Raw genomic sequence first — 56,493 nt, forward strand, 5'->3', positions numbered from 1 at the left:
ATCGTAGTCAAACCAGTCTCGGCGCAGACCGCCAGTCAGCTTGACAGTTTCCACGGGCTTGAACTGTCCCTGGACAAACAGACCATACGTCAGCAGGTTCAACCGTTGCGCGTTGATGTAGTTGGAAGTTGGGACACCGTTTACCCAGACTTGTCGTTGCGCGTCACCGTTATCGCGCCGCAGTTCTGCCCCAACCATTAGGGCCGCGCGGTCGCCGAAGGTAAAGTTGTTGGCGATCCGTCCACCGAAGAAATTGCGGTCGTCGGTGCCCACCGTGTGCTGAATGCTGCTGGTGGCAATTGCGCGCTGTCGGTCGAACACCTCTCCGTACAGTGTGGCGTACCAACCCTCCTCTCCAGAGGCGGGCGTACGATTCAGTGCAAACATCGAACGCTTCCCACTGCCGAATCCTGTAAGGCCATACTGGGTGGAGCGCGGGTCCACCTTTCCGGATTCGAGATCACCGAGCAGCAGGTAGCCCTGCCGACCGATACTCGGACCGATAGTGGTTCAGTCTCAAGCTGTAGATGCCATCGCCAACTTTCGTCGAGAGTTTCCACATGAAGTTGTCGCGATCCGTACTTGCGTCATATCGATAGCTGTGCGTTCGGTAAACGTCGCCGACAAAAACCGACTGGATTGGGGCCGCTTCCGCGTAGTATGCATAGCTCCCCGACAACACGAGCGACACCCGTTTGCCGTCGTATCGATCGAGGCCCACGCCAATGCTCGAAGGCACCGCCCCGCTGACGGTCGAAATTGGCACTGCACCCGCCCGATTCTGGTCGCCGTAGAGTGCGGAGACTGGACCCTTGATGACGTCAATCTGACCAATCATATCGGGCGTCATCCATTCGAGAAAGGCCGGACCGTGGCCTGCTCCGGCCTGGCTCGAAGGTACGTTCTGCGGTACGCCGTCGACGTACACGGCCGTATCCGCGCCGTGAGTACCCTGAGTTGCAAAGCCGCGCATACGGAAGCCGTTGCCGGTGTCCCCTTGGTCAATATTGTTGGCTACGACGCCAGGAACCCGACGGAACATATTCGAGATGTCGCGGCCGATGTTTATCGTGCCGAGCTCTTCCTGGGAAATGGTCGACACCGCTGCAGGCAGCGCGGTACTGTCTGTCGTGACTATCGCGCGCCTTCCTTGCATGTCGACTTGGTTGTCCGCCACCACGCTCACGGTGGGTAAGACAGCGACCTGCTCGTCTTCTGCGGCGTAGCTCATGCCACTGCAGACGAGCGGAATCAGCGCCGCCAATGGCGACGCGCGATGCGTTTTGAGTAATTTCATAGGACCTGCGGCCGGCGCGAGATCGCCGACTTGCTTAAAAATTTAGTGCGAGCATCAACCACTGGCCAAGTGGCAAACAAGATCCTGCTGCTAACGCGCACGACCCCAAAGGCCGAATGTGCGAAATCCACGGATGGCATCACCCTCTTTTACACGGACCTGGACCGTACCAAAGTCGAAGTTCGCAGAATCCCCAAGCATGGACGCGCAGCCGTCGACTCGAACGCCGTATTCATTGACGACCTCTTCGTTCCTGAATCGCACCGCATCGGCGAGGAGGGTAAAGGGTTCAAATACCTATTGGATGGCCTCAATCCTGAGCGCATCCTCGTCGCTGTGGAGGCCATTGGCATTGGTGAGGACGCGCTGCAGCGAGCTTCGCAGTATGCACGGGATCGCGTGGTATTCAATCGCCCCATCGGCCAGAACCAGGCGATTCAGCATCCTTTAGCCGAATGTTGGCTAAGTCTAGTCTGCCCTGCTCATGGCGGCAAGGGCCGCAACCCTGTACGACGGCGGCATGCCGTGCGCCGCAGAGGCGAACGGGGCCAAGTTCCTTGGAGCACGCGCCGGCTAAGCGCGTCGCTATACGTTAACAAGCACCTGAACTTAACAGATTCTAGGACGGAGACACAAATGCAGGAAGATGTGATTTATAGGTTAAAAAGCAGCGTCCAGTATCACGAGCTTGTTGACCGCCGCAGCCGGCTTGGCTGGCTTCTGACAGCCGTAGTGCTAGTGGTGTACTACGGCTACGTGCTGCTGATCGCGTTCGATAAGGAACTGCTCGCGACGCGCGTGGGCCAGGGCGTGATGACCTGGGGCATGCCAATCGGGCTGTTTGTCATCGTCTTCACCGTGGTGATCACGGGGCTCTATGTGCGCCATGCCAATCGCGTCTACGACGACCTGACCGACCGCATCTTGCAGGAGCTCGCATGAAGAGAGGTCAAGTATTGGGGGCATCCACGACTTGCGCTGCGCTGTGGCTGTCCACCGGCGCTTTCGCGGCGGGCGGAGACCTGGGCCAAGCGGTGAAACAGCCGACCAACTGGACGGCTATCGGCATGTTCGTGGTGTTCGTGATCGGCACGCTGTTCATCACCAGATGGGCGGCCAAGAAGACCAAGTCCGCGGCCACGTTCTACACGGGCGGCGGCATCACCGGTTTCCAGAACGGCCTGGCGATTGCCGGCGACTTCATGTCCGCGGCGTCGTTCCTGGGCATCTCGGCGGCGGTGTACACCAGCGGCTACGACGGCCTGATCTATTCGATCGGGTTCCTGGTCGGCTGGCCGATCATCACCTTCCTACTGGCGGAGCGCCTGCGCAATCTGGGGCGGTTCACGTTTGCGGACGTAGCCGCGTACCGCTTCAAGCAAGCACCGATCCGTGCCTTTGCGGCTTCGGGCACGCTGGTGGTGGTGGCGTTCTATCTGATTGCCCAGATGGTCGGCGCCGGGCAACTGATCAAGCTGCTGTTCGGGCTCGAATACTGGGTGGCCGTGGTTATCGTGGGTGCCCTGATGATGATCTACGTGCTGTTCGGCGGCATGACCGCCACCACGTGGGTGCAGATCATCAAGGCCTGCCTGCTGCTGGGCGGCGCGACGTTCATGGCCTTCATGGTGATGGCGCAGTATCACTTCAGCCCCGAGGCGTTGTTCGCCAAGGCGGTGGAAGTGCATGCCAAGAAGGACTCGATCATGAGTCCGGGCAACTTCATCAAGGACCCGATCTCGGCCATCTCGTTCGGCATCGCGCTGATGTTCGGCACGGCCGGCCTGCCGCACATCCTGATGCGCTTCTTTACCGTGCCCAATGCTAAGGAAGCACGCAAGTCGGTGTTCTGGGCCACCACGTGGATCGGCTATTTCTACATCCTGACCTTCATCATCGGCTTTGGCGCGATCGTGCTGGTGGGCACCAATGCCAGCTTCCAGGACGGCAGCGGCAAGCTGCTGGGCGGCGTGAACATGGCAGCGGTGCATCTGGCCAGCGCGGTCGGCGGCAACGTGTTCCTAGGCTTCATCTCGGCGGTGGCCTTTGCGACCATCCTGGCGGTGGTTGCCGGCCTAACGCTGGCCGGTGCTTCGGCGGTCTCGCACGACCTGTACCAGACGGTCTTCAAGCACGGCAAGGCAACGAGCGCCGAGGAACTGCGCGTGTCGAAGCTGACGACGATCGTGCTGGGCTTCGTCGCGGTGGTGCTGGGTATCGTGTTTGAGAAGCAGAACATCGCGTTCATGGTGTCGCTGGCGTTTGCCGTGGCGGCGTCGGCCAACTTCCCAGTGCTGTTCCTGTCGGTGCTGTGGAAGGGCTGCACCACGCGTGGCGCGATGGTGGGTGGCTTCCTGGGGCTGCTGTCGGCCGTGGTGCTGACGGTGCTGTCGCAGGCCGTCTGGGTGAACGTGTTCCACTTCAAGACTGCGCCATTCCCATATACGTCGCCGGCGCTGTTCTCGATGACGGTCGGCTTCTTCGGTATCTGGCTGTTCTCGGTGACCGACAAGTCGGCGCGGGCCCGTTTGGACAAGGCGGGCTACGAGGCACAGGAACTGCGCTCCGAGACGGGTATTGGTGCAGGACAGGCCACTGCCCATTAGATGGGGTAATCGTACTTTCCGTATTGTCACCCCACTATCCTTAATTTCGGCCTTGACCGCTTCCACAAACGATATGAGAAAGGCTTTCGTCGCCCCGTATACAGCCTCATATGGCGTTGGCATCGTTCCAGAGATGGAGGCGGTATAAAGGAGCTTCCCTTTTCCTGCCGCAACCATGCCAGGAAGGAGCAACTTGGTCAGGTGCACCTGCGAGATCGCATTTAGTTGGATCAGCTTCAACTCGTCGGAGAATTGTGTGCCTCCCAAGAAGTAGCCTCCGAGGCCGACGCCAGCGTTTAACGCGGCGGCAGCCAACGGGCGGTCCAACGCCGCGATGGTATTAACCAGACCCTCGACCCCGCCGGAAGCTGTTAAGTCGGCAGAAACTACAATAGATCGGACTCCAGTCGCTTCGACAGCCTCTGCTGTTCGTACTAGCCCATCGTTCTCACCGGTCGCGGTAAGGACCACGTCGTATCCATCGGCTGCGAACAGTCGCGCGAGCTCGTAGCCGATTCCGCTCGACGCTCCCGTCACAAGGGCAAGTGGACGCTCTTCAGCCATTCTCGGACCTCTCCTGTGTTCAGCAGCCAGGGACCTCGGCTACCCAATAACTACCATCCTAGCGGCAAACGCTTTGAATGCGATTCCAGGCGACGTTGAGTTCTACTCAACGATTGTTCTCACCGCCATCGTCGGCCATGCGGCTCAGAAAAAATCTACGCTTACTAAACGAAATTTCGCGAACGGCGCAATGTTGAGTTGGTCTGGTTGGAGACCCGCTCGCGCTCCGTTCGGCGGCCCGGACTGCGCGGATAGTGATTAGTCGTCTTTTCGCTGATTGAACAGCCACTCCCGTACCGATTCGGTCTGATATGCATACACCCAAGACCAATGCTCGTTCGGATCCAAGAAGGTGCCTGCCGGCAACTCTGTGTAGCGCGGACTTCCGCCCGCCTTTCTGAGCGCCTCGACCGACTGCCGCGAGTAACTCACTGGGATAACCTGGTCCTCTTCGGCATGGAACGCCCAAATTGGCATTGACTTCAGTTTTTCCATCTGCGTGGGATCCCCGCCGCCGGCAATGGGGATCATGGCCGCGAAAAGGTCGGGCCGAAGCAAACCAATGTTCCAGGTACCGAATCCGCCTTGAGACAGTCCCGTCACGTAGACGCGGTTGCGCTCCACGCCGTATTCCTTCATGACCTTCTCAAGCACGGCAAGGGCGAGCTTCACATCGGTTGAAGGCTTTAGCGCGTCCTCCATGAAGCGTTCACCGTCGCGGTTGCGCGTAATGCCGAATCCTCCAATGGGTGACTTGGGGTCCTGATTGAGGTAACTATGAGCCTGCGGCGCCAACACAAATGCGGGACGTCTGGCTTGCTCCTCCGGCTTCGCCCACACCGTCGCGCCTTGAGTACCGAGGAGTTGCTTCTCGTTGTCCGAGCCACCTTCCCCTCCGCCATGCAGGAACATCACCAACGGATATCGCTTGTGCGGATCATAGTTTGGTGGAACATACAGCCGATACGGCATAGTCGCGCCCGTTGCAGCGTCCACGTATGTTAGCTTCAGGAACGCATCTGCAACCGGTCGGATATCCTCACGGTGCACGGTCACCGAGTAGGCTCGCGTCGTCTCACCATCCGGCGCGAGCACGTTGATTGTCAATCTGTTATCCCCTGACTGAAGTTCCTTCCGATACCAATTTAACGAAGGAACGGGATCACCGTTTATTTTGATTTTGCTCTTGCCAACCCATGCAGACGCGCGGATCTGGATCGCTTTAATGTCACTACGTACCCAAACCTGATAATCCGAGCGATCGGGCGAAAATGCGGGGACAATGGTTGTGCCGCCTGTCGCACGGACGGCCAGCGTCTCCAGGTTAGCGTTCTGCGAGACCGCCATCGCCGCACTTGAAATCATGCAGCCAATCATGAAAGCCGTTACGAGCTTGCGCACTATGTAGTCTCCCTTGTATTTTTTAGCGGGCGCGTGCGGCCTTTGCGCCTGAAATTGCCAGCCCAATGGACGTTGCGCACGGACGGTGTCAGTGCGAGAAAATTCTCGATCGAGCTGGAAGCGACGACAAGCGATGAAATGTCATATATGCGTTAATTTCCGTCACGTTGCATTGCACAACCGAGAGCTCGGCTGATCGCAGAAACCTCGTGGGAGGCGCAGCTACCCGATCATCGCTCCCGCCGGACGGGGGTTCCCATACCTGCGACCCGGTTACAAGGCGCAGACTTGGCTCTCTTCCTCCGTATCTCCTCGCTCTGTTCGTCATCGAGCGTTGGTTAGCCGTGGTCGAAGGATATTTGCTACTGCTTTCAGTTGAGGACGTCCGGGTCGGGTCCGAGCCGCCATCGGCGATCCAACCTGGCGATGGCGGCATGGTCGCTGACATCAAGGCTGAAGTCGAAGACTTGAGCGTTGCTGCGAATACGTATCGGTGTGACCGATTTAGGGATAACAATTCGCCCGCTCTCGAGATGCCAGCGGATCACCACCTGAGCAGGCGTTCGACTGTGCTTTGTGGCTATCTGAACGATGGCTTCATCCGATAGCGCGTGGTTCTGGGCAAGCGGGCTCCGCGCCTGCGTGTGAATGTTCAGGCTACGGTGCAGCATTTGGAGTTCATCTTGTTGCATGTAAGGATGCAACTCCACCTGATTCAGGACCGGTATCACGTTCGTCTCGTCGATCAGTCTCGCAAGCTGCGTCCCGGTGAAGTTTGAAACGCCAATCGAGCGCACGAGTCCCTCGCTGCGCATCGCGATCATCGCCTGCCATGTCTCAATGTAAAGATTTTTTGAGGGTGCAGGCCAGTGGATCAACAGTAGATCTGCGTACTCAAGGCCAAGACGCTCCAGGCTTTGAGCTAGGGCGTCTCGCGTTCGGGCGGCGCCCTGCGCGTCGTTCCATATCTTGGTGGTGACAAATACGTCCGAGCGCGGCACACCGCTCTCCACGAGTCCCTGACCGACACTGGCTTCATTCCCGTAGATTGCCGCGACGGGATCGCGCGGCGCTGGCGGCGGCTGTCTCCACCTATCGACCGCGTGGGGCGTTGCGTGAATCGGGCAACGCGCTCGGTGTCGATCCCGCCATCGTGGACATGGTCCCCAAGGCCCACCATTGGTTCGACAGCAAAGAAGACCTGCTCAAGCGGCTCGAAGAGAGTGGCGTAGATACGGAGAGCGAACTCACGCAACGATGGGCGAGCATGGCAACGCAGTTGCTTGGTTTCCCTCGGCATCTGTCCCAGCATAGCGGCGGATTCGTCATCGCACGCGGCAAGCTGTCCCGGCTCGTCCCCATCGAAAATGCGGCGATGCCGGATCGCAGTGTCATCCAGTGGGACAAAGACGATCTGGATGCGGTCGGGCTGCTCAAGGTCGACGTGCTGGCCTCGGCATGCTTTCCGCAATCCACAGGGCGCTCGATCTCGTGGCCGAGCAACGCGGCGAAGTCTTTGAGCTGCAGGACATCCCTGCAGAAGACCCCGAGACCTACGCGATGCTGTGCCGCGCTGACAGCGTTGGTGTGTTCCAGGTCGAATCCCGTGCCGAGATGTCCATGCTGCCGCGCCTGCGGCCGCGCACCTTCTATGATCTGGTCATCGAGGTCGCGATCGTGCGTCCTGGTCCGGTGCAGGGCGGCATGGTCCATCCGTACCTGCGCCGGCGGCAGGGAAAGGAGCCAGTGAGCTAACCCAGTCCGGAGATGGAGATCGCCCTGTCGCGCACGCTCGGCGTGCGCATCTTCCAGGAGCAGGTCATGCAGGTGGCCATGCTTGCGGCTGGATTCTCCGCAGGAGAAGCCGACCAGTTGCGCCGGGCGATGGCAGCCTGGAAGCGCAAGGGTGGTCTGGAGCGCTATTACGATCGCATCGTCAGCGGCATGCTCGAACGCGGCTACGAGCGGGAGTTTGCCGAATCGATCTTCCAGCAGATCCATGGCTTCGGCGAATACGGATTCCCCGAGAGCCATGCCGCGAGCTTCGCCCTTCTCGTCTATGCCAGTGCCTGGCTCAAATGCCATGAGCCGGCCGCGTTCCTCTGCGCCTTGCTCAACAGCCAGCCAATGGGGTTCTACAGCCGTCGCAACTGGTGCAGGATGCCAAGCGCCATGGTGTCACCGTGCTGCCGGCCGACGTCGCGGTGAGTGGCTGGGATTCGTCGCTGGAGCCAGACGAAACAGGACCGCGCGTGCGCCTCGGCCTGTCGTTGGTGCGCGGCATGCGGGAGGAATCTGCGCGGCGCATCGAAACATGCCGTGCGGTGCGCGATTTCGATAGCGTCACCGATCTGGCGCGCCGAGCAGCACTGGACCGCCACGACATGCAGGTGCTCGCAGCTAGCGACGCCCTTCGCACCCTAGCGGGGGATCGGCGTCACGCATTGTGGGAAGCGTCTGTGGCCGTACCGGACAAGGATCTGCTGAAGGTCGCCGACTTAGCGGAGGAGTCTCCCGCGTTGGCGCCGCCGACCGAAGGCGAGACCATCCTCGGCGACTACCGCTCGATGGGACTGACGCTGCAACGGCATCCCCTCGCGCTGCTGCGACGCCAATTGGCCGGCAAACGGTTCGAGACTGCTGCTACGCTTGCCACCTATGCCAATCGGCAACTCGCGCGCGGCGCCGGCATTGTGACGGTCCGGCAACGCCCCGGTACGGCCAAAGGCGTGTTGTTCCTGACGATCGAAGACGAGACCGGCAACGTGAACGTCATCGTATGGCCGTCAGTGCTAGAAAATTTTCGGAAAGAGATCCTCAACGCCTCCCTGCTCGGCGTCTACGGCCAGTGGCAGGCTGACGGTGACGTGAAACACCTCGTCGCACAATACGCGGTGGATCTCTCTCCTATGCTAGGCGCCTTAGAAACACAGAGCCGAAACTTCTGCTGACAGCTGTGGGCGGTAAATGGGTGTGATGTCAGGGGCATCGGCCCTCTTTCCAGATCGGCTCGAGCTACAGGGAATAGCGCCTTGAGAGCGCCCATAATGATGTAATCGCGCACAAAAACGATCTTTTTTCTTTATCTATCATTCGCATTAATTCAATCGTGCCAACTGTAGCGCGTGATTTTTGACATCCGGTTTTGTCAGAGTATGATTACCCCATCACATCGTCCTTTCGTCGGATCACAATGAAATCACAAAATATAAAATCGGCTAAGCAAATCGCTGTTGTGGTAGTTATCACTTCCGCTCTCGGTACGCCACTGTACTACGCTATTGAGGCAGGCAATGACAGGCTCATCGGAATCATATTTGCTATAATGATGCCGATCATGTTTTGCGCATTGTTCCGCAGTAACTTGAAAAAATATCGTTATGCGACCGAGTCGCAGAGAAAGCTCGCCAAACTTCAATCCGATCTGCCACTGCTGGTAACAGGAGTGTCCCTTGCGCTCACGCTCGTAACACAAGGGTTTATTAGTGAGTGGAATGATGGCTGGAAAATCGTCGAACGCATGGAGCCCGGCTTGACGACCATATCAAAATTTGTCAACTCCAAAGAGTGCGCTATACCGAGGCGGACTGCGGCGCCATGTTTTGCGGAGAAAGAGAGCTTGAAGGAAATCCATCAACAAATAATCAGTCCAAGCGCAGAGCAGATGAGGTTGACGCTTGAGAAACTTAGAGGAAATGTCTTCATAATGGTGTTGGACGAGCCGGTCGAGGCTAGAGAACGTTTGCGGGATATACTGGCTGCGTCCATCTCAGACATGGAAAGCCACCTTCCCCCCCAAATGTTGTGGCTGAAGTGGCTGAGTTTTCCGCTCGCGTTGTTGTCGGTTCTGATTTTTCTAGTGTCCGGCTCTATGCGGTTCGCCCTGTCGTGGGTGGATTGGGAAGCCGCTCGCCGCCGTGAAGGTTATCCCGCCTAACTTTGCAAGCGCCTGAGCGCAGCCAGCAGGAGAAGCGCATGTGTGTGAACTATGCCCCAGTGCACCGGCAAATCCTTCGCGATATCTTCGGTGTCGAGCCGCCGCCGGGGGAGTGGCGATCCGAAGCCTGGCCTGACTATCCTGCACCCATCATCCGCCGTGCCGGCGACTCGGATGCGTGGGAGAGCGTACTAGCGTCCTTCAGCATGGTGCCAAAGAAAGCGATCCCACCGGGCACACGCTATTTCCCGACCGCAAATGCGCGGGTAGAGACGATCGGCAAGCTGCGATCCTTCGCCCCGCATTGGCGTGCCTGCCAATTCGCCCTTCTCCCGGCGACTGCGTTTTTCGAACCTAACTGGGAAAGCGGAAAGGCCGTCCGATGGAAAATTGGTCGGCCAGGCGGTGAGCCGTTCGCCATTGCGGGTCTCTGGCGGGCATGGCCCGACGGCGCGGCGTCCTTCACAATGCCAACGCTGAATGCGGATGGCCACCCCCTGCTTAAGCGCTTCCATAAGCCGGAGAGTGAGAAGCGCGGGGTGGTGGTCTTGCCCCCGAATGACTGGAAAGAGTGGCTAACATGCAGAGATCCGGAAGTAGCAAAGTCCCTCCTCCGTCTCTACCCGGCCGATCAGCTCGTTGCAGAGCCAGCGCCGGTCCGCGCTCGATCGTCCGACGTTGCAAAATCTGGTCTGATTGCAGGTCCTTCAATCGAGGCAGAAGAGTGAGTCAGGCAGAATCCGCAATCAGCAATTCCGTCGCGCTCTGAGCTCGTCCGACCACCCGCGAACCATTCAAGTAGCCGGAACAGGACCGATTTCGCTGCCTCTCAAACCTTCAACTCGCTTTCATGAATCAGATCCTGAAACGTCCGCGCAAAATTAGCAGACAAGTACATGGGACCTACCGTCCCGAACACAGGTACTACATCCACTTCATTTGAAATAATTGTAGGGATTTGCAACTGCTTGCCATCCTTTTGTGCTGCCTTCACGGCGACGTCGATCGCCTTGATCCAAAGCGCGCGTTTGCTTTTCCCTTGTTCGTGTGCGAAGGGATGGCCGCTCCTTGTGCCAATAAGCCCCTTAACGAAGTGCGTCAATTCTAAGCACAGCACAGCAGCCATACCGTCGGAATCCGCATCCGGACGGGAAAACAGTGGCGCGAACAGTCGGCGCACCATCGTCGCCATCGCTCCGACTGTACCGCCCCCGATCGTGACTGCTTTAATACTCTCCATCACTACGCCGAATACGCTCAGCAGATCAACCCTTGTGTCCGCCAGATAGCCCAATAAGTCTTTCATTGACGCACGTCGCAGTGCCTCTGACTGACGTAAGAGCCAGACAATGTTCTGGCTGTTAATCCCGACATGCGAGCGTCTTTTGGCCAAACTTGCAAAGACCAACATGTGGTAAGCATCGATGGGGAGTATTGCGCGATCCACCGCATAGTGACCGACCGCTTGGGGCCAAACACCAGGTATGTTGCCGAGTACCGAAGCGGCTTCACGTAATCGTCCGTCCAATGTAAGCAAGAGTCCGCCGTGCTCTAGACATACCAGCATTGCGTCATAAGACTCCTGATCAAGAAACTCGGCCAGCTTCATCAGTTCAGATGGCACATTCTCAATGCCCCATGCCGGCACAACCGTGCAGGTGCTTTCGATGAACGCCTCTACCCTACGCAAATACCCGAGCCTTGCGGCCCGAAAGCTCTCGTTATACTCGATCATGGAGATTTCGCCGTCCACTTCCTGGAGCTGCCCCATCTCTTGAGGATTGCTGGCAGTCTCGATCAGCGACTTGAGCGTACTTACAGCGGAACTTGAAATTATCACTTCCTTAAAGAAACTCAACGAGGCTTCGGCCCCGGTCGAGAGCAGTTCATTTAGGGCCGGCAAGTCGACAACCACGGGGCCGTCCCATTGACTCAACGATCTAAGTGCGCCAATTTCCTCGTCCTGTCGCCCGGAGCAAACGTAAAGCGGGGGTGCAAATAGTGGCCAGTCCGAAGTCATTACAGCGACAGAAGTGCCCATCGCTTTTGCGATTGCGCCGAGCGGAATAGGCCCTTCGCCGTAGACGGAAAAAACGCTTTTCGCGCGCTCGTTCCTACGTCTCAGCATCGAAAGGATTTTGCTCATGTCAGGGATGCCGTCCGCGCCCATTGTGATTGGTACCGAAACGATGGAACTGCTTCCAGTAAAGGATTTTGCAATCACGTCACCCGCAAGCGCACCCAGAGCGCGGTAGCACGAGTCCAGGCGAACGACTTCGTACTGCTTCGAACCGCCGAAGGTGTCCCGAATGGATACGGTGTCACCGACTCGTTTCCCCAATAGCAGTGCGAACGGTTGGCCGCTTGGTATGCCGAACGGCTGCAACAAGGGAAGATCATCGATGCCGAACGGATCGAAGATAACGCTTCGTTCGACGCCGTCGGCATCCTTAAGTGTTACCGCCGTCCCGCCAGTGATTTCGACGGGTGACTCGGGGAGCGAGCCAGCGGGCAGCCCTATGAGGCGAGTAAGAAATGCAGACGCCGATTGTTCACTATGGGCATCGAGCCTATATTGCCGATACAACCGTTTCAGCCCTCGCTCAGCCTGTCCGTTACTTATCTCAATTTGCGAAAGTTGGCCTATCGACGTGGGGTTACCTCCCACCGTCAGACGTATGTCCGACGACAGCAGCGCCCTCGCCTCATCGCGCTTTCCTTGGCGCCACAACACATTGAACCTGAAGACCCATGCTTCGCTGCGATCCGCGTGTTCCAGTAGCTGGCGTTCCGAAAGCCGTGACAGTTCTTGCCAGTCATCGGCAGCTTGCGCCAACTCCACTGCAAGCGAGCGGACGTTCGGATCGTCCATCGCGTGTTGTGGCATCGCTCTCAGCATGAGGAGCGCTTTTTTTCGAGCATTGGTGCGAACATAGGCTTCGAACAGCGTTTTATGCGGTTCGCTGACGTACCCTTGCGGCAAACACCGCTCCAGCAATCGAATCACTGATTCATGTTGTCCAAACATCGCGCATAATTGCGCCACCATGAACCTCTGTGCGGTATGCGCGCCGTCACTCACGGCGTCCACCAGTCTTTCCAGACTTCGAGTGGCCCATACACATCCGAGCTGGTGTGCCACCCTAACGGCAATAGTGCGGGCAGTAAAACTGTGGGTCGAGTCAGTCCACCGCTCTGAGAGCCGCGGCATGACCTCCGTCTTCTTCCCCAAATTTACCTGGCACAGCCAACGATAGACAGTGAGTAGCTCTTGCGCTTCCGATGACTCTTTCACGTCATTCAGCGAAGCGAGCAGTGTCGCAACACGTTCAAGAATGGCTTCGTCCCCTCTGTTGGCAGCCATTTCTGCTACCACGAGTTTTCCGTCGATCGCCAAAGCATCAAGATGCGCAGTGCCGAATTCATAGGCGCTGTCGCGTTGCTCACTCCTCAACAAAGCATCAATGCTAACCCGTAGCAACTCGTCGTCTTCGGGAAAACGCGCCACGGCCTTTACCAACATTTCTGCCGCCGCTTGCTGCTCGTCCAACATGAGCATCGCGTAGCCCATGGCAACTACCGTTTGCGGTGTTGTCACGCTGTCTTGGCGGGCCCACAAAGTGTCGTGCTCACGGAACGGCTCAAGCGCGGCTCTAAGGCCGTCCAGAACTTTCTTGTCAACGACACCGACGCTCGCGAGCGCTCCGCTAACCAGTGCAGTTTGCACCAGCGCAATCAACCGGAGGGAAAGGACTTCGAACGAAGCTCTTCCGCCCTTAAGGGCCCGCTCTACGAATTTCAGGCCGTCATTTGGCTTGTCTTGCAGAATGGCCAGCCAGCCAAACGTATATAGAACGTCTGCGTCGTTCTTAAACTCTGGCGGCACATCTTTGCGCCAGCTAACCGGATGGCGGACTTGCACGGAAAGTTGAGCCCAGATTATGAAAATGCTGCGCGAACCGGGGAATTGGTCTTTCGCCTTTCTCGCGATTTCCCATGCTTCCGGAACGCGATCCGTTAGAAGAAGTCCACGTATCCGATTGGCTACCGCCTTGTCATCCTCCGGTGTAAGAGCAAACGCCTGCTCGAAGTCCTGTGCGGCGAGTTCGAGATGGCCTGTGAGCCAGTAGCAGTGGCCCCGCTGGGTGTACCACCTGCACTTCTGGTACACATCAAAATCATCGATACTAGCTGCAAGGCCCTTTATCGATTCGAGCGCGTCACGCACGCGCCCGTCTTCGATAAGTCGCTTGATTGCTTCCAGTTGCCCATCTACGAGCTTATTGAGGGAGTCGGTTCGAGGGGCCGATATCAATTGTGCGCCAGCACCGGCGCCGGCGGTCCAGGAATGCGTTACGCCTACCTGTTGCAGTAAGGCGTCCAGCTTCCGACTGGTCTCGTAGAAAGCTCCACCGGGCTGATGGGGTGCCAACTGCGATTGCAATTCAGGATGGCCCCGGACCAGGCTTTCAATTGTTTCCCAAAAGGCTAGGGCAACTGCGAACTTACCCTCCGCTTTGCGGCGATCGCTAAGCTCAAGGGCGTAGGCCAACAGCTTGGCGTCATTGCGAGCGGTGGTCGCTATGATCAGATGATCTATGGCGACGGGACCTTTCTCCGCAAGACCAATCTCAGCATCGATGATCGGCTTCGTTAGTTTCCCAAACGACTTGTGCTTGCATTGAACGCCATATCTCTGGCCGTCGGACGTGAAGAATATGTCAACGCCGTGCTGCTTTTGTCCAGAACGCCCGTTTTTTGACGCCGTCATATCACGGTAGACGACACGATAGACCTGATGGCAGAGGTCCTCGAAATCTTGATGCGTGCTTGGATAAACGAGCCCGGTACTGTAGGAGAGCATGTGCGTGGTTATGTAATTTTTATCGGGCAACTTTCCAACAAAAAAGCCTCCCGAGGGAGGCTTCCGACAAATTGGTTTTGAATCTAGCTCACGGCGCGCAGACGTCGGCCTGCCAGCACGGAGCCGCGCACCGTGGGCTCTTCGACTTTGCTCCGCCGGGCCGCCGTGGTGCGCGTCCCCAGGGCGAATGCCGCCAGTCGCGCACGGAGAGCTTCCGGCGATTCGAACTGCACGTTCTTGCGAACTCGACGTGTGGTGTTGGCTTTCATGGTTCCGCTCCTTCGGCTGCTGCGGACAATTCCTCCCGCAGGTCCCACTCAAGTCTCTCGATTTTACCTTTTTTCTTGACTTCGCGGTGAAAGCCAAGTTCCTTGTAGTAGGAGACCAGTTCCGGAACCGGACGCTGCAGTGAAGCCATAGTGCAGCCAAACGCTGCGGCACAGAATTCCAGATTCCGAATAGCCACTTTTGCAACCTGCCCCTTCAAAGGGGTGGGTTCTGGCGCACGGCTAAGAAGATGGATCCGCGACATCGCGCCGGGAAATCGGACGGAAGCTCACGCGAGCACCCAGTTCGAGCGACAGGGCTCACTGGCCGATTGGCCCCAGCCAGTTCCCGGCGCATTTCGCAGCGTTGCTCGGCATCCTCCCATTCGGCACGACTAGCAGCCATGCGGGAGGTGGCGGACGTCACGGATGTCATATTGCATTCCTTCGACCCAATAACTTTGAGAATCCAACCCAACAATTGTGAGACACAATTTCAAGTGACCGATGACCCCCATTGATCATTTGTCGCGCCGGAATCACCTAACTACTCTTATCAATATGCGACAAATCGAAGCCGCCGCTGGGGCACGTTCACCGCCAACTTTCAGTCGCTATCACCCCGCGGAATCCCCTCATGAAGAGATCGAGGCGCGCTCGCTCAGTGCGAGCGAAGCCAGCCGCGAGGAGTTCGTCACCCCACTTCCCTGCCAACTCGTCGACAATCGGCGCCGCAACCAATTCGTTCCAAGACGACAGCCCTACCGGAGTCCGGTTGCTAAAGTCCGTATTCAGACCTCGCTCGAGCGCGGTCTGCTCGTGAAGGTCTGTGTATGCCAATGAGGCCAGAATTTCGAAGCGGGCGAAGTTTGGTGTTATGTCGTGCAGCACGCCCATAAAAGCGTGGGACCAGGTGCTCAACACGGACAGAATGCGGTCCGACGACGGCGTCTTGTGACGCTCCTTACCAGGAAAATGGCTGAAGTGCTCAGCTCCCGCCCATGCCCACGCGAATAGTGCGTCTACCATTCGACGTACTCCACGATGGTCGCGTGCCAATTCTGCGGTCAACAACCGCTGGAGAGTTTCCCACTGCCCGGCTCTAACGAGTCCGAGCCCATACGCTGAAAATATAAGGACAGCGGGATAGGTGCGGACTTCGAAGTAAGGGGGATAACCTGACTGTACTTCCCGGGCCTTTACGTACAAAACGCGAATCACGTCCAGCACCAACTCGAGGCTTCCGTTGTCACCCCAGCGACCGAGCACGCCAGCGACGGTAGCTAAAGCCTCGGTGCCCTGCTCGTTGGTTTCCACGTACTGGCAGTAGACTTCTTTTTGATAACCGCCTTTGGGCGGATTTGCACGCTGCTCATCGAGGGTCACCGTAATGAGCGCTAGTTGATCGCGCACCAAATCTTCTAGCGGGATACGGAACTCGGGCTTGGCGACGTAGCGCCGCGCGCTTGCCACTGCAAGCCCGACGCTGGCGGGATCTGGAGCGCCAGTTTGAGCCAGCGTCTCCACGGACCGCTGCAACGCTTCCATGAATGAATCTGCATCGTCAATCGGAATCACGACACCTCGGCGATGATCAAGCAACTCCTGACCACGGGGCCGCAGGTGACCGCCTTGCGCGGCCCAAAAAAGCGGATAACGTCGGTTGACGGACCGCATGACCGCTGCACGCAATGCGTGATCCCATTCGCCCGACCAGCCGCACACGATCAATCCGAATTCATCCATGATGCGGTCAAGCAGCCGGTCGTATTCGGCAGGGTAGCCCGCCAGTTCAGCATCCGTATTTAGGATACGAGCGTCTTTGTAGTCGCCGTGTAGCTTGACGAGGTAGCAACTGGCATGGGAAAGCGGCACTGCCCCGGCCAGTGCATCCACTGAAGCAACCACAACCGGCTCAACGCCTTCGTCGCGTAGAGCATTCTCCATGAGCCGATCGAAGTTCGTTGTCAAGATGACCCGGATGTAGCCGGCGCGGACTAGGCGTGCGATAGCCCTATGCGCCCGGGTAGGAAGCTTTTTACCGGCGGCGCGGTCCTCCGTCGACGGCTCGATGTAACCATCCAGAATGGCCCGACGTTCGGCCGCTGTATCCGCGAGATGCTCCAAGAGTTGCGAGTAATTCGGCTCGCCACCATATTTCGCCGTGTACCAGGCTGCCCAATCGGCGTGCTCCGGCTCGCCCTGTACCTGGGCAACCCTACGCACTAGATCAAGGGTAATCTCCCAACCGGTCGGAATAGCGGCGGATCGCGAGATTCCGGAGCCTAACAGCACGGCATGGACGCCTCGGTTTTCAAATATCGAAAAAGCGAGCTTGGTAGTAGCGTCAATTTTCACGGCGTTCCGTTATTAGAAGGAAACAGCGCCAATTCTAAGTGAAAGCGACCACACACCGGCTCCACCGTGCGCCCTGAACCGTTCAACTGCTGCGGCCTCGCAGCGCGTGACGATAGGCCTCGGCGCCGGCACGCGCCGTCTTCAGTTCCTCTTCCAGAAAACTCACCCGACCGGCCAGTGCATCGCGCTCGGCGCGGTAGGCCTGCCGCACGTTATCGGTCTCCAGCGCCCGCCGACGCTCGGCCGCCGCCTGGCGCTCGCCCATGTGCGCCAGCTCGGCCGTCGCCGCCTGCAGCGCCGCGACCAGGCCTGCCTCCTTCTCGGCCAGCGCCGCGCGCGCGGCGGCCAGTGCCGCCTGCAACGACCCCGCCTCGGCCTGCGCCGCGCGGCTGGCCGCCTCCGCGGTCGCCGCGCGCTCGCGCAGTTGCCGGTTCTCTTCTTCCAGCCTGGCGACCCGCTGGGTCAGCAGCGCCGCTAACGTCCCACTTGCATTGCCCTCCTCGCCCGCTGCGGCTGCGGTGGCCATGGGCAGCGGTCTCGCCGTCGCCGGCACGGCGACGGGCACGCGCGGGGCGGCCGCACCGGTCTCGTCCAGCGCGACGCGGATTTCCTTGTGCAGGAACGCCCGCAGGCCATCGTCGAGCAAGCCTCCCCGCTCCGCCTCGGCCGCCGCCGTGGGCGCGGCCTTGCGCTCGGCGATCACGGCGGCCACGGTCTGGCCGCTGGGCGCGCGGGCCACGCCGGCGGCGGCCAGTAGCCGCCGGTAGACGGAGGCGCCAAAGGTACGACCGGTGATCCGGTCGATCGCGTCGAAGGCGCGGCGCAGGAAGGCGCGGTTGTCGGCGTGGGCGACGTCGAGCTGCTGCAGCGCGCGGGTAATGGCGAGGAGTTCGGCGTCGGCAAAGGCGGTAGGGGTGCGGGGCATGGGCGAACTATCAAACGAATACGGATAGTCTACCCTTTCTCGATATGTTTATCAGTATTCATTAACAGTACGATTTGTCATTATCCCACTAATGACAAATAGCCGCACCGCGGAGCCGCCCCCGGCCTGGGTTGGCGGGCGCCGACCGCGGCTTCCGTTACTCGATTTGCCGCCGTTTTTCCGCTCGCGAATGATCTGCCCGCGCTGCCCACCTCACCCGAACGCCGCGATGTGCCGCCAAACGCCAGCGCCAGTCCGGTGCTACCGGCTGGTCAGAACCGACGCGCAACTGGTGCGCCCCTGGCTCGACACCAAATACGCGGCGAGCCTCGGCATCCGCGCCAGCACACGTGCCCAGTACAGCGGATGTGCGGCGGCTCAGAATATAAATTCCCCACGCAGCCAAAAATTTCTCAACGTTCGTCGTCGACAGAACTTTTCCTATTGCAATGGCAACCTGCAAATAAAAAACCGCCACAAGGGCGGTGATGGGTCTCGGTTCCCCGTAAGGTTCAGCGCTGAGTTGCTTGGCCCAAGGCGGTAGCAATGATGCCCCGCTCTTCTGACGTTCTTGATTTACCAAGTGCCGCAATCAGTTCCGCTCGTGCCTCCTCTCCGCCGATGTAACCCAGCCCAGTCGCCGCACCTCCGCGATCTGCGATGTTCTTGCCATTGTGAAGTAGGTCGATCAATGCTTTCAGGGCATCTTGAGTCGTAGCCATTTTCGTGTGGAATCAAAATTGATGGGGGATCAATGTCGCACATCAGATCGCATCTGCCCATCCATGTTGCGAATTGCGCAAGAGAAGCCTTCTTATCTCTGTAGCAAAGTTTTGGAGCGCTGGAGGTCGAAGAAGGTCGAAATGTAGCGGGTCGCCGCTACCAGGCGAGCTGGCTCTGCTCGCGTCGCTACCAGCCAGTCAGAAGAAAAAAACCGCGTCAGTGACGCGGTTTAAGGGATCAGATCGAAGCGGTCTTCCAGCAATCAATGCTGACGAAGTGGCGGCGTATGCGCAACCCCTCCATGGTGCGGAGTAGCAAAAAAACCGCACACGTTAGGGACGCGTGCGGCGGCGAAGGTAGGGTGCCCCAACAGGAGCACGGCAAAGGTGATCGGCACATGTTGTCAAGCCACCGCCGGGGCGATTTCTCTTTAGCCCGCACCCATTGTGGTAAGAAGGCTTATCGCAATAGAGACACTTTCGGAAGGCCGAAAGCCGCCCTGTGAGGCGGCCTACTTTGACCGGTATTCCACGCCAAACCGCTCGCACAGTCCGGCCAACCGCTTGTCGAGCGTCCAAAGCCGCGCCTGCGGCGTCAGCAGGGCCGAAGCGAGCAGCATCACGTCCACCAGACCGCATCCGGCGCCATATAGCCGTTCTTGCTCCACAAACGCCATCGCCTCCGCAAGCGTGGCCTGGTTCGCCTGCTGGAGCAGGCCGACGCTAGCCAGCGTGCGGCTTCTCGGCTCCGGAGGCGTGCCGCAAGTGAGTTCGAGCAGCACCATCGGGTGCGACAGGACACGATCCGACTCCAGCAAGGCGACGAGCGCCGTGTTGCTGCGCTTGAAGTGGGAGACCCACACCGATGTGTCAACCAGCACCATCATAGCGACGGCGCCCGGCGAGGAATCTCCTGCATGTCGGGCTGCGCGCCACCCAGTGCGGCCAGCCGTTTAGCGGCTTGGACACGCACGAACGTTTTGATGGCCTCCCGAAACAGGTCCGTCCGGTCCATGGACGTGTCGGCCAACTCAAGGGCTTGCTCGTAGAGCGAATCTTCTATTGTGACGGTAGTGCGCATATCACCGCTCCAAAAATGATGCGATTTCGCATTAATTTTAGCATCAACCGTGCGATTACGGAAGCGTCTCTCAGGATGTAGACCGTCAGCAACGGCTGATTGGCCTGCAGCACCTCGTTCAGATGCACGGCTTGAGGGTCTCATGGTGTGGTGGCGCCCGATGGCTGCGGCGTGGAGGCGGTGGTCGACGACCTGGTGGCGCGCACGCCCGGGGCCGTGGCGGCGGTTCGCGCGCGACTTCCGGCGGAGTTTCCAATGCATGTGGCCGATTCCGAGCTGAAGCGACTGTGGTTCTACCGCCGCCCGGGATGGGCGCAGAAGGCTTGGGAGCAGTGGTGTGAACAGGCGCCAGAGCCGGATTCCTGCTCTCGGACTGTTCGCCCAGCGCCTGAAAGCCTATTGGCACGGCATCATCAGTGTTTGTCTTCAGCCAGATCCCACAGGGGGCCCATGAAGGTGAATTTAGATGACGTATGGCGCATGCCTAGAACTGCCGCCGGGCGGGACGGACAATCGCTGCCCCGCCGCTCATTTGCTCGCGCGGCTTCACACAAAGGCGCTCAGATTTAACTTCTCTGCGCTTAGTTTCTTGAGGAGTCGCTCGGCTGCATAAGCCGACGATGCAGGGTTTTGGCCTGTAATCAGCAGGCCGTCGCTTACGTACGTACGTGCCACTTAGATTTCAACGCGGCTACGTAGCTCTCTCCGACCTTGGCTGGCGCTAATTCAACGCGACTACAACATGGCGCCGCCGGGCACGGGTCAGCCATCCTCAACGGCCTGCAAGAAGCCGCCGACAAGCTGGCTGGTTAGCACAAGAGGATCAGCAAATTGGCGGAGGCCAACATCCTTAGGCTCAGGTGCCGCATCGCCTTGCCATTCGCACGCAGCAGCATCCGAACGTACAGGGCCAACCCCGCTCAATCGATGGCCCGCTCCTCCCTCCGCGCAGCTAACTCCCAGTCGGTGGGCCCAGCGTTGCCGCGCCCCTCGCCGGGATGGTGCCCTTGCGCCGACGCCCGGTAGGAAGGTCTCATTTGGGGTGACGCTCGAACCTGATCTGCATGGCATTGGGACATCTGGATTTCATGCTCGTCAGGTGTCCCATCGGGAAAGAACTCTTTTACGGGCGACTCGGGAAGATTCCCTGTGTGCAGATCACGTAGTACAGGCCGGTCGGCTCTAGCGCCCGGAGATCCGGAAGCCGGAAATTGGTGACGCCATCGCCGCCGAATTTGACCCCCAGCAGCGCAAACAGTGCCTGGTTGTTCTGAATGCTCAGGACGCGCCCGTCGGCACGCACCCCACCAGCCGCGAAGCTCGCGGCGGAGAGCCATACCGTGGCCATCGTGCAGTCGCCGCTGACGCCATCGCCCACGGAGGGTTCGTTATTGCCCAACCCGGGAACCGTGCCGGCCGGACCTGTGGCGCCGGTTGCGCCTGTGGAGCCCGTCGCACCCGTCGCACCCGTTGCACCCGTTGCACCCGTTGCACCCGTTACACCCGTTGCACCCGTTGCACCCGTTACACCCGTTGCACCCGTTGCACCGGTCGCGCCCGTTGCGCCTGTCGCGCCATTTGAACCGGTGGCGCCGGTCGGCCCAGTCGCACCGGTTGCGCCGTTGGAACCCGTATTGCCCTGAGCCCCCGTTGCGCCGGTCGGACCCTGCGGACCCGTCGCTCCGGTCGAACCGTCCACACCGTTCGCGCCCGCAGCACCAGTTGCGCCCGTTGCACCCGTCACGCCAGTAGCGCCAGTAGCACCCGTTGCGCCAGTGGGGCCAACCGGCCCCACCCTGCCCTGCGCTACATCGCTCGATAGCGCTGCCAGTGTCAAATTGGTCAGCTTGAGCTTTGATGCGATCTCTTCCAGGCGATCGTCGTAGTTATCGCCGTTGCGGGGATTGAACTTCTGGTTCAACAGGTTCAGAGAATCGGCGTCGACACCCAGCGACGACAGGCGCTGCTTAACCTGCGTGATGGCCAGAGCAAGCTTGTCGCTGGCGGCTGCGGCGGAGACCGTCGAGAAGCTCGCGAAGAATGCTGCTGTATCGGCATTGCCGGTCGCGGCCGCGACCACCAGCTCGGTGATCGGCGTGACATTGGTGGTGCCGGCGCTTTCGATGTACGAATGCAACACTTCGCCTGCGGCTGTAGTTACGCGCAACACGCACGGCAGAGCCAGATTTGCAGTGGAAGTGCTCCAACTGCCGTCCGTCCCAGTGGTGACCGTCGTCTGACCGCTGACGCATTTGACCGTCAGCGCCGCGTTGGTGATGGGCGCACCCGTGGCTGCAGTGCCCGAAATAGTGGCTGCCGGCAGTGCCGTCGGAGTGCTGGCGCTGGTTCCTGAGTCGTCGCCACCACCGCAGCTGGCAAGAAGTACCGACGTGGCGATCGAAAGGGCGGCAGCCCATTGCTGTTTTTTCATTTTTCCCGTTCCCGTGAGAGTGGAAGATTTCTGAGGATTTGGCCTCCGGAGCGGTATGCGCGGCCGCTGCTCGTGGCGGCCAGCATGTTAGCGATGACTGGATCAAACGGGGCATTGCATTTTCACCCCCCCTCGGAGGGGCAGACAGGCCGCGCACATGATTCGCGAACGACCAGCAAAGCGGGTATGCTTTGCCCGGATTTTTGCCACTCGGAGTCTCACGTGCCCCGCATTTGCCTAAACATGATCGTCAAGGACGAAGCTCCAGTGATCGAGCGCTGTCTGGCGAGCGTGAAACCGTGGATCGACCATTGGGTCATCGTGGACACGGGATCAAGCGACGGCACGCAGGACACGATCCGCCAGTTCATGGCAGACCTGCCGGGCACACTGCATGAGCGGCCGTGGTGCGACTTCGCGCACAACCGCAACGAGGCCATGGCGCTCGCCCGCACGGCCATGGAAGGTGCGGACGACTACCTGCTGTGTATCGACGCCGACGAGACGCTGCGCATGGACGTCGATTTCGCATGGCCCGATCTGCAGGCCGACGGCTACCAGTTCCGCTGCGAGCTTGACGGCTGGCATTACTTGCGCAACGCATTGGTACGCGCGCGCCAGCCATGGCGGTGGGAGGGCGTGCTGCACGAATTCCTAACGCAGGACAGAGCGCACCGTTGGGATGTGCTACCTCATGCCACCATTGTCGTATCGCGCGACGGCGCACGCGCGCGTGATCCGCACACGTATCTGCGCGACATCGAGGTGTTGGAGAAGGCCGTCCGCGAGGCGCCCCGCAATACACGCTACCGATTCTATCTGGCGCAAAGTTGTCGCGATGCGGGTATGTTTGACGAGGCCATCCGCCATTATGAGGCACGCACCGCGATGGGCGGCTGGGAAGAGGAAGTCTGGTTCGCCCGCTATCAGATCGGCGCGCTGCGCGAACGCCGCGGCGACGCTCCGGCCGTAGTGCAGGCGACCTATCTCGATGCCTACCAGCTGCGACCCACGCGCGCGGAGCCGCTCTGCGCGCTGGCCCGTTACCACCGGCTGCGGGGCGAATTCGCGCTTGCGCACCTGTTCGCGCAGCAGGCCGCCGCCATGCCGCGTCCAGCCGACACGCTGTTTATCGACGATTCCGTCTACACCTGGCGGGCAATCGATGAACTCGTCGTGAGCGCCTATTACGTTAGCGCCATCGAGCAAGGCCGCCTGGCGCTGCAGCGGCTGCTCGAAGAGCGGCAGTTTCCCGAAAGCGAACGAGCCCGCATTGAGGCCAACTGCCAGTACTTTGGCATCTAGCGCAATGCGCGTGTTAGGGCGCCAAATACTGGATCGAACGCTCCTCTAGAAGCCGCAGCACACGCGTAGCGGTATCCACATCCTTTTGAGAATATCGCCAAGCAGCCTCACTCTTAGCGCTGACGTAGCCCTCTCAAGACGCTCCGCAACCTGCTTACCCTCGCGAGTTAGCTTTATAAGCTTGACCCGCCGGTCGTCGATATTACTGGAAGGTCAAGCTTCTAAGGGTGTAGGCGTCCATAGGGCTGTACGCCAATGCATCCACAGTCTTTCTCACTGCCTGCAACAGAGCCGCATTGTTAGGTGCAACCTGCCCCGTCGGCAAGAGCATATTGTTCTCAAAGCCGATTCGTGCGTGCCCGCCTAAAAGCACGGATGCTGCTGCGCAATCGGCTTCCAGGTTCCCGAATGCACACACCGCCCACTGCGTCGCAGTCTTGTCCATTCCCGTTGCCTTCCAAGCAGCCAGAAACGGCAGCAGATCAGAAGGGGATGAGGTTTGGCCCACAGAATAGCGGCCAAGCACGAAGAGCACCCAGTGCCCATCCTTCGGAATATGACCATCTTTGCGAAGCTCGGCGTATCGGTTGACGTCATCCGCATCGTACAAAATGTACTGAGCAACTACCCCTTCACTACGCATCCATTGGAAGAATTCGCCAGCCGTATTTCTGCCGCTCTCGTCGACCTGCACGAGTTCCCTGATTGCAACGGACGCCGCTTCCGGCCTCAACGTCTTGATCGTCGCAATTTGCTGCGACGGTTTATAAACCCCAACGGCCTCCGTTGTGAGCTGAATCACAAGCCGATCGCCCACCGCCTTCCGGATTGCAGCAACCGCGGCTTCGTAGTGTGATACTTCCAGACTATGCGTGAAATCCGCCTTCCTCACGTGCAGATGGATCATTGCTGCGCCAATGTCCAGGCACTCCTGGGCACACCGCGCAAGCTCCGACGGAGTGATGGGCAACTGCGGATGGTCCAGGTGCGTCTTTCGCGCGCCATTCGGCGCTACCGCCAAGGCATACTGACAACGTTTCGTCGAGTTAGTCATGGGTGTTCATCTCACCTCAAAGGACGCATTCAAAGTGGCAGTACAGCAATGACAGACATCACAAATCGTTCGACGATTTGCTCGATATTGTCCTCGGTACTGATGAAGGGCGGAGCAAAGAGAACGTGGTCGCCACGAATCCCGTCGACCGTCCCGCCCATGGGGTAGATGAGCAGACCATTCTGCATCGCTGTCGACTTCAGCTTGGCGTGAAGCTTGAGCGCGGGGTCGAGGGTTTCTTTCGTCGCGCGATCAGCCACAAACTCGACGCCGACAAACAGACCCCGACCGCGGACATCTCCGATATTCGGGTGAGCACCCAACACTTCACGCAATCGAGCACGCAGTTGCTTGCCACGGGCCTGTACATTCTGCAAGAGCCGCTCTTCAACAATCGTTCTTTGCACAGCGAGTGCTGCAGCGCAGGCTGTGGCGTGCCCGATATATGTGTGGCCGTGCTGAAAGAATCCGCTCCCTTGAACAATTGCGTTGTAGATCCGGCCAGAGGACAGCATAGCCCCAATCGGCTGGTAGCCTGCACCCAAACCCTTGGCAATTGTCACGATATCGGGGACGGCGCCATCCTCTTCGCAAGCGAACATATAGCCAGTACGCCCCATGCCCGACATCACTTCGTCCAGGATCAGGAGTACACCGTATTTATCGCATACCGCGCGAATCTTCTGGAAGTAGCCCCCGACAGGCGCAACCGCGCCGGCGGTCGCTCCAACCACGGTCTCCGCAACGAAAGCCGCGACGGTCTCCGATCCCAACTCCAGGATCTTAGCTTCCAGCTCGTCGGCTAGACGCTGCGCATACTGTTCGGCGGATTCATCTGCTCGCTGATCCCGATAGGCATAGCATGGCGCCACGTGATGCGACGGTACCAACAACGGCAGAAACGGCTCACGGCGCCATGCGTTACCGCCGATAGCAAGGGCTCCCAGAGTATTCCCATGGTAGCTCTGCCGACGAGCGATGAAATGCCGGCGCTCGGGCTGTCCGATCTCTACAAAGTACTGTCGCGCCAGTTTCAAAGCAGCTTCGACCGCTTCCGATCCGCCCGAGACGAAATAGACGTGATTTAGATCGCCTGGCGCTGCTTCAGCGAGGGTCTCGGCCAGAGTCTCCGACACCTCGGTAGTAAAGAAGGACGTGTGCGCGTAGGCGATGTTATCCACCTGCTGCTTGATCGCGCCGATCACGCGCGGATGCCCGTGTCCCAAGCACGAAACCGCTGCGCCACCCGAGGCGTCGATGTAACGCTTGCCCTTATTGTCGATAAGCTCAACGCCTTGTCCGGCTACCGCAATGGGGAGAGACTGCCGCGGATTGCGATGGAATACCTTGGTCATAGTTTTATATTTGGGATCGGACGAAAAACCTGCTCCGCACCAGGGAGAGATCGAAGGGCTCTGAGAGGGAACACCTTCGATGTGCAAAGTATAAGTAAGCAACTGGCAATTTGCAACGTTTGTTGCTCGCAGGCAGTTTGTTGATACGCGCAGATCATTTACAAGGGCGGCTTGTGGATCAAGAAAGCCTGCAAACTGACTTTGCTTGTGCAACAATCGTTACATGCCAAGGCAAGATGAGCTAGAACATGAAAGAAGCGACCACCATCGAACCGCCGAACAACCTAGAGGAGTTGCTGAGCCAGATGAGGGAGCAGTTCCCCAGTCTCAGCACTCAGTTTCAAAGCGGCGCGAGGTATTTACTCGATCACCCCCAGGAAATCCCTCTGCTGTCGATGCGCAAGATCGCAGCCGATGCCGGCGTTCAACCTGCCACTTTGGTGCGACTTGCCCAGCATCTTGGTTTTGAGGGCTGGCAGGCACTCCGCCAACTATTCGTGGATTCCGTACGTGGGGGCCCACAACCTTATGCAAAGCGCGCTCGGAAGGTTGTGCAAGGTAGCAGCGCAAGCCGCATGCTGGCGGAAATGCTCGATACCCAACATCGAAACCTAGATGTCACGCGAGATACCAACTCCGCGGCAATGTCGAAAGCGGTCGAACTCCTGAGCACTGCTGCCAACGTGCATGTTGCCGGCTTCAGATCATGCTTTCCCATCGCCTTCACGTTGCACTATGTTTACCGGCTTTTTAGGCCGACCGTGCATCTGATACGCGGCGACGCCGGGACTTTGGAGATGGAATTGCGGGCCTTGACCGGAAAAGATACGGTAGTCGTCACGAGCTTCGCGCCATATAGTGCAGAAATCGTGCGCGTCGCGGACGCTGCGCGCGATGCAGGCTGCAGCGTCGTCGCGCTCACTGACAGCACAGTAGCGCCCATCGCGCTGCGAGCTGACTGCACGCTACTCTTCTCGAATGACAGCCCATCCTTCTTCCCATCAATAGCCGCAGGCGTTGCTTTGGCGGAGGCGCTCGTGGAGCAATTGCTGGCCAAGAAAGGAAAGGGCGCCATCAAGGCGCTTGAGCATACGGAAGGCCAGCTAAATCAGACAGGCGCGTATGTCCAAAACGGGCGCCGTTAGCTGTTCTGAGTTGGCCGTTGTCGGCCTCGGGCAGCCGACAACGGCAAATGTATCCGAGAAAGACCAGACTTTTTTGGCCTGGTCCGTCCAGACGCTTTATTCGAAGGCCTCGTCGTTGGGTTGTTCGTAAGCCTTCTTGACCGCCCCGCTCATCGGGAAATCGAAACTAATGTTTTTCGGCGGAACTGGTTTGTTGAACCACTTATCGTACATAGCGTTGATCTCACCGCTTTTCATCAGCGCGGTGATCGTTGAGTCGACGACCTTTTTGAACTCCGGGTCTTCCTTCCGCATCATGAATCCGTAGGCTTCGTACGACTGGGGAGTGCCGACGACAGTCCAGTCCGAAGGATTCGGAGCGAGCGTCTTGGCTCCTGACAGCAGGACGTCATCCATCATGAAGGCCGCTACTCGGCCGGACTGGAGAATCAAGAACGATTCGCCATAGTCCTTCGCGCTCTGAACTGTGATATTCGACTTCTTCTCGTCATTGAGCCTGCGAAGGATGCGCTCCGACGTCGTCCCCGCGTTGGTGACGACCGTCTTTCCCGCCAAATCCGAGAAGTCTCGGACGGGGCTATCTTTCTTGACCAACAGTCGCGTCCCAGCGACGAAAAATGTCGTCGAAAATGCCACTTGCTGCTGACGCGACTTGAGGTTTGTAGTAACGCCGCACTCCAAATCAACGGTTCCATTCTGCACCAGCGAGATCCGATTCTGCGACGTCACTGGAATCATTCGCACCTGCAACGTGGAAACACCCACTTCTTTCTTGACCGCCGCAATCACTCTGTCGCAGATATCTTGAGAGAATCCGACGACCTTCTGATTGGCATCGTAGTAAGAAAAAGGAATCGACGAAGTCCTATGCCCAATGGAGATCGCTCCGGACTCCTTGATGCGAGATAGTGTAGGACTCTTCGACGCGTCCGCTGCGGACACAGCAGGCGAGCACACAGCCACCACGACGATGGCGACTGCGGCGAGAGCTTGAGTTCTCATGGTTGACTCCTAGGTAGCACTGTAGATAGACCGCATTGCACTCATGCTAAGGCATGTGCAACATATGTTCTATCATGGATACCTATGAAACATATAAATCGCACCGAAACGGGTTGGCGACCGTGACGAGGTGGAGAGCACCACCTATCTCTTCACGCTTCTGGTGCAGGGTGGCTCTTACTCGGTGCTACCGGCGCTGGCACACCAGCGCATAGCGTTTCCAGGCTTGATCGTTCGCGAACTGCATAGCCTTGGGCTAGCGCGGGAGTTGTGGTTTATCAAGCGACCGTTGCGGTCGCTTTTACCCAGCGCGCAGCGGCTGCTGGAGATTCAGAGTGACGCCCTCGCGGGGCAGGAAATGCGAGAGGGGTCCCATTGCGGGCGGCTTTCCGGCCGCCCTACGTGGCAGCGCGATTAACTTGCGTCTCGGAGAACACCTGCTCGACCACGTAGCCAAGGGGGAGAGACCGGATGGCCCCTAGCGCGACACTACAGTCGGCCATTTGACGCTGATGACAAGCGCTCGCTATAGGCGAACGCAGAATGTGCGTCCGCAATCAGGGAATCCAGGTTGGGTCCTGTCCCGAGGATTGGCTTGGCTGCTTGGCGCAACATGGTTTCCCAGTGTTCGGCCACAAGTCGCGCCGTTAGCGAAATCCAAGACATAGCTGCCTCCCGATCTATACCGAAATGGCTGGCTGCGCTCGAAAGCCGTTCCACGCTGGCTCGTGCGAGTCCATCCGCACCAGTCGCCATAGAGAGCACAGGAGCGTCAGCACCGCCGGGCTGCCGGGCCGACATTACTGGCGTGATATCAAATGCCGGTGCAAGGCGCCAGCTGCGTTTGACACCGCCTTCGTGGATGAGGCCATGATTCAAAGGGTGATCATCCGTATTGCCCACCAGCGCGTTGAAAACCATCCGTCGCCATAGTTCTTCCAACTGTCTGGCCAGGTCGTCACGGCCCTTCGCCCAAACCCGCAAGGCATCACCAAAATTGAGATAAGACCGCCGCGGATCGCCACGCACCGCATCCAAAGGCAGCCGGAGGACCGTATGTGCGCTCGCGAACAACCGGCGCTGAGGCCGATACGGGTCGCCCCTGCGATCAAATCGCTCTACGAGCAAGACTTGATGGGAACCAAAGGTGTGCAATACCACTGGGGCGACATCAAGGCCCGCCATTTGCGCCAGGCGCATCGCGACGAATTCCCGAGCCGGCATAGCCGAGCGGTCACCACGATCCTGCATTTTGGCAAGCCAGAGCCGTCCATCGTGCACCAGTGTCGCCTTTGGCCGCTCTCCACCCGCGCTCGTATCTAGATCAGCGTTAAGTCGCCGTAGCGCGCGACTTGCGGGATCTGCCGCATCCAACTCTTCCGCCAGGTATTGAAGCTCTTCCAAACCTTTCGGCTTCCACGCAAGCTTGCGTTCGATCTCTGTGCATACCTCAATCGCACCGACACCATCAGGCACCCCCCGCTCGAGCAATTCGAAAGGTGTGAGCTCCTTTCCAGCATGAGCCATCAGACGGTCCGCACCGTAGCCGGCCGGCTTTGCGTCGCGAATTACCCCCGGAAGGCCGTCCGCAGCGGCTATTGCAATCCCGCGAGCATTGCGCACAAGCCGAAGTTCAACCGGATCAAGCGGAACCGCGTCGTCCCGAGAAAGATAATCGCGGGAATAAACAAAGCGCGGCGTGCCTTCCAGAGTTAGGTCTGCCGCATGAGTCGGGCTGTCCTCTCCGGGGAGCCATGCCCAAACCGGAACGCCGTTCATCTCCGACGGCCCAGTTGCCGTTCGGCAAAGGCAACCGCTTCAGGATCGTCTTTTGGATCGAGCAAGTGCTCCAGTTGGTCCAGCAGTTGAAGCCCCTGCATCACCTTCAGAAAGTTGCCCATCGACACACCATCCGCACCATCTTCCAACGACCGGAGCGTCGACGGAGACACGTCGGCGAAGGCGGCCAATTGTTCTTGAGTCATTTCGCGGAGCTTGCGCGCGACGATCAGCCGCTGCCCCAACCGCTCAAGGGCTGCCTTGACCAGGACAGGGGTGTGTTTGGGCGTGCGACGTGGAGGAAGCGAAGGCATGAGGGGAAGATAGGCAAAAATCGCCATAATGTCAACGAAAAATGGCGAACAAACAATGCCGCTATGTCGGAAAATGAGCTGTGGGAGCTGGGGCGGCGAAGTGGAGGCGACAGTGTTCGGGAGGCGATGAGTGCAGAATTCAGCACCTAGCGCTACTGCCTCCGTCGGGCATTGGATCCGGCCGCCCCGGTGCTATCACTGCTGCCCACCTCTGGCGCCGCCCGGGCGCGATGATCTCTTCGGTTGGCGCCTTACTGTTTGCTAGCCAGCATCGCCCGCAGTGAGGTCATACGCCGCATCCAGGTAACCTTGCTCGCCGCGTTTCTGAGGCCGACCACCTAGCACGGACGAAATCCTTCAGATCCTCGACCTGTTGGTCCTTGATGGCTTTCGCATGGATGTTGATGTGCCATGCATCCCTGTCGGCCTGTGTCGCAGTGAAATGATCCTCGATGTAGGGATAAGCCTCCGGTTGCCGAGGCGCCACGGTCGGAAGGCCTTCCTAGTCCAAGCGTTTCCCGAGGACGTGGGCCTGCTTAGCGTCGTGCAACGCAAGCAATCGCTCCTCGTATGCAACCTGCTGGGTCGTATCATGCAGCGCGGCATCATGCGATATCGAGACAGTACCGGTTCCCGATTCCGAATCGCCGATTGGTAAGCCCACACGATTTCCCAGGAGAGCGTGTTCTTTGCTCCTGGACTTGCGTCGATGGCGCCTCGCACACCCTGCCTCGTGAAAGGGCCAGTCTTGTAGTGGTGTGGACGTTCGCCGTTGGCACCCGGGCAAGATCGATTAGCATGGCTTGCCGCTGTCCCTCGAACTCCCGGCGGATCAACCAGAATGGCCCGTGGCCGCCGCAAAGCGCAGAATTCCCGCCTGCCGTGCCCGCCCTCCTGTGTCATTGGGATGATTGACGCCATCCATGACCGGCACCTCGTCGAAGTCGAACGGACTGACGCCGTCCAAGCAGGCTACGTTCACCCCAAGCAAGTTTGGGTCTGATCGCCGTTGCAGGTGCGTGTGAATGCCGCAGCAAGAACAGAAGAAATGCTGGGCCGCTCCCGTGTTGAAGCGGTAGCTGCTTAACGCCTCATGGCCACGAAGTACCTTAAGGTCACTAGACTTCGCCGCGACGACCACAGCCCCTCGCATCCGGCAGTATGAACAGTTGCAGCGGCGAACCGAATCGAATCCTTCGGTGAGTGTTACCTCGAAACGCACGGCCCCACAATGGCATTGCCCGCTTCGCTTGCCTGTATCGGTCGTCATACTGAAGATCCTCCACCTCTAGATGTCTACCAGCCACCGCGGCGACATAGTTACCGACGGGTGAGCAGTCCGCCGCAAAGAAACGGAAAGCAGGATATCCAATCCTATGCGCGATCGACAAACCAGAAAAGGTGGGGCTTGGGATCAGAAACTCTCTCCCGACCTGGAACCGAGTGCCGCAGGTGGCCACGCGCGTCCAGCGCTTGTTGCCCCAACTGCTCGGCATGGACTGACAAGGACAACGGAGCAGACGGCAATTCGACCTGCCCCCCCCGGACACATCAGTTCACCAGCTCGGCTCTAGCAGCAAGGCGAAGACGCTCCGCCGCTTGGACGGCGCTATCGCCAATCTGAGTCCATTCCCAATCGGAATGCCACCACGCAATGAACGAAGCGGCCTCGGCGACACTGTCAGCCTTCACAACCGCAGTGACATTGGCAGAGACGGATTCCCACCACTCTCTACCTTCCGTATCTTTGGCGAGCGGGTCAATCGCCTCCCGATATATCGCCTTGATCTGCTCAAGCGTCAGTTCCATGGCTCACCTATTTGCGTTATCGACCGAAAAATGATGACAGGTAGTTTACTGCGCCATCCTCCACAGCAACGCCGTTGAGGCGCCGCATGTGTGAAAGATATCCCTGCAGGGAAGCATTCGTGGTTTCCGACCGGTAAAGCTTCGCCCTGGCCACCATGTCCTCGCAGTTCGCACACAGCGAGTCGCCGTTTGGCATGACCCACCCTTCAGCGATCTTGCGATTACAGCAGGCACAAGTACGCCGGGCACTGACAGGCGGCAGGACAGGTTTCCCGGTGCGGGGACTGGGTATGCGCAGGTCAAAGCGAGTTAGTGGGGCCATGTGCTAGTCGAAGCGTTCTTGTCGGTCCCATTGTACTTGCCGGGCCACGAGGTCAAGGTTTCATGCACGCTTGATACTCCCGCTGCCCTTTGCACCTGCGGCGGCCATTTTTCATGGATGCAGCGTTGTATATTCACACGGTCGCCGCTGTGCCCGTGCCGGCTCCGTCGGATCGCGTACGCTTGGCCAACCCGGACGGCGCGATGGCGGCCAGCCAGTCGGACATCTGGCTCGCACAACCCGCTATCATGATGTTGTGAACATGCTGAGCGGTGACTCCCGGCTCCCACCGAAATGAATCGCGGTCTTACAAGGAAAACAGTCGAGGTGTATGAGTAGGAAACAAGTTGCAGCCCTGGCCCCAGGGCGATACTGGGCCGTTCCTCACGCGCCCTTTCCGCTGGACGGTCCAAACGGACATGACGAAGTATTTCCGGGCGCTGAATGCATCAGCGACGGACTTTGGGTGACTTTCGTTCGCAACGGTGAAGAAGTATGGGCATGCAACGCGACGTATGCTTCGGCCCATTTCGATTGCGAACCGATGCCGTCGGCTACGCCCGCCGACGGCAGCTAGGCCCGAAACGCCCTGCCTCACTAGTACGGAACTTTTTTATTTCGCCAATTACATACTCCGTATGCCTCAAGCAAACCCGTCCGCCGCCAAGCAAAACTCGGTCGGCAACCCATTTCCGGCTTCGGGGGATGAAGCCTCGCAGCGCGACAAGAGCGATGCAATCCTTTGGATTCGCACAGCCATGGCACGCCATGGCATTACGCTGGCTCAGCTTGAAGCCATAGGTTGTTTTGAGTCGAGCACAGCTCGCCATGCAATGCATGGACCAGCGAAATACAAAGACGCTCAGGGCCATTGCTGGGACGGAATAGGCGAACTTCCAGAGTGGCTGCAACGAGCCGTATGCGCAGGGCAATCCATCGATCATTTTAAGATTGCCTAGCCATAGGAAGACAGTTTCAACCAGCCGTGTTCGCGTCCATGATTCGCTGCGGGAAGGTTTTTGTTATAGGATGGTTCTCATCCACATTATTTTTCGGAGTTCTTTCATGGCAACCTACAAGCAGTTGATGGCGGAAAAAGCCGCTTTGGAGGCAAAGCTCAACGAAGTCCGGGCGGAAGAAGTGGCTGGTGTCATCGCGAAAATCCAAGAGCTTATGGCCGACTACGGCCTAAGTGTCGAGGATATTGCTGGTAAGCGCCGACGTGGCCGTCCGGCAAAAAACGGCTCCACTACTGCGCCGAAGACTCCGCTGCCGCCGAAGTACATGGATCCGAAGACCGGCAACACGTGGTCCGGTCGGGGACGGGCGCCTGCTTGGCTTGGCAAGAATCCCAAGCGTTTTCTGATTGCTGAGGAAGCTGCCTGACAAGCGTGTAGTGCTGATGTTGATGCCCTGAAGGCATTTTCCTGGGCATGAGTTGATAGGATTGCAAGCTGTTACGATAAGTCGCGGCTTGCGAAATCGCTTTTTTCGAGATTGCGGATGTGCAGTGAATGGCATCTGCAACCGTTCGCTGCTACACTCCGCCTCCGTTGAAAATCCCTTTCCACGGAGAAACTCCAAATGGCCGTAACGAAGACCACAGCAACCACGCAAGCACGCACGCCCAAGAAAGCAGCTATCCCGGCAAAGAAGGCCAGCGTCCTGGCTCGCGAAGTGAAGGCTGCACAAAAGCAATTGGACAAGCTGCGCGCAGATCTGGCAAAGCAAGCCGCTGCTGGTAAGAAGGCCGTCGTTAAGGCACGCGCCGAACTGCAAAAGCTGAAGGAATCGGCTCGCGCCGCACTGGCAGCCGAAAAGGCTGCTGCCAAGGCGACGGCGTCGGCCAAAGCCAAGACCGCAAAGAAGCCCGCAGCGAAGAAAGCAACCGCCACGACGACGTCCAAGACGGTAAAAGCCCCGAGCGCTGCAAAGACCCCGAAGGCAACGCCCGAAAAAACCCGTCGCTCCACTGCGGTCGCCAAGCCGGCACAGCCCGCCCAGCCTAAGACGGCCAAGAAGTCGGCACCGACGACTCGTCGTACCAAGGCTAGCGTCGCAACAACGTCGGAAGCCGTAGCGGTCTAATTTGCGCCCTGGTTAGTCGCCCCGCGACGCCTTGCTGCTAAGAGGCGATTGCGGGGAATTCAGGTCTCTCTCCCGACGCAGATCGCCGGGACGTGTTTCTAGCGATTCAATATGCGCAGGGCATAAAGGCCACCTGCCTCCACGCTTGCTGGACGATTCTCCGCAGACTCTCCGCATTCCTCCCAACGCATCACCCGCAACCCTTGAAAAGTACGCCGCACGCTGTCGCGCAACCTTGGTTACCTCATCCGAATTGGTACTTTGACGACCATTTCGACGATGCCCAGGTGGCATTAGCTTGTGTCGAACCTAACCGGCGATTCTTGCGGGGCGGCACAGTATTTTCCTCCCCGCAGCGTTGGCAAAGCACTCTATCGACGAGTCAGTAATGGGCGATCCGCCACGTTGGGTTGTGGCTGCACATTGAGGCCTCTGTGTCCATGCCTCCGCGTTTCAGCTTCGCAAGACACGAACGACACGCTGTCTCCCGGCCAATAATGGGGATTTGTGATGGGGGTTGGACAGAGCAAGCGCCCCACGATAGATATGCACTACAGTTCTGGTCGAGTGGAAGGCTTGGCGGTCAGACCGGTGGCCTCGGGCGACCGCCCCAGACCCGCACCGCTCGGGTAGGCCAGCGGCTGCGCATAGTAGAGTGGCGGCCGTCAGGCCGCAGGCGCAGCCGGCAGCCACGACAGGCTGGCCGGAACGGCTTGGGCATCGGCGTTCATGCCTGCCCGGCGCGGCGCGCCGACGAGCGCGACAAGGCGGCCCAATCCAGATGGCCTTCGCCGTGCGCGAGGCTTTCGATATGGGTGTCGCGCAGCGCGCTGGCCAGTGGCAGCGGCACGTGGACCTGCTCTGCGGCTTCCAGCGCCAGACGCACGTCCTTGAGTCCGAGCGACAGCTTGAATCCGGCCGGCTCGAAGCGTTCGTCGGCGATGGCCTGCCCGTAGCCCTTATAGACCGGCGCGGCGAACACCGTAGACGTGACCAGTTGCAGAAATCCGGCCTTGTCCACGCCATGCCCCTGCGCCAGCGCCACGGCTTCGCCCATCGTGCCGATGGCGCTCGCGATCATGAAGTTCACTGTCAGCTTGGCGGCATTGGCTTGTTCGGGCCGCTCGCCCATGTGCCATGTCTTCTGGCCGAGCACGTCGAACAGCGGCTGCACGGCGGCCAGCGCCCGCGCCTCGCCGGCGGCCAGGATGTTGAGTTGTCCTGCCTCGGCCACGTTGACCCGGCCGAGCACCGGCGCGGCGACGTAGCCCACGCCTTGCACCCGGTGCCGCGCCGCCAGTTCTTCGGCCAGTGCAACCGATACCGTTGCCATGTTGACGTGGATCGCACCGGGCTTGAGCACGGCCAGCGCCCCCGCGTCCAGCACGGCGGCGCGCGTGGCAGCATCGTCGGCGAGCATCGAAATCAGCACGTCGGCATCATCGGCTGCCTCGTCGGGCGTTGCCGCGATCTGCGCGCCGAGCGTGGCCAGCTTTGCTGCCGGTGCCGGAGAGCGGTTCCAGCCGCGCACCGCATAGCCGGCGTTGACCAGGTTGGCGGCCATCGGCAGCCCCATCGTGCCAAGGCCGAGGAAAGCGATCTTCATGTATCTGCTCCTTGATCAAATGGAATCGTTCGTTTCCTAAATTGGTAAAAAAAGTCAGGTCAGTACCTTGAGTGCCGTATCGACGACGGCCTGCATCTGAGCGCGGCTGCTCCCGGTCTTGCCGACCACACGCATGCCTTGCGTCAGGCACAACAACATCCGTGCGCAGACTTCGGCATCGACGTGTGTCGCGATCGAGCCATCTGCCTGCCCCTGGCGGATCAGGTCGGCCAGCATGGACTCGTTGCGAGCCAGCGCGGCAGCGATGTGGTCGGCCACGGGCTTGTCGAACGTCGAAAGCGCCACCGTGCTGCTGACGACGAGGCAGCCTTGGCGGCCTGTCGCTCCTTGGGCTGATTCCGCATAGAAGGTCAACGCAGCGCGCAGCCGTTGCCGGCCGGTGCCGCCATCGCCGATGGCCTGTCGCAGTTTCTCCGTCCGCAGGGCGCGGTAACGGTCGAAAGACGCTAGGAACAGCGACCGCTTGTCCTTGAACGCCTTGTAGAGACTGCCTTGGGCCAGCCGCATGGCGCGGGTAAGGTCGGTGATCGACGCGCCGGCGTAGCCGCGTTCGCTGAACACGCGCACGGCCTGGTCGAGCGCTTTGTCGGCATCGAACTCGCGTGGACGGCCCCTGCTGCGGGGGAATGATGCGGCTGATGGTTGTGTGGGCATGCCGGATACAACATATATTGGAAATGCTTGATTCCAAATATAGCACCTCCCCGCCTGTTTGGTCGAGCGGCAACCACCAGCCAAGGTGGATGCCACACTGGAACGCTCTCGCTGGATTGCTGCGTGAAGACGCCTCGTTGCCTACCGGTTTCCCAAGACACGCCGCCGCCGCGCGCTGTTGCCGCAAGCTGCTGCCCCAGCCGCTGTTCGATCACCGGCCACCACGGCACCGACCTGAGCCCCATGCCGTCATCGAGCATGGCGTAGCGCCCGCCGGCAAGCATGACGAAGGGCCGGTAGATGCCGGCCGCCGACCGTGACACACCTCGCGAGGTTAAGCACGCCGCAGTTCGATCTTCGATCGGCACTTCAAGCGGCCGTAATTTATACAGCCCAAGAAGGGACAGTCGACGTTGGTGACCGTCTTCATCAGCCCTCCACATCGCGCGCAACTGGGCCGCCAATACTCTCCCTCAGTAGCAATAATACGGCCTTGCGGGAGACGTCGAGCATCCGAAGACGATCGACCATATCCTGGCCGTCGATGGTCATGATGCGTGCGGCGGCGGCTTCCGCGGAATGCGTTCTGCGCAGCGCTGCGCGGTTGCTGTGCGTCTACACAGGGGAAATTGCAGCGCCCGGCGTCCGCAGGCAAATCAAGAGCCTTCACCAGTTCACCAGCTTCCTCGCTCAATCAGGCGGCGTTGCGTTAGCGCAATAGCCTTGCCGCGAAGATTGAGTTGATGCTCAGGACGTAGCCAAGGCCCAGCGCGGGTGAGGCTCTGAGTCCGGCTGATTTCGCCCACAGCGCCCAATTCTCCGGAAAATTTGTATGGCGCAGCAACACCTCTTTGAGCAACTCGCAGGGACGGCTCAAGCGCTGCAGTAACGATGGTGCGCAGACGGGAACGATTTCGCGGCCGAGAAGGTATTCCACTTGCATCCTGGCCGGCCAACGTCGCTTCGGGCGCTTCACCTCAAATCCAGATGTCTACATCGTCGCGGCTGAAGTCCTCATCGTGTCGAAACTGCCGCATCTCGACTTCTCTCTGGATGCGCCGCCCTGAAGCGCGCCAGGCGGGGAAGCAACCATTGAGTACCAAGCGTAGGAATACTCAGCCGTAGTTTCCCGTCAGCGCGGCGGACCCTGCAGTCGAATCGCGGCCGCTTCCTATGCCAGATGTGTCGCTCCGTCTACCTGCGCAATTGGCGGCCTTTTTTCGTCAGTGCCACACCCTGCGACGACGGCTCGAAAAACTAGCAATCGCCCAGATGACAGGCACTGGATTCTACCGACGACCGAGGTTTCCAACTGACGCGGACAATCGACCACAGTCCCCGCTGCGCGCTTCGGACTGCCATTGTTCTTCTCGAGCATGTTTTTATTGAGTCTGCTGTGATATTGCGCTCCGGTATTCAGCCCAGCAAAGTCTTCGCATACCATCGGCTGACTGCACATCACCAAAACGTCTGGCCATGGCATATCCTCCTAACCCTGCGTGTCAGACCATTCCGGCGCTTGTCGGAGTTGTTTGCAACCGGTTCTTTGTCGGTGGACACGACCAGCATGGCGCCAAGGAAAGGTATCGTCGCGCACTGAGCAACGTGGCCGGCGTTACACCGGTCTTCATTCCCGCGACTGGGACGATTACCGATGTCTCTTCCTATTTGCATGTCCTCTCTGGCTTGCTGTTCCCTGGGGGGACTTCCATTGTCAATCCGGCTCTCCATCAAGACGAGCTAGCAACGGGATTCCCGCTTGGTCCTGCGCGTGACCATGTCATCGTCCAATTGATGCGTGGCGCCGTGTCACGGGGAATGCCTATACTTGCGATCGACCGTGGCTTTCACGAGATGAACGTCGCCTTTGGAGGCACACTGCACTCTGCTCTCTGTGCGGCCGGTTACAACAAACACCATTGGGAAGGTTTGTCAGAGGCACTGGACACGCGCTATCGGTACAAGCACAGAGTTCACCTATCGTCCGACGGCATCCTCAGCGGCTGGCTGGGAACAGATGTAGCCCTCGTGAATTCCCTGCACATACAGGGCGTTCGCGCCCTAGGCGAAGCCCTGGTTGCCGAAGCCATTGCGCCAGACGGCTTGATCGAGGCTATGCGGGTCGTGGAGGCCCGCTTTGCAATTGGCGTTCAATGGCATCCTGAAGTCAGCGCGTGCACAGACCGACTCTCGCAATCGCTATTCGTGGGCTTTGGAGCCGCATGCCGTCGGTATAGGCGAAGCAAGGGAACGCGTGAAAGTGCGTCGGCATGAGCGACACTCGCTGCCCAGGGCCCGCGCATTGCAATTGTCGAAAGGAAACGTGCGGCTCGGGTGTGCACTGCGCAGGCGCCAGTCCAACGCAAAGTCCATGCTTTGCCATGTCACTTACGAGCGCTCTGAGCGGATGCGCCCCGGAGTGTTCCCCGCAATACGACGAAAGCATGTCGTCATATGCGAACGATCTGCGAAGCCGCAGTCGTGCGCAATTTGGACCAGCGGCGTGCTGGTTTCCAATAGCAATCGCGTGGCCCGGGCCACTCTTCGTCGCATGATGAACCGCAGCGGCGCCTCACCGGTCGAAGTGCGAAAAGCTCGCATGAAGTGCGCGAGACTCACTTCGGATATTGCCGCCAACTCTGTAAGGGCGATGTTCTCACCAAGATGATCTTCGATGTAATCGAGAATACGTCGCAAGCGAAACGGGGCGAGTCCTCCCTTGCAGGCCGCGCCTCGGCCGATTGTCTCGAGCCCGGCCAGTTCCACTGCGAGCATGCCGACCAGACTCTCGCAGTAAAGCCGCTGACCGATGCGCGGCGTGACGCATGCCAGTGCGAGCCGATCGGCCATAGCCCAAATCGGCTTGTTCTCGAACATGAGCCGCGAGCGGAATTTTGCCGCAGCCGTTGCGCTCCCGCATGCTTCACCCAGCAGCGTATCGTCGAAGTGGATCGCCACGCAACGAAAGCCGCGAATGAAACGGGTATAGCCGTAGGCTTCGCCGCCTTGCTCGATCAGACTCAAGTGATCACTGCCGTGATAGGCATCGACAAGCGGCTTGGATGGCGCGTAGCGTGCCTCAATACGGCCGCCGATCTCTCGCAAGGCCGCCCGCAGACTAACTCGCTGCGATCCAATCGGACGCGCCACGTCTTGCAATTCGCCGTATTCGAGGACTTCCACTTCTGTGTTTGCCCAGATGCCGCTGGTACGGCTTTGATGCACGTTTGTCACGATACGGACCACATTCAGTCTCCCACCTGAACGTGGTCCGTGCGCTCCGCTTGACCAACGCAACTGGAGCCCGCGATGGCACAGATATAAGAACCGAGTATTTCAATCAGTGTGTGTACGAAAGTATATGGACGCGACGCTACAAATCCACTTGGACCGGAAAGCAAAGATTCCCTTGTCAGAGCAGATTCGACTAAGTATTGCAAAGGCAATTGACACCGGGGTGCTCGCGCCGGGTACTCGATTGCCGTCGTGGCAAGACCTCGCGGCGCAACTCGGTGTAGCGCGCGGTACCGTTCAAGCGGCGTATGAGCGCTTGGCCGACGCACAGAGAATCGAGGCCTTTGGAGCGCGGGGTACCCGCGTCGCGCCTTGGCGGAGTACGCCAACCGCTCTGCCCGGATCGCTCGCTCACGGGGATTTTTTCCGTACCTATCTCGCAATGCATGCGGGGCCGGCCATATTTCAGCTTGGAATTCCGGCGTTAGGCTCATTACCGGACACGCTTTTCGCTCGCGCGCGCTCCTCAAATGTATTGAAAGTAGGATCTTCCTCGTCATTGGTCTATCCCGATCCCCGCGGGGAGTTAGAGCTGCGCCGGGAGATTGGCGCTTATCTCGCGATTTCCCGGAACCTTCACTGCGTCCCAGAGCAGCTGTTTATCACTTCCGGATACAGCGCCGGTCTCGGGCTCGCACTACGCGTACTCGGGCTCGACCGTAAAAAGGTCTGGATGGAGGAGCCCGGCTTCATGGTGACCCGAAAGGCGTTGGAACTCGCTCGCCTAGAGCGTGTTTTGGTCCCTGTAGATGCCGAAGGTTTGGATGTCGACTATGGAATCGAAAAGGCTTCAGACGCCGCGCTCGCTGTTGTGACGCCCGGCCAACAAGCACCTTTGGGTCCGACCCTGTCGTTACAGCGACGGCTTCAGTTGCTTGAATGGGCAGTATCCAGCGGCGCCTGGATTATCGAAGACGACTACCTCAGCGAATTGCAGTTGGAGGGCAGGGCTGCCCCCGCTCTGGCGTCTTTGGGAGAAAGCAATCGGGTCATCCATATCGGGACGTTCAGTAAGACCATCAGCCCGGGACTGCGGCTTGGATTCTTGGTGGCACCGGTTAATTTGATCAACGAATTCTCTGAAGTGGTGGCCTCGCTTTCCCCGGCGCCCTCGCCGATCATTCAGCTTGCCACAGCCCAGTTCCTGCGCGATGGGCACTACATCCGGCGCGTTCGTCGGCTCAAGCGCCTATATACAGCCCAGCGTGACGCGCTATGCGAGCAGTTGCGAACCCACCATGCGCTATGGACAAACGCGGGCCTAGCCATACTTCTCAGGCTCCCGCATGGCGCCCCCGACATACAAATCGCTCGAGAGGCGACAAACGCCGGGATGGCACCGTCACCGCTTTCCGGGTGGTTCGCGCAGCCGTCTTGTGGTTCGGCTGGCCTTCTTCTCGGGATTGCGACAGCACCTGAATCGCAAGTCGTGACTGCATGCAATCGTCTCTTTGAGATCATCGATCGCCATTGCTAACGCGGTACATTGAACCGGTTTGTACTCGCTAAACGTCAGGCGCTGCGGTGCCCAAACATGTGCTGCGGAGAGACGCCAAAAGAAGAGAGATCGATGCGGCGAGCAGAACGAGATCTTTAAGAAGGAACTGACCAGGCAGCGCTGAAATCGCCGGGAAGCCACCCGCTGTCGCTTCTGCTACGCCCGGTGTGCTCAGAAAGAACGTGAGCGTGATCAGATAGGTCGTAGTGGACATCGCTGCGCCTAAAGCGGAGAACCCAGGCTGGAAGGCTCCAAGAATCAGCGCCAAGGCGGTCGACAACTCCAGTACGCCAACGGCGTAACTTGCGCCTTGAACGCCAAAAAAGGCATGCAGCCAACTCATGATCGGACTGTTGGCGATGAAAGGCGCGATCCCGTGGGCTTCGTATGCGGTGAATTTCATCGCGCCAAACCAAAGAAAGATGACGACCAGTGCCCACCTCAGTGGGGCGAGAAGAGAGAGCGATTGGACGCCCTTTTCGGCGATTCTCAGACGAAATGCATTTGTATTGGCAGTCATTTTCTTTCCCTTTCAATGACGGTTGGTTGGACGCTTTCACTTTATCGCTGCACCCTAGCGGTTTCGAGACTGGAATGACTCAATATGATGCTTACAAGGATCAAGAAGACGGCCGTCGTCATGTCCGGCCACGGACAAGCTACGGTTACGCTGTATCGAAAATGGCAGCTTGGCATAGTCGATCGCGAGGGCTTGCGACCTTGCGGGTGGCGTGTGGCCGGGCTGCGCGAGGACGGCGCGTGACAAGCGAGGGGTATTACTCACCGTTGCGCGCCAGACGTCGCCATTGCCCCGGCGTCATGTTCATCCTGTTAGTGAATACCCGACGGAAGGCGGCAACGGACTGATATCCGACCGAGTCGGCCACCGCCTCCGTGGTCATCGTCGGCTTCTTCAATTCGTTGGCGGCTATGCTTATCCGGATATCAGTTAGCAGGTCGTTTGCCGAGCGCCCGAGCGTGGACTGAAAGTGCCGCATAAACGTGGCGCGGGACATATTGCACAAGCCTGCTAGGTCGGACAGACTCCAGGGCCGAGCCGGATCGGCGAACATGGCTGAAATAGCCGGGGCCAGTCGTGGGTGGCCGGCAAGCGCCAATAAGCCCTCGGGCGACTGCTCCAACTCACTCGCGGCGCGCAGCACAAGAGTGAATAGCGCGAAGCTCAGCGCGTTGAGCATGGCGTTGCCTCCGGGCTTGTCGCCGGTAGCCTCCATGCGCATCAGTCCCACGAGGCTTGCAAGATCTGTCGAGGCCGACATGATGCCGTCTTCCCCGTCTACGGACCGTACCACCAACCTTTCCGGAAGATAATCGCGGATGATCCGATCATGGGGCGACCGGATACAAAACCGCCCGCAAAGCATGTCGAGACGTTCCCCGTCGCCGTCGTTCTCGCTAAGCAGGAATCCCGCGGAGCCCTGTCGATTGTTGGTCAGACGGGGTGCGTGTCCGCTGCCATCGTGCAACACATGGGCCGACCCGTGCGGTAACAGTACGATATCGCCGCCCAGGAGCTCCTTAAATGAGCCTGTCTGTGGATCCTCAAGAATGGCCCTACCCTTGAGGACGACGTGGTAAGGAATTTCATGCGGTGCGGACTGATCCCATGCGACACGCCATGGCGCGCCATAGATGCAGCGAACCTCAAGTTGGCCTGTGACGTTGATCATTTGCAGGAGTTGGCTCAACCAGTCGACTTGGGACATAGGACCTCGAAAACATCAAGCGCTAGAGCGAAATATACTGATTTGGTCGCACATCTGTTATACCGGACCGATGGTCTGAGCCGGCACGCGCATCAGCACCCCGCCCGTCTGCGCGGCCGCCCGGCTGCCCGGCTGCGGGAAGGGCGATCACCCTGTCCGGCATAGAAGGGCAGGAGCGATCCCCGCGCTGGCCAGGTCCTGACGATGGTGTATTCGCGTCAGCGGATTAGCGCAAGCGCCTTCGATACTGGACGAAACCCGTACGTGCAGCGACGCGGTCGTAAAGCTGCATGCCGCGATGGTTAGATTCGTGTGTCAGCCAGTGCACACGAGGCGCACCCCAGCGATTCGCATGCGCGCAAACATGCTCGATGAGTGCACGACCGATGTCGGACCCGCGCGCATGGTCCACCACGAACAGATCCTGTAGGTAGCAATCGTCGCCGACTGTCCAGACAGAACGATGGTAGGTGACATGCACAATCCCAGTGCCTGTTCGCCTACGATGGCCAGCGCTGCATACATTGGTTCGTTAGGGTCTAGAAAGCGCTGCCAGGTATCGTGTGTCACGGAGTCCGCGATCTCTACGTTATAGATTCGCTAATAGCTTTTCCAAAACGGCAGCGAGGTGTTGAAAATCTTGGCAATCGATGGCCCTGACCGTAATGGTTTGCATACGATCTCCCTGCGATACGTGGTGTGCGTTGCAGCGCCGGTCGTCACATATGGCATGCCAAGCCTGCCACATAGGCGACGTCGGTCGGCTGTGGGTTGCGGTGACTAGGGCAATCTTTGGCTAGGCTGCCGTCACTTCGAGTCCGCGTTGCACGCCGGGACGGCAGAGGCCACGGTCGAGCCACTGTTGAACACGAGCAAAGCGTTCGAAGCCGACGAGCTCACGGGCTTCGTAAAAGCCGATCAGATTGCGCACCCAACCTAGCAGTGAGATATCGGCGATGCTATAGTCGCGCCCCATCACCCAGTCTCTGCCTGCGAGCCGTTCGTCAAGCACGCCGAGCAGCCGCGCTGATTCAGTTAGGTAGCGCTCGAGCGGGCGCTTGTCTTCATAGGCTTTGCCGGCAAATTTGTTGAAGAACCCAACCTGGCCGAACATCGGTCCGACACCGCCTACCTGCCACATCACCCACTGAATGGTTTCGTAGCGGGTGGCGGGATCAGTAGACAGAAACCGTCCCGTCTTGTCCGCGAGATAGATCAGGATCGCTCCCGATTCGAACAACGCCAGGGGCTGTTCACCTGGCCCATGCGGATCGTAAATCGCAGGAATCTTGCCATTCGGGTTGAGCGCGACAAATGCCGGATCATGGTGCTCGTGAGCGATGATGTCGACGCGATGCGGCTCATAAGCGAGACCCGTTTCTTCCAACATGATGCCCACCTTCACGCCGTTTGGCGTCGGTAAGGAAAACAGCTGCATTCGATCGGGGTGCCGTGCAGGCCAGCGCGAAAAAATTGGATGATTGAGGGTCACTGTCTTCCTCGAGATATTGTCAACTTGTACAAAGATTACCGAGGCACCCCAAGACACATGCTTTGGGATACCTCAGACCTTCGTTGTTACGTCAGGCTCCACCGCTCAATACTTCGGCCGATTCTCGGTGCGAAGCCGATGGCGCTTGATTTGGCTCAAATCGATCCCGCCGGTGCCACAGCAGGGAAGTCTTTATCTGGATCGAACACGTTGTTAAAGTAGTTGGTGAGCGAGTACATGGCTACGAGCGCGACGATCTCCATGAGATTGGCATCTGTGTAGCCGGCTTCGCGAACGGCGCTCAGATCGGCGTCGCTGACTTGGCCGCGGGTCAAGATGACCTTGCGTGCAAACTGCAGTGCTGCATCGCGCTTGGGCTCACTGGCGTGCCCCTTGCGGGCCAGGAGGATTTCGTCGGGGGGCAACTTGGCCATGTGCGCGGCCGTAAAGCTATGCACGGTCAGGCAGTAGTTGCAACCATTCACCTCGGACACAGCCAGGCCGATACCGTCGCGCGTCTTTACATCGAGCGCCTTGCTCAGGCCGGCTAGGAGCGTCGCCCATGCGTTAAACGCAATCGGACTCTGCGCGAAGCTCGCCATCATGTTCGGCGTGAAGCCGATGTTTCTCGTGAATGCATCGAGCGTCGCCCTCGATTCGGCCGGTACCTGTTCCGAGTTCAGCACTGCGGTTCTTGCCATCATGGACTCCTTGGATAAATGGAAAAGTGATTGACGGTTAAACGAGATCCAGCACGTCGGCCACGGGCAGGCGCGGCTTCTGCGCCCAGTTTCCGGGACGCTCGACGCCCACGGAGAGCAGCATGACCGGCACCTCGTTGGCTGCCAGTCCAAACTCTCTATGCACCGCCTCGGCATCGAAGCCGATCATCGGGGTCGACCCCAGGCCCAGCGACCGGGCCGCGTAGATCATTGCCGCCGCGCCGAACGTGCCGGTGCGCACGGCTTCATCCCGCTGGCGTTGCGGATAGTCTTGGTATAGATCGCGTGCGGGGTTTTCCCACTCGGGCACCATCGCTGCCGGCATAACGCCAGCCGCCACCAGTGGCGCCAGACGTTCCGGAATCACGCTGGCATCGGCCAGTTGGCCGACGATGATGAAGGTCACGGCGGCGTCGGCGATCGCAGGCTGGCTCCAGGCAATCGGGCTAAGCTTGGCCTTGGCCGCCGCAGTGCGTACGGCGATAAAGCGCCAGTTCTGCATGTGGAACGACGTCGGCGCGGATGTGCCGATGCGCACCAGCTCGCGAATCTGGTCGTCGCTCAGGGCGGCGGCCGGGTCGTAGTACTTGGCCGCGCTGCGGCTCAGAATGCATTCAATAACGGCGTTGGTCATGTTGATTGCGGTGGTCATGTTGATCTCCGAGGTCGAAGTCATGCGCCGAAGGCCATTGGGCAAGGCGGCGCGAACTTCCGGCGCGAACGTTTCATAAGTTAGTTGTGAGCCTCCACTTTAGGTGTGTCGGGTAGCGATTTCGAGTCTGTTTTTGCTCAAAAAAGTGCTCAAAAGGATCAGGTGCATATGACCTTCAAGGCGCAAGGGCAGCACCGGGCCACCGCGCCTCAGGGGGTGCGTCGTACGTGACATGCGAGGGCAATAAATCCTTGGTATGTGTCTGGATCAGGCCGCGAGCTTTGGCGCCTCAGCACTGAAATGCGGATGCCGGGAAAATATGTCGGCAGCCCAGTTCACGAACACCCGCACCTTTGCCGACAGGTGCCGATTCTGCGGATACATCGCGGAGATCGGTATTGGGTCGGTCTGCCACCCGGACATGATTTCCACCAGCCGGCCACTGCCGACATAAGGCGCGGCTGTCGCCCGTGACATGCGTGCAATGCCGTGGCCGTCCAACGCGCAGCCAAGAAGGACATCGGTATCATTCGTGGCAATCACTGAGGGCAGCAGCACTTCGCCGCGTTCGCCGCCGCAAGCGAGCGACCACGGCGTCGCGCGTCCGGTGCGGTTCGACAGAAAATTCACCGCCTTGTGCTGCGCCAGTTCGGTAAGATCCTCTGGCGTGCCGAAGCGGCGCAGATAGATCGGCGACGCATAGAGGGCCAGCCGCAGCCAACCTATGCGGCGTGCCACCATGGCTTCTTCCAGCGCGCCCACGCGCAGCACCACGTCGACGCCTTCTTTTAGCAAGTCAATCGGCTTGCCGTTGCTGGTCAGTTCGAGCCGGAGCTCCGGATACGCATTGCAGAAGTCATGCAGTTGCGGCAGCAGGATCATTTTCGCGATCCCGCTCGTGGTGTCTACGGTCAGCGTGCCGCGCGGCGAGTTGTTATGGCGCGTTAGCAGATACTCCGCTTCGTCGATATCGGCCAAGATGCGCACGCAGCGTTCGTAGTAGGCGGCGCCATCGGTAGTCACGCTGATGCGACGCGTCGTCCGGTGCAGCAGCTTGACCGCAAGATGCGTCTCCAGCTTCTGGATCAGCCTGGTAAGCGTGGCCTTGGGAAGATTCAGCGATTCCGCGGCGCCCGCAAAGGTACCCACATCCACCACCCGCGTGAAAGCCTGCATCGAGACGAGACGATCCATGACGACAGCTCTCCAAAGGCGTAGGGCTTAGAGACCGTCTCACGCTTGGCGCTGGCCGAGTGAATAGGAGACCGTCTTGGTGTCCGCATTCTGTACGGTTGGCGGCGCGATTTGAAGAACCAAGATTTTCGCTTTCGTGTGTACCAAGAATGAAATGCACGAAGGTGCGTTGACGGAACCGGCCAAGCACACTAATAGTCAGGACGATGTGCTTGCGCCGCCTCGACTTCTCGGATGCGTTAAACGACGCTGATGGTTCGGTAGTAGCCTAGCGCCTGCCAGCACCCTGCTAAGGGTGGTCTATTGCAGACACCGGATGCGGATTCAACCGGTCAACGCAACAGCTTTTTGGAATCGTTCAGCCATGTATCGGACTCTAGTGTTTTGCGTGGACGATAGCGTGCCGTCTTCCATGCCGCTGGCGACGAGTGGCAAGCTCAAGCACGTGGTGTCGTTGCGGCCAAGCGCCCATGGACCCTGACAATCCGACGGTGGCCAAAGATGGACTTCCCAGTTCGAAAAATGAAGAACTGGTTTGCGCTACTGGCACCCGCTGGCACACCGGGAGAGATTGTCGCTCTGCGCTACCACGTACTTGCTCTGGCAAACTCTGCTTCGTTCGGCTTCGGGCCCGCCAGCCCAACCTACACATCGAGCGTATCGAGGTAGCGCTTGCCGCGCTTCCAGAGACTGATGCGAAGTTCCTTCGCGAACTAGCTAAGGCGTTCCAGTGCTATGTAAAGCTTGCTGCCGTCTTTCGCATCTTCATCAGATACCACGATGAAAGTCCGCAGGTCGAGGTGTCATCGATCCGTTATTACGATGTGGACAATCCTAACGACGGAGCAAAGAGACGATGCTCACTCTCTACCGGGCCGGCTTCAACCGACGTTTGATCGGCTTGACACGATGGGCGCTGGGTCCGAAATCAACCCAAAAGGAGACATCCGTGGTGTCGCGCCTGGATGTCTCACATGGGTCGACACCGTCCCGTTGCGATAATGGCCGGGGTATCGCTATAACCCAGGGCCCGGCATCGGCGCCCCCCGCCCAAACCCCTCCGGTGCCGCCACCGGCGCGTTTCTTCAACGGATAGTTCAAAAAGGAAAAGACCGCGCTTCCACGCGATAGCCTTCCTGTTGCATTCCCTAGAATCACCTCGTCTCGAATCTGGACAAGTGCACCAGGGAGTCAACATGTGGATCGGCGGTCTCGCCTTGCGCAGACCCTATGCCTTCATCGTGCTCGCCATCCTGCTGTTGCTGGGCGGCGTGGTGGCCGTCCTGCGCATGCCGACGGGGAGGGAGCGAACACACTAGCTATCCCCATCGGGACCATCATTTCCCGTCTTTTCCGTGCCAAGAAATCACTGCGCGAACTGATTGACGGCGAGACATTTCATCCGCCTCTTCAGATTCTTAAACGGCCGCCCTGTTGCCCCAGCGTCGACGGCGAGCTAGACGCCACATCGGGGGGAAAAATCGAGGCGATGATTGCGAGTAAGCCAACGCGGTTGTGTTGAAATCGAGCGGATCCGGCTCGAATCACAACGCCTGCGCGAGGCCAGCCCCTGCTGACACCCGGCGGGGCGCGATCCATTTCGCATCCGTGGGCCTCTGCGTGACCGCTTTCATCCCAACCCGAGTTAAAAAAATGAAGAGCGGTGGGAATAGCGGTGCATGCGGTTCGTCCTACTGGAACCCAACGCTTGAATGCTTCATGCGTATGACCATCGAAAGGATCGAACATGAAACTGACCCACACCCTCCTGGCCGCCATGGCCACCGTCGCAGCCACCGTCACGCCCGCCGCCTGGGCCGATGACAACAGCACCATCAGCACGGCACCGATCCGCAATGTAGTGCTCGTCCATGGCCTTTACGCCGATGGATCGAGCTGGCAGAAAGTCATCGCGCAGTTACAGGAGAAAGGACTGCATGTGACCTCCGTGCAGAATCCGACAACGTCACTCGACGCGGACGTCGATGCGGTAAAGCGCACGCTGGCCCAGCAGGACGGTCCGACCTTGCTCGTTGCTCATTCTTACGGTGGCATGGTGATTTCTCAGGCCGGTGACGATCCGAAGGTCGCCGGGCTTGTCTATATCGCGGCGCGCGCGCCGGATGCTGGCGAAGACTATGCAGCGCTTACACGCAAGTTCACGCCTACGCCGGCTTCGCAAGGGCTGCAATGGTCAGGCGACGGATATGGCAAGCTGTCCGAGCAGGCGTTTGTGAAGGACTTCGCCGGTGACCTGCCCGTTAAGGAAGCGAAAGGCTACCACGCGGTACAGCAGCCAATGGGTAAGGCCATCACGATGGCAAAGACAACGATCGCAGCGTGGCATCAGAAACCCACCTGGTATGCGGTGTCGACGGAGGACCGCACCATCGACCCCAACCTTCAGCGCTTCATGGCGAAGCGCATGGGCGCACATACGATCGAAATTGCGTCCAGCCACGTATCACTTCTGTCGCATCCCGCCGAAGTCAGCAATCTGATTCTCGACGCGGCGAATCATCGTCAGTGATTCGCAACCGGGTATCCCACACGAAGAGCACGTCAATGCCAAGGTAACGCTGTCGTGCCCTTCCTCCCAGATTGTCCCCTGATAGTAGGAATCGGCTTTACCGATCTTGGCACACGTGACTTGGCCCCCAGGCTACGGGCCGTTCCTTTCGACATTACGCTGGAACAATGGATTACAAAAGCTCTCCAAGGCGGCTCTTCAGCACCTTCTTGCTGTAGTCCCCCGCAATGGCGGCCTACTGAAGCGCTAATTGCATGGCGATTAATTGCATTTAATGCGAACAGTCGACTAGAGGCCCACACTACCCCGGAAGCGCCAAATGGGGCTATAGATACGACCTAAATAGCCATGGCCCAATAATTGTGCGCAGCCGCGGATCAATAATCACATTCACTTGTAATGCAATAGGCATCGACTATGTTGGAGCCAAAGCGAGACAGATGGGCGTCTTGCGCGAAGGGCATATAGCGATAATCGGAGAGGGGACGCATCATGGGTGTACAACTCAACCACACGATCGTCTGGTGCAGCGATAAAGAAAGATCGGCAAGGTTCCTCGTGGCCACTTTAGGGCTGCCAAGCCCCGTCCCCTTTGGGCAGATGCTGGTCGTCCAACTCGATAACGGTGTCTCGCTCGACTTCTTCGAGCGCGATGGCGCAATTTCCATGCAGCACTACGCATTCCTGCTCAGCGAGGAAGAGTTCGACCGCGTCTTCGCACGCGTTCGTGACAGAGGAATTCAGTACTGGGGGGACCCCAGCAAACGGCGGGCCAGCGAAACCTACCTGCACAATGGCGGCCGGGGAATGTATTTCGACGATCCTGACGGTCATTTTCTTGAGGTGATGACCCGCCCTTACGCGATCGGCGGCTAACGCGCGATCCGATCCGAGTCCTCCATGCTAATGAGTAGATTTCTGCGCAGATCGAACCGGTGCCGGCGGAAGCGTAGATCATCACGCGCCCTGGCAGCCGCTGTCTGACGTCGAGCGGGGAGCTTCAGCGAGGACCGGGTTCGGCTGTGGATTCAACTGGCCGATGCAACGGTCTGACGAACGTCTGCTCTACGAGCATGAACAGACGCTTGTTCGGCTTCGTGATCGATCCCGATCACGACAAGGTCTGTTTCGGCCCGTTTCGCCGCCTCTACCGGCATTCACAACAAGCCACTTAGCTCCCACCAAAGCCTGTGACGGAGCTTGATACCGCTTCATTGGCATGCGCTCCTCATGAGCTCCAGTTTGCCAAGCGAGACGCTGCAGGAAGTCAATATGTCAATGAGTCGTGCGCGCACGCATTGCAACTGTACCCTCGCCACGTCTCCGTTTGGAATCGTTACGTAGACCTCAGCGCTCGGTAAGAAATTGGTGAATCTGCGCGACCACCGCCGCACCTTCTCCTACAGCGGACGCGACCCGCTTATTGGAACCGCAGCGCACGTCGCCAACGGCGAACACGCCTTCGACGTTGGTTTGCAATGGGCAAACCGCCTCATTGTCATGAGGTACATCGCCTCCCGTCAGAACGAAACAGTTGTTGTGCAACTTCACATCAGAGCTCTTGAGTCACGAAGTATTTGGGTTGGCCCCAATGAACAAAAAAAGATGTTGCACGGTCATTGTCCCTTCAATGCCACCAATACCTCGATAGCGTACGGGTTCCAGATGGTGATCTCCTTCGAGGGCGACGAGTTCCCTGCCCGTGTGCAAAGTGAGGTTCGGCAACGCTCGGACACGCTCGACCAAGTACCGCGACATGCTGTAATCCAAGCTCTCCGCGCCTGATAAACATGTGGACGTGGGCAGCTTGCGACGAGAGGAACACTGCAGCCTGGCCGGCGGCCAGATTAAACTGCCGGTCCTCGGCGCCGTTTCCACGGCCCGGGTACCATCGCACTCCTGGTCGGTTGTGTCAGTTCATAAGCTTCCGCCTTGGGCTCAATAATTCGCGAAAGCACGCGTACGCGATGTCCGGTGGTTGGCGAACAGGGGACATCGAGACTTATTCGTTGAGTGACAAAGGTTGGGCAAGAGTCTTTTTACGCTATTTCCTTCGCTCTGGAGTGCCAGATCCATCAACCGGCGGCCGCAACCATGGAGGTGAAGACAAGTGTTCTGCCAGGTAATCGGCTAGCGCGCTGACCTTTGCAGGCCGAGTTCGTGCCGATGGTGTGACGAAGTACAGTCCGCCCCGTGTCAGGCTCCAGCCAGGCAGGATCGCCTCCAGCCGCCCATCGGCCAGATATTCGCCCGCCATGAATTCCGGCAACTCTGCAATGCCCTGCCCCGCTAGCAGCATCGGTAGAAACGCTTCCGAGTTGGTCACGCGCAGCGGCCCCACCGGCGTCACCGGGTGCTCCTCACCCGCGTCATTGGCGAAGCGCCAGACGTCGCCACGCGCCCGGTAGGCATACGAAAAGCATGGTCTGCCAACGAGATCGCGGGGATGGGCCGGGCGACCGAAAACGTCCAGGTACGCTGACGACGCCACCAAGATCTGTGAGACCCGGCACAACCGCCGGGCGATCAGCGAGGAATCCGGTAGTGCGGCAATGCGCAATGCCGCGTCAAATCCCTGGGCGACGATGTCTGTGGTGGCATCGGCCAAGTGTAGATCGATGGAGACCTCGGGATAGGCCTGGAAGAATGCCGGGAGCAGAGGCGCTACCCAGCGCACGCCAAAGGACATCGGCACAGCAAGGCGGATGAGGCCACGTGGCTGCGTCGACATTTCCCTAGCGGCACTCTCTGCCTCTTCGGCCTGCCGGTAGATGTCGCCCGCTTTTTCGGCAATCGTCGCGCCGAACTCCGTCAGCGCCAGTTGCCGTGAGGTGCGATTGAATAGCCGTGCGCCTAGCCGCTCCTCCAGCCTGGCAACGCCGCGCGACACGGTGGCCACGGACACGCCCATGACGCGCGCCGCCGCGGCAAACGACCCCTCTTCCGCCACCTTCGCAAACATCGCCAGCCCTTCGAAATCAGGAAACTTGATCATTTCATTTTTGCAAAGATGATTTGCGATCAATTCTATTTCGAAATGATGAGTCCGTCGATATGCTTCCTACATCGCCTCCCGCGGCTAAACATCAACGACCATCAACCGATATCAGGCAAGGAGAATCACCATGACCCGCAGACTCGAAAACAAGATTGCACTCGTTACCGGTGGCACGAGCGGCATCGGCCTGGCCACTGCCAAGCGGTTCGCCGCCGAAGGCGCGCACGTGTATGTCACCGGCCGCAGGCAGGCCGAACTCGATGCAGCGGTCGTAGCCATTGGCAACGCCACCGGCGTGCGTGTGGACTCGTCGAAGCCTGAAGAACTGGATCTGCTCTACAAGCAGATCCGCACCGAGAAGGCCCGGCTCGATGTGCTGTTTGCCAACGCCGGCGGCGGCACGATGGTGCCGCTTGGCGACATCACCGAGGCCCACTATCACGACACCTTCGACCGCAACGTCAAGGGCACGCTGTTCACCGTGCAGAAGGCATTGCCGCTGCTCTCCAGAGGCGCGTCAGTGATTCTGGCCGGTTCCACCACGACCATTGAAGGCACCGCCGCTTTCAGCGTCTATTCCGCCTCGAAGGCTGCGATTCGGGCGTTCGCCCGTAGCTGGATTCTGGACCTGAAGGACCTCGGCATTCGCGTCAATACGATCAGCCCGGGTGCCACGCGTACGCCCGGCCTGGTCGACCTGGCGGGTCCCGATGCCTCGCAGCAGCAGGAGCTGCTCGACTATCTTGCATCGCGCATCCCGATGGGGCGTGTAGGCGAGCCTGACGAGATTGCCGGTGCTGCCCTATTCCTCGCCTCCGACGACTCGAGCTTCGTCAACGGCGCAGAATTGTTCGTTGACGGTGGGCAGGCACAAGTCTGAGGATGTGAGGCAATGTTGGCCCGCGACGCCATGCTTGGAGATCAAGCGTGGCGTCGTGGCCGCAAGGGGAGATGGCGCGCCAGCGGTCGGTTGCCGGCCATTTTGCGTCAATGGTGCTAGCTGGCATGAATGGCCTTTGAGCCCCCAATGCCGGCCACCCATGGCGCAAATCTGCACGCCAAAAGTGCATCTTTGCACTCTTGCAGCCCACCTCAGATGTTAGGCTTGAGCCGTTCTAAGCCCATCCGTCGGCTCCAATCGATCCTTTTCCCCAAGATGCAAGCATGACCACTAATCAAAATTCGCTCGAAAAGAAAACCGCCTATTGGGGTGTTCCGTGGGAGGACGCATATGGCTATGCGCAGGCAGTCAAAGTAGGTGAAGACATCTATGTGTCCGGACAACTGAGCCATGATAGCAACGGACAACTTGTCGCTCCGGCCGCTCTTGACGAAGCAGGGAAGCCTCGCGATTTTTCCATGATGGAAGCGCAAATGCGTGCCACGTACGAGAACATCGCCACCCTTCTAGGGAAATTCGGTGCAACGCTCGACAATGTTGTAGAAGAAACGCTGTACGTTCTGGACGTCGACGCGGCATTCGCAGCCGCCGGCAAAGTACGCAAAGCAGCGTATGGTACTGAACGCCCTCAATGCGCCAGTAACCTTATCGGTGTCTCGCGCCTGGCGATGCCACCGCAATTAATTGAGATTGCCTGCAAGGCGGTCTTGCGCAAACCGGGGACCTAGCGACCTGGTTTTTCACAACCTTCCGATTGGATTCGCTTCGCGGCCTTCGATCAACGCCTTCTGCTTTGCTACCACCGCAGCACAAAAGCTCATAAATGTTTTGACGCGTCGTGTCCGTCGAATATCTGGATGTGTGAGTAGCCAAAGCTCATCCTCCAGTTCGGGGACCACAGGACCGACGCGGACCAACTCGGTCGTCAAATCGCCCAGCATGCACGGAAGGTAACCCATACCGAGCCCGGCAGCGACCGCTTTGCTCACGGCAGCAACTGAGTCGGAACGGTATGCAACGTTGATCGGTGGAACGCGGCTTTGAAGGTATTGGGATGCTCTGAGCCCCGACAGTTTCCCGGTGTAAGAAACCCACGTCATATCAAAAATTCGATCCGCTGCAGGCCGCTTCCGGCGAAATTGAAGGGCGCTTCCGTACGGCGCCCACGCAATGCTCGCAAGCTTTCGCCCCACTAGATTCTCCAATGGATTCCGTGTTGCTCTTATCGCGATGTCCGACTCGTCCCGGGCGAGATCAAGTTTGTCATTTCCGACTAGAACGTCAACCGATAAGGAAGGGTTGCGGGTCCTGAATTCGGCGAGGATTGGAGTCAGGAAATACAGCAACAGCGAATCACTTGTGGTAATACGAAGGGTGCCCAACGGCCCATGTACTGCACCTGCGACCTGTCGCGCTACGCTGACGACATCCAACTCGACACGCTCGCTCAGCGCCCTCAGCTCCACCCCTTCAGGGGTCAGCTTGTAGCCAGCACGTCTCCGGTCAAACAACGCAACGCCCAATGCGGCCTCGGCCTGCGCTACCCGGCGCGAAACGGTGGACACGTTAATGCCCAATCTTTCGGCGGCAATCGCGCGACTGCCGCACTCGCTTAGCATTTTGATGATGCGGAGATCGTCCCAAGAAAATCGAAGAGCTGCATCGCCAATTGCTATTCCTTCGCGATCTGGCACAGTTGAGGATGGCATGATAATGAAAACTGTACGTTAAGGCCTTGCGCAGGCCTTTCGCTGAAAACGCGCATCATCGCACAGTAGGATCACGAGTTTGAAGGGAGCCGGTACGGCGGAGAAGCTGGGGCTGCCGGTCAGAACGCAGCTCACCCTAATTTTCCTCAACAAACGGTTGCTTCTGATTGCCTCACTCACGGTACTGAGATAGTTGGCAGGGGAGCGGCTCTGCACGCTCACTGGGCACGGCGTTCATTTGGCTCCTCCGCCCTACATCGCCGCCGTTCGAGGCATATGCGCTCGGTGGCCGAGAAGGGTCGCAAGGCGCCGTTTACCCGCCGAGCAGGCCTCCTACGGGCTCGTGGTCAGACGATACACAACGACAGGCAATAGGAGGATCCGCTAGACCGCCGCAGAATCGCCATACCAAGCGTCAATCAAAGGGCCGACGGTCACTGCCCAAAAATTTAGCGCGGCTCTTCACCCCGTCGATGACAGTCCGTCGGTGCTCCTCGGTGGAGGAGCTACGATTGCCCTCTGGCGAAACGAATCCATCCAGACGATCGCCGATGGCGCCGCCATAGGTCAGCCGGTTCGCTTCGTGCCATCGCGAATGAAGGCATCACAAGCCGCAACTCGCGCCTCGGCATCAAGGCCTTCAGCAAGCTGCGCGGTGACATGAAAGCCGGGTTCATGAAATTCGGTCACGCGCAGCTTTTTCCGCTGGCGCAGGTTCCGTCCTTTGCTCGTGATCCAATCCTCTGAAAAATAGGACACACGGTCGGACAAGCAGTACCGGGCCCCTATTCGCACCTCAAGGGACAACGACTGCCTGGCAAAGCACAAGTGCGCCAATGTTCAGGACCACTGTCGCCCAGAAGACCACCT

The 56,493-nt window shown here is 59.1% G+C and carries 52 protein-coding genes and 6 pseudogenes (2 of these 58 cut by a window edge); 21 read left to right on the top strand and 37 right to left on the bottom strand.

Translation table 11 applies throughout. The features are described 5' to 3' along the window. Positions 1-387: the 5' portion of a TonB-dependent receptor gene (locus tag EHF44_RS28795; RefSeq protein ID WP_253700429.1), read on the bottom strand. 285 nt of this gene lie to the left of the window's left edge; the window shows 387 of its 672 coding nt (coding positions 1-387); it begins with the start codon at positions 385-387; its stop codon lies off the left edge, out of view. Positions 388-460: 73 nt separating this feature from the next. Then, complete coding sequence (locus EHF44_RS28800) at positions 461-1,297, bottom strand: TonB-dependent receptor plug domain-containing protein (protein WP_253700431.1); 837 nt, start codon at positions 1,295-1,297, stop codon at positions 461-463. A gap of 54 nt (positions 1,298-1,351) precedes the next feature. On the opposite strand from EHF44_RS28800, the pseudogene EHF44_RS27730 reads away from it, so the two are divergent. The 3 genes and pseudogenes from EHF44_RS27730 to EHF44_RS27740 all read left to right on the top strand — a co-directional run. Further along, positions 1,352-1,871 (top strand): annotated as a pseudogene (locus EHF44_RS27730) (acyl-CoA dehydrogenase family protein); the annotation flags it as partial. A gap of 155 nt (positions 1,872-2,026) precedes the next feature. Then, a pseudogene (locus EHF44_RS27735) lies at positions 2,027-2,239 on the top strand (DUF485 domain-containing protein); the annotation flags it as partial. Further along, positions 2,236-3,903, top strand: a complete 1,668-nt coding sequence (locus EHF44_RS27740) for a cation acetate symporter (protein WP_124686977.1) — start codon at positions 2,236-2,238, stop codon at positions 3,901-3,903. The pseudogene EHF44_RS27735 and the gene EHF44_RS27740, both read left to right, overlap by 4 nt. Here EHF44_RS27740 and EHF44_RS27745 read toward each other — a convergent pair. From EHF44_RS27745 to EHF44_RS27755, 3 genes and pseudogenes are all read right to left on the bottom strand, one after another. Further along, a pseudogene (locus EHF44_RS27745) lies at positions 3,862-4,467 on the bottom strand (SDR family NAD(P)-dependent oxidoreductase); the annotation flags it as partial. The gene EHF44_RS27740 and the pseudogene EHF44_RS27745 sit on opposite strands and share 42 nt — an antisense overlap. A 258-nt stretch (positions 4,468-4,725) precedes the next feature. Beyond that, positions 4,726-5,868, bottom strand: coding sequence for a cadherin-like beta sandwich domain-containing protein (locus tag EHF44_RS27750; protein ID WP_124686978.1), 1,143 nt, complete (start codon positions 5,866-5,868; stop codon positions 4,726-4,728). A gap of 371 nt (positions 5,869-6,239) precedes the next feature. Next, on the bottom strand, positions 6,240-6,869 hold the full coding sequence (locus tag EHF44_RS27755) for an aldo/keto reductase (protein ID WP_253700433.1): 630 nt from the start codon (positions 6,867-6,869) through the stop codon (positions 6,240-6,242). Between the two features lie 56 nt (positions 6,870-6,925). Between EHF44_RS27755 and EHF44_RS28805 the strand changes: the two are divergent. From EHF44_RS28805 to EHF44_RS27770, 3 genes and pseudogenes are all read left to right on the top strand, one after another. Next, a pseudogene (locus EHF44_RS28805) lies at positions 6,926-8,819 on the top strand (error-prone DNA polymerase); the annotation flags it as partial. A 242-nt stretch (positions 8,820-9,061) separates the two neighbouring features. Beyond that, positions 9,062-9,805 (top strand): hypothetical protein, encoded by a 744-nt coding sequence (locus EHF44_RS27765; RefSeq protein ID WP_124686980.1) that lies wholly within the window; start codon positions 9,062-9,064, stop codon positions 9,803-9,805. Between the two features lie 38 nt (positions 9,806-9,843). Further along, complete coding sequence (locus EHF44_RS27770) at positions 9,844-10,533, top strand: SOS response-associated peptidase (protein WP_124686981.1); 690 nt, start codon at positions 9,844-9,846, stop codon at positions 10,531-10,533. A gap of 101 nt (positions 10,534-10,634) precedes the next feature. On the opposite strand, the gene EHF44_RS27775 is transcribed toward EHF44_RS27770, so the two are convergent. From EHF44_RS27775 to EHF44_RS27815, 8 genes are all read right to left on the bottom strand, one after another. Then, positions 10,635-14,669: a tetratricopeptide repeat protein gene (locus EHF44_RS27775; RefSeq protein WP_124686982.1), complete on the bottom strand. Its 4,035-nt coding sequence runs from the start codon at positions 14,667-14,669 to the stop codon at positions 10,635-10,637. 83 nt (positions 14,670-14,752) lie between these two features. Beyond that, positions 14,753-14,938 carry a hypothetical protein gene (locus EHF44_RS27780; RefSeq protein ID WP_124686983.1) on the bottom strand — a complete coding sequence of 62 codons (186 nt, stop codon included), beginning with the start codon at positions 14,936-14,938 and terminating at the stop codon, positions 14,753-14,755. Continuing rightward, entirely contained in the window at positions 14,935-15,201 is a 267-nt protein-coding gene (locus tag EHF44_RS27785) for a hypothetical protein (RefSeq protein WP_124686984.1), read from the bottom strand. The genes EHF44_RS27780 and EHF44_RS27785 overlap by 4 nt, the downstream gene beginning before the upstream one ends. Positions 15,202-15,529: 328 nt before the next feature. Further along, positions 15,530-17,293, bottom strand: a complete 1,764-nt coding sequence (locus EHF44_RS27790) for an SIR2 family protein (protein ID WP_124686985.1) — start codon at positions 17,291-17,293, stop codon at positions 15,530-15,532. Positions 17,294-17,375: 82 nt separating this feature from the next. Beyond that, positions 17,376-18,218, bottom strand: coding sequence for a cell envelope biogenesis protein TolA (locus tag EHF44_RS27795; RefSeq protein WP_124686986.1), 843 nt, complete (start codon positions 18,216-18,218; stop codon positions 17,376-17,378). 512 nt (positions 18,219-18,730) lie between these two features. Continuing rightward, a complete protein-coding gene (locus tag EHF44_RS27805) occupies positions 18,731-18,940 on the bottom strand; it encodes a HEAT repeat domain-containing protein (RefSeq protein WP_124686987.1) in 210 nt (69 codons plus the stop codon). 512 nt (positions 18,941-19,452) lie between these two features. Then, complete coding sequence (locus tag EHF44_RS27810) at positions 19,453-19,827, bottom strand: type II toxin-antitoxin system VapC family toxin (protein WP_124686988.1); 375 nt, start codon at positions 19,825-19,827, stop codon at positions 19,453-19,455. Further along, the gene (locus EHF44_RS27815) at positions 19,824-20,021 is read right to left on the bottom strand and encodes a type II toxin-antitoxin system VapB family antitoxin (RefSeq protein ID WP_124686989.1); all 198 of its coding nucleotides are present in this window, start codon (positions 20,019-20,021) and stop codon (positions 19,824-19,826) included. The genes EHF44_RS27810 and EHF44_RS27815 overlap by 4 nt, the downstream gene beginning before the upstream one ends. 267 nt (positions 20,022-20,288) lie before the next feature. Here EHF44_RS27815 and EHF44_RS27820 point away from each other — a divergent pair. Beyond that, positions 20,289-20,454 (top strand): annotated as a pseudogene (locus EHF44_RS27820) (DesA/ISL3 alpha bundle tail domain-containing protein); the annotation flags it as partial. Positions 20,455-21,144: 690 nt separating this feature from the next. Here the strand turns inward: EHF44_RS27820 and EHF44_RS27825 are convergent. Next, positions 21,145-22,452, bottom strand: coding sequence for a tail fiber protein (locus EHF44_RS27825; protein ID WP_216644012.1), 1,308 nt, complete (start codon positions 22,450-22,452; stop codon positions 21,145-21,147). A 243-nt stretch (positions 22,453-22,695) separates the two neighbouring features. On the opposite strand from EHF44_RS27825, the gene EHF44_RS27830 reads away from it, so the two are divergent. Further along, positions 22,696-23,757, top strand: coding sequence for a tetratricopeptide repeat-containing glycosyltransferase (locus EHF44_RS27830; RefSeq protein ID WP_253700435.1), 1,062 nt, complete (start codon positions 22,696-22,698; stop codon positions 23,755-23,757). Between the two features lie 202 nt (positions 23,758-23,959). Here EHF44_RS27830 and EHF44_RS27835 read toward each other — a convergent pair whose 3' ends face one another. Both EHF44_RS27835 and EHF44_RS27840 read right to left on the bottom strand, forming a co-directional pair. Continuing rightward, positions 23,960-24,811, bottom strand: a complete 852-nt coding sequence (locus EHF44_RS27835; protein ID WP_124686991.1) for a 3-keto-5-aminohexanoate cleavage protein — start codon at positions 24,809-24,811, stop codon at positions 23,960-23,962. Positions 24,812-24,840: 29 nt separating this feature from the next. Next, positions 24,841-26,166, bottom strand: coding sequence for an aspartate aminotransferase family protein (locus EHF44_RS27840; RefSeq protein WP_124686992.1), 1,326 nt, complete (start codon positions 26,164-26,166; stop codon positions 24,841-24,843). A 248-nt stretch (positions 26,167-26,414) separates the two neighbouring features. Between EHF44_RS27840 and EHF44_RS27845 the strand changes: the two genes are divergently transcribed. Continuing rightward, positions 26,415-27,311, top strand: a complete 897-nt coding sequence (locus EHF44_RS27845; RefSeq protein ID WP_124686993.1) for a MurR/RpiR family transcriptional regulator — start codon at positions 26,415-26,417, stop codon at positions 27,309-27,311. A 96-nt stretch (positions 27,312-27,407) separates the two neighbouring features. On the opposite strand, the gene EHF44_RS27850 is transcribed toward EHF44_RS27845, so the two are convergent. The 5 genes from EHF44_RS27850 to EHF44_RS27870 all read right to left on the bottom strand — a co-directional run bounded on the left by EHF44_RS27850 (position 27,408) and on the right by EHF44_RS27870 (position 32,215). Further along, positions 27,408-28,313, bottom strand: coding sequence for a glutamate/aspartate ABC transporter substrate-binding protein (locus tag EHF44_RS27850; protein ID WP_124686994.1), 906 nt, complete (start codon positions 28,311-28,313; stop codon positions 27,408-27,410). Between the two features lie 489 nt (positions 28,314-28,802). Continuing rightward, on the bottom strand, positions 28,803-30,092 hold the full coding sequence (locus EHF44_RS27855; RefSeq protein ID WP_124686995.1) for a type II toxin-antitoxin system HipA family toxin: 1,290 nt from the start codon (positions 30,090-30,092) through the stop codon (positions 28,803-28,805). Further along, complete coding sequence (locus EHF44_RS27860) at positions 30,089-30,433, bottom strand: helix-turn-helix domain-containing protein (protein WP_253700437.1); 345 nt, start codon at positions 30,431-30,433, stop codon at positions 30,089-30,091. The genes EHF44_RS27855 and EHF44_RS27860 overlap by 4 nt, the downstream gene beginning before the upstream one ends. Before the next feature lie 805 nt (positions 30,434-31,238). Further along, positions 31,239-31,676 carry a GFA family protein gene (locus EHF44_RS27865; RefSeq protein WP_124686996.1) on the bottom strand — a complete coding sequence of 146 codons (438 nt, stop codon included), beginning with the start codon at positions 31,674-31,676 and terminating at the stop codon, positions 31,239-31,241. 281 nt (positions 31,677-31,957) lie between these two features. Then, positions 31,958-32,215: a hypothetical protein gene (locus EHF44_RS27870; RefSeq protein WP_124686997.1), complete on the bottom strand. Its 258-nt coding sequence runs from the start codon at positions 32,213-32,215 to the stop codon at positions 31,958-31,960. 960 nt (positions 32,216-33,175) lie between these two features. Here EHF44_RS27870 and EHF44_RS27880 point away from each other — a divergent pair. From EHF44_RS27880 to EHF44_RS27890, 3 genes are all read left to right on the top strand, one after another. Beyond that, a complete protein-coding gene (locus tag EHF44_RS27880; protein ID WP_124686999.1) occupies positions 33,176-33,496 on the top strand; it encodes an H-NS family nucleoid-associated regulatory protein in 321 nt (106 codons plus the stop codon). Positions 33,497-33,602: 106 nt separating this feature from the next. Then, the gene (locus EHF44_RS27885) at positions 33,603-33,923 is read left to right on the top strand and encodes an H-NS histone family protein (protein ID WP_124687000.1); all 321 of its coding nucleotides are present in this window, start codon (positions 33,603-33,605) and stop codon (positions 33,921-33,923) included. 198 nt (positions 33,924-34,121) lie between these two features. Then, on the top strand, positions 34,122-34,625 hold the full coding sequence (locus EHF44_RS27890) for a fumarate hydratase (RefSeq protein WP_124687001.1): 504 nt from the start codon (positions 34,122-34,124) through the stop codon (positions 34,623-34,625). 727 nt (positions 34,626-35,352) lie between these two features. On the opposite strand, the gene EHF44_RS27895 is transcribed toward EHF44_RS27890, so the two are convergent. Genes EHF44_RS27895 through EHF44_RS28925 form a run of 4 tightly spaced genes read right to left on the bottom strand, consistent with a single transcriptional unit; the run spans position 35,353 to position 37,458 of the window. Beyond that, positions 35,353-36,231, bottom strand: coding sequence for an NAD(P)-dependent oxidoreductase (locus EHF44_RS27895; RefSeq protein ID WP_124687002.1), 879 nt, complete (start codon positions 36,229-36,231; stop codon positions 35,353-35,355). A 54-nt stretch (positions 36,232-36,285) separates the two neighbouring features. After that, entirely contained in the window at positions 36,286-36,813 is a 528-nt protein-coding gene (locus EHF44_RS27900) for a TetR/AcrR family transcriptional regulator (RefSeq protein WP_253700439.1), read from the bottom strand. Beyond that, positions 36,699-37,349 (bottom strand): DUF3363 domain-containing protein, encoded by a 651-nt coding sequence (locus EHF44_RS28815; RefSeq protein WP_367613720.1) that lies wholly within the window; start codon positions 37,347-37,349, stop codon positions 36,699-36,701. The genes EHF44_RS27900 and EHF44_RS28815 overlap by 115 nt, the downstream gene beginning before the upstream one ends. Further along, positions 37,336-37,458 (bottom strand): hypothetical protein, encoded by a 123-nt coding sequence (locus EHF44_RS28925; RefSeq protein ID WP_301337495.1) that lies wholly within the window; start codon positions 37,456-37,458, stop codon positions 37,336-37,338. Before EHF44_RS28925 ends, EHF44_RS28815 begins: the two co-directional genes overlap by 14 nt. Positions 37,459-37,757: 299 nt before the next feature. On the opposite strand from EHF44_RS28925, the gene EHF44_RS28535 reads away from it, so the two are divergent. Beyond that, entirely contained in the window at positions 37,758-37,973 is a 216-nt protein-coding gene (locus EHF44_RS28535) for a hypothetical protein (RefSeq protein WP_172966220.1), read from the top strand. A 409-nt stretch (positions 37,974-38,382) separates the two neighbouring features. Then, the gene (locus EHF44_RS27915) at positions 38,383-39,180 is read left to right on the top strand and encodes a gamma-glutamyl-gamma-aminobutyrate hydrolase family protein (RefSeq protein ID WP_124687004.1); all 798 of its coding nucleotides are present in this window, start codon (positions 38,383-38,385) and stop codon (positions 39,178-39,180) included. 114 nt (positions 39,181-39,294) lie between these two features. Here the strand turns inward: EHF44_RS27915 and EHF44_RS27920 are convergent, their stop codons facing one another. Further along, positions 39,295-40,152 carry an AraC family transcriptional regulator gene (locus EHF44_RS27920; protein ID WP_124687005.1) on the bottom strand — a complete coding sequence of 286 codons (858 nt, stop codon included), beginning with the start codon at positions 40,150-40,152 and terminating at the stop codon, positions 39,295-39,297. Between the two features lie 115 nt (positions 40,153-40,267). Here EHF44_RS27920 and EHF44_RS27925 point away from each other — a divergent pair, with 115 nt between their 5' ends. Continuing rightward, positions 40,268-41,677, top strand: coding sequence for a PLP-dependent aminotransferase family protein (locus EHF44_RS27925; protein WP_124687006.1), 1,410 nt, complete (start codon positions 40,268-40,270; stop codon positions 41,675-41,677). Between the two features lie 28 nt (positions 41,678-41,705). On the opposite strand, the gene EHF44_RS27930 is transcribed toward EHF44_RS27925, so the two are convergent. The 7 genes and pseudogenes from EHF44_RS27930 to EHF44_RS27960 all read right to left on the bottom strand — a co-directional run bounded on the left by EHF44_RS27930 (position 41,706) and on the right by EHF44_RS27960 (position 47,485). Beyond that, positions 41,706-42,218, bottom strand: a complete 513-nt coding sequence (locus EHF44_RS27930) for a YkgB family protein (RefSeq protein WP_124687007.1) — start codon at positions 42,216-42,218, stop codon at positions 41,706-41,708. Positions 42,219-42,474: 256 nt separating this feature from the next. Continuing rightward, positions 42,475-43,425: an AraC family transcriptional regulator gene (locus tag EHF44_RS27935; protein ID WP_124687008.1), complete on the bottom strand. Its 951-nt coding sequence runs from the start codon at positions 43,423-43,425 to the stop codon at positions 42,475-42,477. 226 nt (positions 43,426-43,651) lie between these two features. Continuing rightward, positions 43,652-44,101, bottom strand: a pseudogene (locus EHF44_RS27940) (GNAT family N-acetyltransferase). 120 nt (positions 44,102-44,221) lie between these two features. Continuing rightward, positions 44,222-44,917: a glutathione S-transferase N-terminal domain-containing protein gene (locus EHF44_RS27945; RefSeq protein ID WP_124687009.1), complete on the bottom strand. Its 696-nt coding sequence runs from the start codon at positions 44,915-44,917 to the stop codon at positions 44,222-44,224. A gap of 155 nt (positions 44,918-45,072) precedes the next feature. Then, the gene (locus tag EHF44_RS27950; RefSeq protein ID WP_124687089.1) at positions 45,073-45,618 is read right to left on the bottom strand and encodes a carboxymuconolactone decarboxylase family protein; all 546 of its coding nucleotides are present in this window, start codon (positions 45,616-45,618) and stop codon (positions 45,073-45,075) included. A gap of 37 nt (positions 45,619-45,655) precedes the next feature. Then, a complete protein-coding gene (locus EHF44_RS27955) occupies positions 45,656-46,291 on the bottom strand; it encodes a nitroreductase family protein (RefSeq protein WP_124687010.1) in 636 nt (211 codons plus the stop codon). Positions 46,292-46,558: 267 nt separating this feature from the next. Then, complete coding sequence (locus EHF44_RS27960) at positions 46,559-47,485, bottom strand: LysR family transcriptional regulator (RefSeq protein WP_124687011.1); 927 nt, start codon at positions 47,483-47,485, stop codon at positions 46,559-46,561. A 1,196-nt stretch (positions 47,486-48,681) separates the two neighbouring features. Here EHF44_RS27960 and EHF44_RS28930 point away from each other — a divergent pair. From EHF44_RS28930 to EHF44_RS27975, 4 genes are all read left to right on the top strand, one after another. Beyond that, a complete protein-coding gene (locus EHF44_RS28930) occupies positions 48,682-48,804 on the top strand; it encodes a hypothetical protein (protein ID WP_301337496.1) in 123 nt (40 codons plus the stop codon). A gap of 428 nt (positions 48,805-49,232) precedes the next feature. Then, on the top strand, positions 49,233-50,015 hold the full coding sequence (locus tag EHF44_RS27965; RefSeq protein ID WP_124687012.1) for an alpha/beta hydrolase: 783 nt from the start codon (positions 49,233-49,235) through the stop codon (positions 50,013-50,015). Between the two features lie 492 nt (positions 50,016-50,507). Continuing rightward, positions 50,508-50,891, top strand: a complete 384-nt coding sequence (locus EHF44_RS27970) for a VOC family protein (protein WP_124687013.1) — start codon at positions 50,508-50,510, stop codon at positions 50,889-50,891. A gap of 492 nt (positions 50,892-51,383) precedes the next feature. Then, the gene (locus tag EHF44_RS27975) at positions 51,384-51,800 is read left to right on the top strand and encodes a hypothetical protein (protein ID WP_124687014.1); all 417 of its coding nucleotides are present in this window, start codon (positions 51,384-51,386) and stop codon (positions 51,798-51,800) included. A 259-nt stretch (positions 51,801-52,059) separates the two neighbouring features. Here EHF44_RS27975 and EHF44_RS27980 read toward each other — a convergent pair whose 3' ends face one another. Next, positions 52,060-53,010 (bottom strand): LysR family transcriptional regulator, encoded by a 951-nt coding sequence (locus EHF44_RS27980; RefSeq protein WP_124687015.1) that lies wholly within the window; start codon positions 53,008-53,010, stop codon positions 52,060-52,062. Between the two features lie 130 nt (positions 53,011-53,140). Here EHF44_RS27980 and EHF44_RS27985 point away from each other — a divergent pair, with 130 nt between their 5' ends. Further along, positions 53,141-53,893, top strand: a complete 753-nt coding sequence (locus tag EHF44_RS27985; RefSeq protein WP_124687016.1) for an SDR family NAD(P)-dependent oxidoreductase — start codon at positions 53,141-53,143, stop codon at positions 53,891-53,893. Positions 53,894-54,177: 284 nt separating this feature from the next. Further along, complete coding sequence (locus tag EHF44_RS27990; protein ID WP_124687017.1) at positions 54,178-54,642, top strand: Rid family hydrolase; 465 nt, start codon at positions 54,178-54,180, stop codon at positions 54,640-54,642. Between the two features lie 12 nt (positions 54,643-54,654). Here the strand turns inward: EHF44_RS27990 and EHF44_RS27995 are convergent, their stop codons facing one another. From EHF44_RS27995 to EHF44_RS28005, 3 genes are all read right to left on the bottom strand, one after another. Beyond that, positions 54,655-55,623, bottom strand: coding sequence for a LysR family transcriptional regulator (locus EHF44_RS27995; RefSeq protein WP_124687018.1), 969 nt, complete (start codon positions 55,621-55,623; stop codon positions 54,655-54,657). Positions 55,624-56,190: 567 nt separating this feature from the next. Next, entirely contained in the window at positions 56,191-56,394 is a 204-nt protein-coding gene (locus EHF44_RS28820) for a 50S ribosome-binding protein YggL (RefSeq protein ID WP_253700444.1), read from the bottom strand. Positions 56,395-56,419: 25 nt separating this feature from the next. Next, positions 56,420-56,493 carry the end of a DUF1294 domain-containing protein gene (locus EHF44_RS28005; RefSeq protein ID WP_124687019.1) on the bottom strand. Its footprint extends 508 nt past the window's final position, so the window shows 74 of its 582 coding nt (coding positions 509-582); its start codon lies off the right edge, out of view; the stop codon is at positions 56,420-56,422.

Source organism: Cupriavidus pauculus (assembly GCF_003854935.1).
Lineage (GTDB): Bacteria > Pseudomonadota > Gammaproteobacteria > Burkholderiales > Burkholderiaceae > Cupriavidus > Cupriavidus pauculus_C.

What these genes read in the sequence shown, in the direction of transcription:
- EHF44_RS28800 (WP_253700431.1), bottom strand. Translation starts at nt 1,297, where the DNA reads ATGAAATTACTCAAAACGCATCGCGCGTCGCCATTGGCGGCGCTGATT.
- EHF44_RS27740 (WP_124686977.1), top strand. Translation starts at nt 2,236, where the DNA reads ATGAAGAGAGGTCAAGTATTGGGGGCATCCACGACTTGCGCTGCGCTG.
- EHF44_RS27765 (WP_124686980.1), top strand. Translation starts at nt 9,062, where the DNA reads ATGAAATCACAAAATATAAAATCGGCTAAGCAAATCGCTGTTGTGGTA.
- EHF44_RS27770 (WP_124686981.1), top strand. Translation starts at nt 9,844, where the DNA reads ATGTGTGTGAACTATGCCCCAGTGCACCGGCAAATCCTTCGCGATATC.
- EHF44_RS27775 (WP_124686982.1), bottom strand. Translation starts at nt 14,669, where the DNA reads ATGCTCTCCTACAGTACCGGGCTCGTTTATCCAAGCACGCATCAAGAT.
- EHF44_RS27780 (WP_124686983.1), bottom strand. Translation starts at nt 14,938, where the DNA reads ATGAAAGCCAACACCACACGTCGAGTTCGCAAGAACGTGCAGTTCGAA.
- EHF44_RS27785 (WP_124686984.1), bottom strand. Translation starts at nt 15,201, where the DNA reads ATGTCGCGGATCCATCTTCTTAGCCGTGCGCCAGAACCCACCCCTTTG.
- EHF44_RS27795 (WP_124686986.1), bottom strand. Translation starts at nt 18,218, where the DNA reads ATGCCCCGCACCCCTACCGCCTTTGCCGACGCCGAACTCCTCGCCATT.
- EHF44_RS27805 (WP_124686987.1), bottom strand. Translation starts at nt 18,940, where the DNA reads ATGGCTACGACTCAAGATGCCCTGAAAGCATTGATCGACCTACTTCAC.
- EHF44_RS27810 (WP_124686988.1), bottom strand. Translation starts at nt 19,827, where the DNA reads ATGATGGTGCTGGTTGACACATCGGTGTGGGTCTCCCACTTCAAGCGC.
- EHF44_RS27815 (WP_124686989.1), bottom strand. Translation starts at nt 20,021, where the DNA reads ATGCGCACTACCGTCACAATAGAAGATTCGCTCTACGAGCAAGCCCTT.
- EHF44_RS27825 (WP_216644012.1), bottom strand. Translation starts at nt 22,452, where the DNA reads ATGAAAAAACAGCAATGGGCTGCCGCCCTTTCGATCGCCACGTCGGTA.
- EHF44_RS27830 (WP_253700435.1), top strand. Translation starts at nt 22,696, where the DNA reads ATGATCGTCAAGGACGAAGCTCCAGTGATCGAGCGCTGTCTGGCGAGC.
- EHF44_RS27835 (WP_124686991.1), bottom strand. Translation starts at nt 24,811, where the DNA reads ATGACTAACTCGACGAAACGTTGTCAGTATGCCTTGGCGGTAGCGCCG.
- EHF44_RS27840 (WP_124686992.1), bottom strand. Translation starts at nt 26,166, where the DNA reads ATGACCAAGGTATTCCATCGCAATCCGCGGCAGTCTCTCCCCATTGCG.
- EHF44_RS27845 (WP_124686993.1), top strand. Translation starts at nt 26,415, where the DNA reads ATGAAAGAAGCGACCACCATCGAACCGCCGAACAACCTAGAGGAGTTG.
- EHF44_RS27850 (WP_124686994.1), bottom strand. Translation starts at nt 28,313, where the DNA reads ATGAGAACTCAAGCTCTCGCCGCAGTCGCCATCGTCGTGGTGGCTGTG.
- EHF44_RS27855 (WP_124686995.1), bottom strand. Translation starts at nt 30,092, where the DNA reads ATGAACGGCGTTCCGGTTTGGGCATGGCTCCCCGGAGAGGACAGCCCG.
- EHF44_RS27860 (WP_253700437.1), bottom strand. Translation starts at nt 30,433, where the DNA reads ATGGCGATTTTTGCCTATCTTCCCCTCATGCCTTCGCTTCCTCCACGT.
- EHF44_RS27865 (WP_124686996.1), bottom strand. Translation starts at nt 31,676, where the DNA reads ATGACGACCGATACAGGCAAGCGAAGCGGGCAATGCCATTGTGGGGCC.
- EHF44_RS27870 (WP_124686997.1), bottom strand. Translation starts at nt 32,215, where the DNA reads ATGGAACTGACGCTTGAGCAGATCAAGGCGATATATCGGGAGGCGATT.
- EHF44_RS27880 (WP_124686999.1), top strand. Translation starts at nt 33,176, where the DNA reads ATGCCTCAAGCAAACCCGTCCGCCGCCAAGCAAAACTCGGTCGGCAAC.
- EHF44_RS27885 (WP_124687000.1), top strand. Translation starts at nt 33,603, where the DNA reads ATGGCAACCTACAAGCAGTTGATGGCGGAAAAAGCCGCTTTGGAGGCA.
- EHF44_RS27890 (WP_124687001.1), top strand. Translation starts at nt 34,122, where the DNA reads ATGGCCGTAACGAAGACCACAGCAACCACGCAAGCACGCACGCCCAAG.
- EHF44_RS27895 (WP_124687002.1), bottom strand. Translation starts at nt 36,231, where the DNA reads ATGAAGATCGCTTTCCTCGGCCTTGGCACGATGGGGCTGCCGATGGCC.
- EHF44_RS28815 (WP_367613720.1), bottom strand. Translation starts at nt 37,349, where the DNA reads ATGTGGAGGGCTGATGAAGACGGTCACCAACGTCGACTGTCCCTTCTT.
- EHF44_RS28925 (WP_301337495.1), bottom strand. Translation starts at nt 37,458, where the DNA reads ATGACCATCGACGGCCAGGATATGGTCGATCGTCTTCGGATGCTCGAC.
- EHF44_RS27915 (WP_124687004.1), top strand. Translation starts at nt 38,383, where the DNA reads ATGGCATATCCTCCTAACCCTGCGTGTCAGACCATTCCGGCGCTTGTC.
- EHF44_RS27925 (WP_124687006.1), top strand. Translation starts at nt 40,268, where the DNA reads ATGGACGCGACGCTACAAATCCACTTGGACCGGAAAGCAAAGATTCCC.
- EHF44_RS27930 (WP_124687007.1), bottom strand. Translation starts at nt 42,218, where the DNA reads ATGACTGCCAATACAAATGCATTTCGTCTGAGAATCGCCGAAAAGGGC.
- EHF44_RS27935 (WP_124687008.1), bottom strand. Translation starts at nt 43,425, where the DNA reads ATGTCCCAAGTCGACTGGTTGAGCCAACTCCTGCAAATGATCAACGTC.
- EHF44_RS27950 (WP_124687089.1), bottom strand. Translation starts at nt 45,618, where the DNA reads ATGGCAAGAACCGCAGTGCTGAACTCGGAACAGGTACCGGCCGAATCG.
- EHF44_RS27955 (WP_124687010.1), bottom strand. Translation starts at nt 46,291, where the DNA reads ATGACCACCGCAATCAACATGACCAACGCCGTTATTGAATGCATTCTG.
- EHF44_RS27960 (WP_124687011.1), bottom strand. Translation starts at nt 47,485, where the DNA reads ATGGATCGTCTCGTCTCGATGCAGGCTTTCACGCGGGTGGTGGATGTG.
- EHF44_RS28930 (WP_301337496.1), top strand. Translation starts at nt 48,682, where the DNA reads ATGTGGATCGGCGGTCTCGCCTTGCGCAGACCCTATGCCTTCATCGTG.
- EHF44_RS27965 (WP_124687012.1), top strand. Translation starts at nt 49,233, where the DNA reads ATGAAACTGACCCACACCCTCCTGGCCGCCATGGCCACCGTCGCAGCC.
- EHF44_RS27970 (WP_124687013.1), top strand. Translation starts at nt 50,508, where the DNA reads ATGGGTGTACAACTCAACCACACGATCGTCTGGTGCAGCGATAAAGAA.
- EHF44_RS27980 (WP_124687015.1), bottom strand. Translation starts at nt 53,010, where the DNA reads ATGATCAAGTTTCCTGATTTCGAAGGGCTGGCGATGTTTGCGAAGGTG.
- EHF44_RS27985 (WP_124687016.1), top strand. Translation starts at nt 53,141, where the DNA reads ATGACCCGCAGACTCGAAAACAAGATTGCACTCGTTACCGGTGGCACG.
- EHF44_RS27990 (WP_124687017.1), top strand. Translation starts at nt 54,178, where the DNA reads ATGACCACTAATCAAAATTCGCTCGAAAAGAAAACCGCCTATTGGGGT.
- EHF44_RS27995 (WP_124687018.1), bottom strand. Translation starts at nt 55,623, where the DNA reads ATGCCATCCTCAACTGTGCCAGATCGCGAAGGAATAGCAATTGGCGAT.